51 protein-coding genes and 1 tRNA gene (2 of these 52 cut by a window edge) are annotated in these 57,671 nt (G+C 49.6%); 31 read left to right on the forward strand and 21 right to left on the reverse strand.

Annotated elements, in window-relative coordinates:
- Nucleotides 1–255 carry the start of an SPOR domain-containing protein gene (locus LPA26_RS10505; protein ID WP_055830726.1) on the reverse strand. It extends 336 nt beyond the left edge of the window, so the window shows 255 of its 591 coding nt (coding positions 1–255); the start codon lies at nt 253–255; its stop codon lies off the left edge, out of view.
- Nucleotides 256–352: 97 nt separating this feature from the next.
- Nucleotides 353–2,011: an arginine--tRNA ligase gene (argS, locus tag LPA26_RS10510; protein WP_229008256.1), complete on the reverse strand. Its 1,659-nt coding sequence runs from the start codon at nt 2,009–2,011 to the stop codon at nt 353–355.
- Between the two features lie 59 nt (nt 2,012–2,070).
- On the opposite strand from argS, the gene LPA26_RS10515 reads away from it, so the two are divergent.
- The 12 genes from LPA26_RS10515 (at nt 2,071) to LPA26_RS10570 (ending at nt 18,566) form a co-directional block, all read left to right on the forward strand.
- A complete protein-coding gene (locus tag LPA26_RS10515) occupies nt 2,071–4,344 on the forward strand; it encodes a primosomal protein N' (protein WP_229008257.1) in 2,274 nt (757 codons plus the stop codon).
- Between the two features lie 142 nt (nt 4,345–4,486).
- On the forward strand, nt 4,487–6,202 hold the full coding sequence (locus LPA26_RS10520; protein ID WP_229008258.1) for a ShlB/FhaC/HecB family hemolysin secretion/activation protein: 1,716 nt from the start codon (nt 4,487–4,489) through the stop codon (nt 6,200–6,202).
- A 189-nt stretch (nt 6,203–6,391) separates the two neighbouring features.
- Nucleotides 6,392–10,390, forward strand: coding sequence for a filamentous hemagglutinin N-terminal domain-containing protein (locus LPA26_RS10525; protein ID WP_229008259.1), 3,999 nt, complete (start codon nt 6,392–6,394; stop codon nt 10,388–10,390).
- Between the two features lie 128 nt (nt 10,391–10,518).
- Nucleotides 10,519–10,592 (forward strand) — tRNA-Gly (locus tag LPA26_RS10530).
- Nucleotides 10,593–10,603: 11 nt separating this feature from the next.
- A complete protein-coding gene (locus LPA26_RS10535) occupies nt 10,604–11,464 on the forward strand; it encodes a hydroxymethylpyrimidine/phosphomethylpyrimidine kinase (protein WP_055830738.1) in 861 nt (286 codons plus the stop codon).
- Nucleotides 11,448–12,074 (forward strand): thiamine phosphate synthase, encoded by a 627-nt coding sequence (gene thiE / locus LPA26_RS10540; RefSeq protein ID WP_229008260.1) that lies wholly within the window; start codon nt 11,448–11,450, stop codon nt 12,072–12,074. The genes LPA26_RS10535 and thiE overlap by 17 nt, the downstream gene beginning before the upstream one ends.
- Before the next feature lie 127 nt (nt 12,075–12,201).
- A complete protein-coding gene (gene mpl / locus LPA26_RS10545; protein ID WP_229008261.1) occupies nt 12,202–13,572 on the forward strand; it encodes a UDP-N-acetylmuramate:L-alanyl-gamma-D-glutamyl-meso-diaminopimelate ligase in 1,371 nt (456 codons plus the stop codon).
- Nucleotides 13,573–13,590: 18 nt separating this feature from the next.
- Complete coding sequence (locus LPA26_RS10550; RefSeq protein ID WP_055830744.1) at nt 13,591–14,535, forward strand: energy transducer TonB; 945 nt, start codon at nt 13,591–13,593, stop codon at nt 14,533–14,535.
- 85 nt (nt 14,536–14,620) lie between these two features.
- A complete protein-coding gene (locus tag LPA26_RS10555; protein WP_055830746.1) occupies nt 14,621–14,935 on the forward strand; it encodes a ferredoxin in 315 nt (104 codons plus the stop codon).
- Between the two features lie 10 nt (nt 14,936–14,945).
- Complete coding sequence (locus LPA26_RS10560; RefSeq protein ID WP_229008262.1) at nt 14,946–16,202, forward strand: biosynthetic peptidoglycan transglycosylase; 1,257 nt, start codon at nt 14,946–14,948, stop codon at nt 16,200–16,202.
- 44 nt (nt 16,203–16,246) lie between these two features.
- Complete coding sequence (locus tag LPA26_RS10565) at nt 16,247–17,353, forward strand: pseudouridine synthase (protein WP_229008263.1); 1,107 nt, start codon at nt 16,247–16,249, stop codon at nt 17,351–17,353.
- A gap of 817 nt (nt 17,354–18,170) precedes the next feature.
- Nucleotides 18,171–18,566 carry a YidB family protein gene (locus LPA26_RS10570; protein WP_229008264.1) on the forward strand — a complete coding sequence of 132 codons (396 nt, stop codon included), beginning with the start codon at nt 18,171–18,173 and terminating at the stop codon, nt 18,564–18,566.
- 34 nt (nt 18,567–18,600) lie between these two features.
- Here LPA26_RS10570 and pyrE read toward each other — a convergent pair whose 3' ends face one another.
- Nucleotides 18,601–19,248 (reverse strand): orotate phosphoribosyltransferase, encoded by a 648-nt coding sequence (gene pyrE / locus LPA26_RS10575; RefSeq protein ID WP_055830754.1) that lies wholly within the window; start codon nt 19,246–19,248, stop codon nt 18,601–18,603.
- A gap of 29 nt (nt 19,249–19,277) precedes the next feature.
- Between pyrE and LPA26_RS10580 the strand changes: the two genes are divergently transcribed.
- Entirely contained in the window at nt 19,278–20,051 is a 774-nt protein-coding gene (locus tag LPA26_RS10580; RefSeq protein WP_229008265.1) for an exodeoxyribonuclease III, read from the forward strand.
- 184 nt (nt 20,052–20,235) lie between these two features.
- Here the strand turns inward: LPA26_RS10580 and hemB are convergent, their stop codons facing one another.
- The 8 genes from hemB to rpe form a co-directional block, all read right to left on the reverse strand.
- Entirely contained in the window at nt 20,236–21,243 is a 1,008-nt protein-coding gene (hemB, locus tag LPA26_RS10585) for a porphobilinogen synthase (protein ID WP_229008266.1), read from the reverse strand.
- 90 nt (nt 21,244–21,333) lie between these two features.
- Nucleotides 21,334–22,122: an indole-3-glycerol phosphate synthase TrpC gene (gene trpC, locus LPA26_RS10590; protein WP_229008267.1), complete on the reverse strand. Its 789-nt coding sequence runs from the start codon at nt 22,120–22,122 to the stop codon at nt 21,334–21,336.
- Nucleotides 22,115–22,618 carry a DUF3465 domain-containing protein gene (locus LPA26_RS10595; protein WP_055868590.1) on the reverse strand — a complete coding sequence of 168 codons (504 nt, stop codon included), beginning with the start codon at nt 22,616–22,618 and terminating at the stop codon, nt 22,115–22,117. The genes trpC and LPA26_RS10595 overlap by 8 nt, the downstream gene beginning before the upstream one ends.
- Nucleotides 22,615–23,640 carry an anthranilate phosphoribosyltransferase gene (gene trpD / locus LPA26_RS10600; protein WP_229008268.1) on the reverse strand — a complete coding sequence of 342 codons (1,026 nt, stop codon included), beginning with the start codon at nt 23,638–23,640 and terminating at the stop codon, nt 22,615–22,617. The genes LPA26_RS10595 and trpD overlap by 4 nt, the downstream gene beginning before the upstream one ends.
- Nucleotides 23,640–24,206: an aminodeoxychorismate/anthranilate synthase component II gene (locus LPA26_RS10605; protein WP_055868585.1), complete on the reverse strand. Its 567-nt coding sequence runs from the start codon at nt 24,204–24,206 to the stop codon at nt 23,640–23,642. The genes trpD and LPA26_RS10605 overlap by 1 nt, the downstream gene beginning before the upstream one ends.
- A gap of 2 nt (nt 24,207–24,208) precedes the next feature.
- Nucleotides 24,209–25,714, reverse strand: coding sequence for an anthranilate synthase component I (gene trpE, locus LPA26_RS10610; RefSeq protein WP_229008269.1), 1,506 nt, complete (start codon nt 25,712–25,714; stop codon nt 24,209–24,211).
- 207 nt (nt 25,715–25,921) lie between these two features.
- Complete coding sequence (locus LPA26_RS10615; protein WP_229008270.1) at nt 25,922–26,611, reverse strand: phosphoglycolate phosphatase; 690 nt, start codon at nt 26,609–26,611, stop codon at nt 25,922–25,924.
- A gap of 21 nt (nt 26,612–26,632) precedes the next feature.
- Nucleotides 26,633–27,340 carry a ribulose-phosphate 3-epimerase gene (gene rpe, locus LPA26_RS10620; protein ID WP_055830769.1) on the reverse strand — a complete coding sequence of 236 codons (708 nt, stop codon included), beginning with the start codon at nt 27,338–27,340 and terminating at the stop codon, nt 26,633–26,635.
- 337 nt (nt 27,341–27,677) lie between these two features.
- Here rpe and hemA point away from each other — a divergent pair, with 337 nt between their 5' ends.
- The 10 genes from hemA (at nt 27,678) to LPA26_RS10670 (ending at nt 37,029) form a co-directional block, all read left to right on the forward strand.
- Nucleotides 27,678–28,937 (forward strand): glutamyl-tRNA reductase, encoded by a 1,260-nt coding sequence (hemA, locus tag LPA26_RS10625; protein ID WP_229008271.1) that lies wholly within the window; start codon nt 27,678–27,680, stop codon nt 28,935–28,937.
- 66 nt (nt 28,938–29,003) lie between these two features.
- Nucleotides 29,004–30,086 (forward strand): peptide chain release factor 1, encoded by a 1,083-nt coding sequence (gene prfA / locus LPA26_RS10630; protein ID WP_055868579.1) that lies wholly within the window; start codon nt 29,004–29,006, stop codon nt 30,084–30,086.
- A gap of 20 nt (nt 30,087–30,106) precedes the next feature.
- Nucleotides 30,107–30,523, forward strand: coding sequence for a GFA family protein (locus tag LPA26_RS10635; protein WP_229008272.1), 417 nt, complete (start codon nt 30,107–30,109; stop codon nt 30,521–30,523).
- A gap of 8 nt (nt 30,524–30,531) precedes the next feature.
- Nucleotides 30,532–31,380, forward strand: coding sequence for a DNA alkylation repair protein (locus LPA26_RS10640; RefSeq protein WP_229008273.1), 849 nt, complete (start codon nt 30,532–30,534; stop codon nt 31,378–31,380).
- 1 nt (nt 31,381) lies between these two features.
- Nucleotides 31,382–32,230 carry a peptide chain release factor N(5)-glutamine methyltransferase gene (prmC, locus tag LPA26_RS10645; protein ID WP_229008274.1) on the forward strand — a complete coding sequence of 283 codons (849 nt, stop codon included), beginning with the start codon at nt 31,382–31,384 and terminating at the stop codon, nt 32,228–32,230.
- A 37-nt stretch (nt 32,231–32,267) separates the two neighbouring features.
- Entirely contained in the window at nt 32,268–33,401 is a 1,134-nt protein-coding gene (locus LPA26_RS10650; protein WP_229008275.1) for a sterol desaturase family protein, read from the forward strand.
- Nucleotides 33,402–33,464: 63 nt separating this feature from the next.
- Nucleotides 33,465–34,262 (forward strand): TIGR01458 family HAD-type hydrolase, encoded by a 798-nt coding sequence (locus tag LPA26_RS10655; protein ID WP_229008276.1) that lies wholly within the window; start codon nt 33,465–33,467, stop codon nt 34,260–34,262.
- Nucleotides 34,263–34,315: 53 nt separating this feature from the next.
- Entirely contained in the window at nt 34,316–35,443 is a 1,128-nt protein-coding gene (locus LPA26_RS10660) for a homoserine O-acetyltransferase (protein ID WP_229008277.1), read from the forward strand.
- On the forward strand, nt 35,440–36,048 hold the full coding sequence (gene metW, locus LPA26_RS10665; protein ID WP_055830783.1) for a methionine biosynthesis protein MetW: 609 nt from the start codon (nt 35,440–35,442) through the stop codon (nt 36,046–36,048). Before LPA26_RS10660 ends, metW begins: the two co-directional genes overlap by 4 nt.
- A 294-nt stretch (nt 36,049–36,342) precedes the next feature.
- On the forward strand, nt 36,343–37,029 hold the full coding sequence (locus LPA26_RS10670; protein ID WP_229008278.1) for a PEP-CTERM sorting domain-containing protein: 687 nt from the start codon (nt 36,343–36,345) through the stop codon (nt 37,027–37,029).
- Nucleotides 37,030–37,088: 59 nt separating this feature from the next.
- Here the strand turns inward: LPA26_RS10670 and LPA26_RS10675 are convergent, their stop codons facing one another.
- Nucleotides 37,089–38,975 carry a sigma-54-dependent Fis family transcriptional regulator gene (locus tag LPA26_RS10675; protein ID WP_229008279.1) on the reverse strand — a complete coding sequence of 629 codons (1,887 nt, stop codon included), beginning with the start codon at nt 38,973–38,975 and terminating at the stop codon, nt 37,089–37,091.
- Nucleotides 38,976–39,243: 268 nt separating this feature from the next.
- Between LPA26_RS10675 and LPA26_RS10680 the strand changes: the two genes are divergently transcribed.
- From LPA26_RS10680 to LPA26_RS10690, 3 genes are all read left to right on the forward strand, one after another.
- On the forward strand, nt 39,244–41,112 hold the full coding sequence (locus tag LPA26_RS10680) for a methanol/ethanol family PQQ-dependent dehydrogenase (protein WP_305080491.1): 1,869 nt from the start codon (nt 39,244–39,246) through the stop codon (nt 41,110–41,112).
- Nucleotides 41,113–41,162: 50 nt separating this feature from the next.
- Nucleotides 41,163–41,456 (forward strand): c-type cytochrome, encoded by a 294-nt coding sequence (locus tag LPA26_RS10685; RefSeq protein WP_369814166.1) that lies wholly within the window; start codon nt 41,163–41,165, stop codon nt 41,454–41,456.
- A 116-nt stretch (nt 41,457–41,572) separates the two neighbouring features.
- Nucleotides 41,573–42,817 carry an AmpG family muropeptide MFS transporter gene (locus tag LPA26_RS10690; RefSeq protein WP_229008280.1) on the forward strand — a complete coding sequence of 415 codons (1,245 nt, stop codon included), beginning with the start codon at nt 41,573–41,575 and terminating at the stop codon, nt 42,815–42,817.
- A gap of 189 nt (nt 42,818–43,006) precedes the next feature.
- Here the strand turns inward: LPA26_RS10690 and katG are convergent, their stop codons facing one another.
- Nucleotides 43,007–45,193: a catalase/peroxidase HPI gene (gene katG / locus LPA26_RS10695; protein WP_229008281.1), complete on the reverse strand. Its 2,187-nt coding sequence runs from the start codon at nt 45,191–45,193 to the stop codon at nt 43,007–43,009.
- 330 nt (nt 45,194–45,523) lie between these two features.
- Here katG and LPA26_RS10700 point away from each other — a divergent pair, with 330 nt between their 5' ends.
- Nucleotides 45,524–46,426, forward strand: coding sequence for a hydrogen peroxide-inducible genes activator (locus LPA26_RS10700; RefSeq protein WP_229008282.1), 903 nt, complete (start codon nt 45,524–45,526; stop codon nt 46,424–46,426).
- Nucleotides 46,427–46,438: 12 nt separating this feature from the next.
- Here the strand turns inward: LPA26_RS10700 and LPA26_RS10705 are convergent, their stop codons facing one another.
- The 8 genes from LPA26_RS10705 to cutA all read right to left on the reverse strand — a co-directional run bounded on the left by LPA26_RS10705 (nt 46,439) and on the right by cutA (nt 53,718).
- Nucleotides 46,439–47,521, reverse strand: coding sequence for a DUF3426 domain-containing protein (locus LPA26_RS10705; RefSeq protein ID WP_229008283.1), 1,083 nt, complete (start codon nt 47,519–47,521; stop codon nt 46,439–46,441).
- The gene (gene prmA / locus LPA26_RS10710; protein WP_055830802.1) at nt 47,512–48,414 is read right to left on the reverse strand and encodes a 50S ribosomal protein L11 methyltransferase; all 903 of its coding nucleotides are present in this window, start codon (nt 48,412–48,414) and stop codon (nt 47,512–47,514) included. Before prmA ends, LPA26_RS10705 begins: the two co-directional genes overlap by 10 nt.
- A gap of 2 nt (nt 48,415–48,416) precedes the next feature.
- On the reverse strand, nt 48,417–49,766 hold the full coding sequence (gene accC, locus LPA26_RS10715; protein ID WP_055830804.1) for an acetyl-CoA carboxylase biotin carboxylase subunit: 1,350 nt from the start codon (nt 49,764–49,766) through the stop codon (nt 48,417–48,419).
- A gap of 138 nt (nt 49,767–49,904) precedes the next feature.
- Nucleotides 49,905–50,366, reverse strand: a complete 462-nt coding sequence (gene accB / locus LPA26_RS10720) for an acetyl-CoA carboxylase biotin carboxyl carrier protein (RefSeq protein ID WP_229008284.1) — start codon at nt 50,364–50,366, stop codon at nt 49,905–49,907.
- 26 nt (nt 50,367–50,392) lie between these two features.
- Nucleotides 50,393–50,830 carry a type II 3-dehydroquinate dehydratase gene (gene aroQ, locus LPA26_RS10725; protein WP_055830808.1) on the reverse strand — a complete coding sequence of 146 codons (438 nt, stop codon included), beginning with the start codon at nt 50,828–50,830 and terminating at the stop codon, nt 50,393–50,395.
- Between the two features lie 194 nt (nt 50,831–51,024).
- The gene (locus LPA26_RS10730; protein ID WP_055830810.1) at nt 51,025–51,558 is read right to left on the reverse strand and encodes a TlpA disulfide reductase family protein; all 534 of its coding nucleotides are present in this window, start codon (nt 51,556–51,558) and stop codon (nt 51,025–51,027) included.
- A complete protein-coding gene (gene dsbD, locus LPA26_RS10735) occupies nt 51,551–53,347 on the reverse strand; it encodes a protein-disulfide reductase DsbD (protein WP_229008285.1) in 1,797 nt (598 codons plus the stop codon). The genes LPA26_RS10730 and dsbD overlap by 8 nt, the downstream gene beginning before the upstream one ends.
- A 41-nt stretch (nt 53,348–53,388) precedes the next feature.
- Nucleotides 53,389–53,718, reverse strand: a complete 330-nt coding sequence (gene cutA / locus LPA26_RS10740) for a divalent-cation tolerance protein CutA (RefSeq protein ID WP_229008286.1) — start codon at nt 53,716–53,718, stop codon at nt 53,389–53,391.
- Nucleotides 53,719–53,747: 29 nt separating this feature from the next.
- Between cutA and LPA26_RS10745 the strand changes: the two genes are divergently transcribed.
- The 4 genes from LPA26_RS10745 to LPA26_RS10760 all read left to right on the forward strand — a co-directional run.
- Complete coding sequence (locus LPA26_RS10745; protein ID WP_055868549.1) at nt 53,748–54,197, forward strand: FxsA family protein; 450 nt, start codon at nt 53,748–53,750, stop codon at nt 54,195–54,197.
- Nucleotides 54,198–54,246: 49 nt separating this feature from the next.
- Nucleotides 54,247–55,257 (forward strand): CDP-6-deoxy-delta-3,4-glucoseen reductase, encoded by a 1,011-nt coding sequence (locus LPA26_RS10750; RefSeq protein WP_229008287.1) that lies wholly within the window; start codon nt 54,247–54,249, stop codon nt 55,255–55,257.
- Nucleotides 55,258–55,539: 282 nt separating this feature from the next.
- A complete protein-coding gene (locus LPA26_RS10755) occupies nt 55,540–56,343 on the forward strand; it encodes an undecaprenyl-diphosphate phosphatase (RefSeq protein ID WP_055830818.1) in 804 nt (267 codons plus the stop codon).
- Between the two features lie 31 nt (nt 56,344–56,374).
- Nucleotides 56,375–57,671, forward strand: the beginning of a protein-coding gene (locus LPA26_RS10760; RefSeq protein ID WP_229008288.1) for an AsmA family protein. 1,445 nt of this gene lie beyond the right edge of the window; 1,297 of the gene's 2,742 nt are visible here — the first part of the coding sequence; the start codon lies at nt 56,375–56,377; its stop codon lies beyond the right edge, outside the window.

The raw sequence follows: 57,671 nt of genomic DNA on the forward strand, positions 1-57,671 counted from the left end.
GTTCGGGTCTTCAATCGCTGCGCTGCCGGGTTTGACTTCTTCTTCAGTGACGGTGTTTTTAATCGGTAATTCTTGCTGGCCTTCGTCTTTTTTAAAGGCACTGGAGAAAGGGCTATGATCGCCCTTGATATAAATGATCAACGCCACTGTGAGGGCGACACCCAGGAAAAGCCCTACCAGCAGGCCGTTAAAAAACGAGCTGCCGCTACTTTTTGATTTGGGCTTTGCTTGTGAGGGTTTGTAATCGCGACTCATGTGTACTATTCAACCATTCAATTCGGTGAGTTATTCCAACTAATCAATTTTCATCTCATTCAATTAAGCAATGCTAATGCGCTTAATGCTGACTGGCTTACATTTTATCCGGCGCACTCACACCCAACAGGTACAAACCGTTACGTAGTACGGTGCGCGTAGCGGTGATCAGTGCCAGACGTGCCTGTTTAATTTGCACATCATCCACCAAAAATTTGGTGTCATTGTAATAACTATGCAGGGCACTGGCTAGTTCTTTGAGGTAATTGGCTACCATATGTGGCGCCGAAGCCTGGCAAGCAGTGACCACTACTTCCGGGTATTGGCTTAAGGCCTGCATCAATGCGGTTTCGGCAGCACTCTCCAAAGGCGAAAGATCTGCATTTGCCAGAGTAGTGCTATCGCCAGCCCATTGATTAAGCACACTGCAAATCCGCGCATGCGCATATTGAATGTAATACACCGGATTGTCGTTGGTTTGCGCACGGGCCAGGTCAATATCAAACACCAGTTGTGAATCTGCACTACGCGCGGCCAGGAAATAGCGCGTGGCGTCACAACCCACCTCTTCGATGAGATCACGTAAGGTGACATAACTGCCGGCGCGTTTGGATAATTTAACTTCTTCACCACCACGCATCACTGTGACCATCTGGTGCAGGACGTACTCCGGCCAGCCTTGTGGAATGCCGGTATTTAATGCCTGCAAGCCGGCGCGTACACGCGTTATGGTGCTGTGGTGATCGGCACCCTGCTCGTTAATGACGCGCTTGAAACCACGGTTCCATTTTTCGCGATGGTAAGCGACATCGGGCACAAAATAAGTATAACCACCTTCTTTTTTGCGCATGACGCGGTCTTTGTCGTCGCCGAAATCGGTGGTGCGCAACCACAGCGCGTCATCCTGCTCGTAAGTGTGACCACTGCTGATTAACGCTTGGACAGCATTTTCGACTTTGCCTTCGGTGTACAAAGCACTTTCCAGCGAAAACACATCGAATTTGATCTGAAAAGCCTGTAAATCGAGGTCTTGCTCATGGCGTAGATAAGCCACGGCAAACTTGCGGATGGATTCGGCATCATTGACATCGCCACTGGCTGTCACCGCCATATCGTCAGCGGTAACAGTTTCCTTCGCCAGGTAAGCCTTGGCAATATCGGCAATGTATTCGCCTCGGTAACCATCTTCAGGAAAGCGCGCATCGTCAGGCGCAATGCCCAGGGCGCGGGCATGCACTGACTTGGTCAGGTTATCAATCTGCGCACCGGCGTCGTTGTAATAAAACTCGCGTGTCACATCCCAGCCATTGGCATCCAGCAAGCGGCACAGGCAATCGCCCACCGCTGCGCCACGGCCATGGCCTACGTGCAGCGGACCGGTCGGATTGGCGGAAACGAATTCGACCTGCACTTTTGCCTGCTGGCCTGAAGTATTGCGGCCAAACGCTTCGCCTGCCTGGAAAATATTTTTGACAACGCCCTGCTTGCTTTGCGCAGAAAGGAAGAAATTAATAAATCCGGCACCCGCGATTTCCACTTTACTGATCACGCTATTGGCAGGCAGGTTATCAATAATGGTTTGTGCAATCGCACGTGGATTCTGCTTGAGAGGCTTGGCCAATTGCATGGCAATGTTGCTGGCGAAGTCACCGTGCTCGGCAGATTTTGGCCGCTCAAGAATGATATTCAGGCTGGAGGTGTCTTCCACCAGCGGAGTCACCGCTTGCAGAATCAATTCTGTGATCGTTTGTTTCAAGGTTAAAATGGTGCGGAATAGTCAAACCGCCATTTTAACCTAATAAACCACTTTCACCCATGTGTTCCGCAGCCCTTTCCACTCAGGTCACCTCACCCGCCCGCATTGTCCGTGTGGTGCTGGATGTGCCATTGGATCGCCAGTTTGATTACCTGAACCCGGGTTTGGATATCCGTGAAGGTAATCGCGTGGTGGTGCCTTTTGCCGGGCGGCAACTGATCGGCATTGTGATGGCATTGCCTGCGCAAAGCGATGTACCGGAACACAAGTTGAAAGCGGTGATACAGGGTTTTGAAGATGTGCCGTTCGATGCCGCCACGCTGAAATTATTGCGTTTTTGCGCGGATTATTATCATTACCCATTCGGCCAGACGGTGCTTTCCAGTTTGCCCTTGCGTTTGCGGCAAACCAAACCTGCGGTTTCACGCAAAATGTGGGTATATACGCTGGTACAAGCAGTCCCGGAAAATCTGGTGGGAAAACGCCAGCTAGTGCTTTCAAAACTGATTACCCTCTTGCAGCAACACAAAGAATGCAGCGAACGCATATTTGGCGAAGTGTCTTCGGGCTGGCGCAAAGCCATGCAACCCCTGCTTGAAACCGGACTGGTGAGCAGGCGTGAAGTATTGGCGATACGGCCTTCCCTGCCCGCCTCTGACCATGAACCGGTATTGAATGAAGAGCAGGCCCATGCGGTTAATCGCATAGTGAAAGACTTAAGCCGCTTCCAGCCTTGGCTGTTGTTTGGCGTCACCGGTTCAGGAAAAACAGAAATCTATATCCGTTTGTTGCAAGCTGTATTGGCTGAACCTGAATCCCAGGTATTAATTATGGTGCCGGAGATCAACCTCACTCCGCAATTGGAAGGACGTTTCCGGAGCAGGTTGAGCCAATTCCCATTGGTGACTCTACACAGCCACTTAAGTGAGAGTGAGCGCTTGCAACATTGGCAGGCAGCGCAGTCTGGCGAAGCACGTATTGTGATTGGTACGCGCTTAAGTGTATTTACGCCTATGCCGCATCTCAAACTGATGATTCTTGATGAGGAGCACGACAGCTCGTATAAGCAGAAGGATGGCATGCGCTACCACGCGCGTGATGTGGCTTTGGTGCGGGCAAAACAATGTGGGATTCCGGTGGTGCTTGGGAGTGCAACGCCATCGCTGGAAAGCTGGTACAACGCGATTGGCGATGTAGAAAAATCCAAGCACACCAATAAAAAACCTTCCTACCGATTGCTGACCCTCAATCATCGTGCAGCTGCACAGGCGCAATTGCCGCGCATATTTTGTGTAGATACCACGCACTCACCGCCCGAAGCCGGATTAACGCCGCAATTAAAACAGGCGATCACGCAACGCCTGGAGCGTGCTGAACAGAGCTTGCTGTTTATCAATCGCCGTGGCTATGCGCCGGTGCTGCATTGCTCTGCCTGCCAGTGGCTTGCAGATTGCCGCCGCTGTTCAGCCAAAGTGGTGCTGCACCTGCGGCAACGGCTATTGCGCTGCCACCATTGCGGTGATGAGCAGCCTGTTCCTCTGCAATGCCCGAGTTGTGGTAATCCTGATTTGCGTCCGGTAGGCCAGGCGACCCAGCGAGTAGAAGAAACCTTGCAACAGCTGTTTCCTCAAGCGCGAATTGCCCGCGTTGATAGGGATACGATTCAAGGTAAAGATGCACTCACCGAGCTACTGTCTGCAGTGCATGCCGGAAAAATTGATATTCTCATCGGCACACAAATGTTGGCCAAAGGTCATGACTTTGCCAATCTCACGTTGGTAGGGGTGCTCGATACCGACAGTGCGCTATACAGCCCGGATTATCGCGCCAGTGAGCGCTTGTTTGCCCAGCTGATGCAAGTGTCCGGGCGAGCAGGACGCGGCGACAAACCGGGTGAGGTGCTAATACAAACCGCTTTCCCGCAGCACCCATTGTTTGGCGCTTTACAACAGCAAAACTATGCCGAATTCGCTGACAGTTTGCTGCAAGAGCGCATCACGCTGCAATTCCCTCCAGCTGCTTACATTGCCGTCATGAAAGCCGAAGCTGCTGACTATGCGCTGGTGGAGCAATTTTTAACTGATTTGACGCTGTCCGCCCGAGAATTTATCGCACAGCAAGGGGGTATTTTGTCTGAAAAGCCGGTGATTTACGACCCCGTGCGGCCAGGCATTGCCCGCTTAAATCGCATGGAGCGCGGCTATGTGATGATGCAGTGCACGCAACGCAATCCCATTCAGCAACTTTTGCATGCCGCAGTTGCGTGGGCAAGGCAGCATCCCTTGCAGGCAAAGATACGCTGGGTGGTCGATGTAGATGCGCTGGATTATTGATTTTGCAGGGTTTTTACAACAATTAAACAGTCCCGCCAGTAAAAATTGTAAAATATTGTAGTCAATACGTTGAACTTTGTATCGTAAATTTCACAGTGCGATATGATATGGGCTTGATTAAAGGGTGTAAGAAGGAAAAATTTTGAAAAAACAAATAACTCGTTGGAGTGTAGTCAATTTGTTGGCTGTAGGTTACACCATGCAAGCTTTCGCTGGTGGTGTGCAATTACCAGACATACAAAATATCCAACAGAACTTGCCAAGGCCCGTGTTCCCGCAGCCTGCGCCGATTATTCAGGTGCCTGAAGAAACGCCCGCGCAAGAAAAGAAACAAAAAAAATCCAGCCTCAAGATTGTCGTCAAAGAATTTAAGTTTTCTGGTAACAAACAATTCACTAATGAAGAGCTGGCTGCGCAAGTTCAATACCTGACTGGTCACGAAATCGGCATGAAAGAACTCAATGAAGCAGTCGGCACTGTGCGCAACTACTATCGCCAGCGTGGTTTTTTGCTCACGCAAGTCTACTTGCCAACCCAGGATTTGCAGAAATCCACTGAGACAGAATCTGTGGTTGAGCTTTCTATTCTTGAAGGCACCTTGGGTGAAGTGAAAGCAGAAGCTGGTAAGGGCCTGGATCAGGAATATTTTCAGTCACTTTCCCAATATGGTCTAGAAAAAGGCGAAGTACTCAATGAACGTAATCTAGTGCGTAACCTGATGGTGATGAACGGCCTGCCAGGTATCCAGGTTACTTCTCAGCTTAACCCGGGTGAAGCTGTCGGTAGTTCTGACGTGGCTGTCTCAGTTGAACCACGGGTTTCATACAGTGGGTTTGTCAGTGCTAATAACTATGGCAACCGTTTCACCAATCGTGAAACTCTGGGATTTGGCCTGGCGGTGAACAACCTGAGAGGACGTGGTGATCAGCTGGCGATGGTTGGTAAGTTTTCAAACGATGGGGGACAGCGCTCGCTAAGTAGCCTTTATTTCACTCCGGTGGGTGATGCAGGAACGATATTGAATGTGGCGTACAGCTATGTGGATTATAAGCTTGGCAAAGATTTTAAAATTTTCGATGCCTCTGGTGATGCGCATTATTTCTATGGTTCTCTGGAGCATCCGCTATTGCGTGAAACCAAAAAAGGTATTGCATTCAAAGTGGGTAGCAATTACAAAATTCTGGATGATGATGTAGATTTTTTCTTGATTAATAATCGACGTGATATTGCCAGCCTTGAGCTTGGCCTAGTCGGTGACTGGATCAATGAAAGCGGTAGTGTGGCTTATCAGTGGGGAATTATCCTGACGCAAGGTAATGTCTCTTTTAAAGATGGTGCTGCCAAAGCGAATGACAGAGACCAGCTGAATACTCAAGGAAGTTTCATTAAATGGAACTGGACATCGAGCCGTACCCAAGTGTTTGAAAATGGCATTAACTGGATTGTCCGTGCGGATTATCAAGGCACTGACAGTAATCTGGATATTGCTGAAAGATTCGGTATTGGCGCGATTAACCGTTGGAGACAGTACTCTGAGATTCCGAGCCAGGCTGACCAGGGCTGGATGGTAGGCACTGATATCCGCAGAACATTTGTTTCAACGGCTGTAGATGTAGTCCCTTATATTCAATCTGTGACACCATTCGCGTTTTACGACGCAGGTCGTGGCAGGCTCAATCACGATCCTGCTGGCGGTGATAATCATGTCCGGTCAAATCACATAGGTGTGGGTACGGATATTCAATTCCCCGCACAGTGGATATTAACTACCACTTATTCTCAGCAAAAGCGAGATCTTGATGGTGCTGCCAGTGACACTGAATATCAACTGTGGGCGCAACTGCGTAAAAACTTTTAGATCGTTGCAAAGTCGCTTAGCAAGTTCATAATACAAAATATATAAAATAATTAATCTTGGCCCATTAGTCATACTGGGCTACAGACAAAAAAAACATCCTGAATCAAACTATTGATTATCAGGAATAAGAGAAGTTATGGAAGACCACTGATCCTAAAGGATCAGTGGAATGCCTTTGAGGAGAATGTCATGAAAGCAGCATCCCTAAACCACGTTTATCGTTTGATCTGGAGCAAGGTTCAACAAGCATGGGTCGCCGTTGCCGAAGGCACACGTACTAGCGGCAAGTCTTCATTGCATGGCCAAGTGAATGACTCTAAAGAGTCAGGCAAATGCATCTCTTCAAGAGAAGTATTGTTTACTTCTGATACAAAATGGCGTGTAGCGATTGCAACTGCTTTCGCTGCAACTTTAATGCCTTTCTCATCATTTGCGGATACAAATGTGGTTGCTGGCGTTGTCGCAGGTGACCTCAGTATCAAAGACATCAGCGCTACTCATACTCAATATACCCATACGGCCAACGTCAATATTGTTAATTTCTACAAATTCGGTGTGCTTGAAGGTCATCAGCTAGATGTAGTCATGCCAGATGCTGGTCGAGCACTGTATCGTGTGCTTGGAAATAGCGCTTCGGAAATAATGGGTAAATTAAACTCTAACGGCAGCCTGTTTTTGATTAACCAGAATGGAGTTTTGTTTGGTCCAAATGCTGAAGTTAACGTTGGCAATATTGTTGCATCTACATTAAATATCTCTAATGACGATTTCCTTAAGGGCCGCTACCATTTTACCGGGGGCGATACTGCCGGGAACGTGATTAATAAGGGCGCAATCAAAGCCGCTGACGAAGGCTATATCGTCATGCTGGGTAAAAAAGTTGAAAACGCAGGCACACTGGTTGCTAGTAACGGTAGCGTGGTATTAGCCTCTGCCAAAGAAGCAGTGCTGGATTTTTATGGTAATGGCCTGGTAAGAGCCAACTTGACGGCCGAAGCTGTTGAAGGAATCGTAAAAAATAGCGGATTGATCCAGGCAAATGGTGGCATTGTGCAATTAGCCACGAATGCCCGCTCTGCTGCAATTAACGTCACCGGCATCATCGAAGCCAACCAACTGGTTGAACGGAATGGCGTGATTCGCCTTGAAGGTGGCGATAACTCCAAGGTAGAAGTTTCCGGTAAGTTGCTTGCCAAAGGTGAAAATACTTCTGGCGGCACCATTGAAGTCACCGGTGAGCAGGTCGCCTTGATGAATGGTGCTTTGCTTGATGCTTCCGGCGATAAGGGCGGCGGTAAAGTTCTGGTAGGTGGTGATTATCAGGGCGGAAATGCTTCTGTGTATAACGCCAGAACTACATACATTGCGACTGGCGCGACGATCAAAGCAGACGCGATTAAAGAAGGTAATGGCGGTAAAGTGATTGTATGGGCAAACAATGCCACCCGTTTCTATGGATCTATCTCTGCACAAGGTGGCTTGCTGGGTGGTAATGGCGGCTTCACAGAAGTTTCTGGTAAGAATTACCTGGACTTTGCAGGGCGCGTCAATCTTTCAGCAGTGAATGGTGACCGTGGTACCTTATTACTTGATCCTGAAAATATCACACTGATTAATGGACCTGCTTCCAACACCTCGGGATTCCAGCCAGGAGTGGATAATCAGCAAGCCTATACTGACAATTCCGGCCAAGACAGTGTGTTCAATGTTGGTGCAGGAGGCAGTTTTACAGGTGTAGGTAACAATGCCAATATTGTGCTGCAAGCTAATAAAGACATTAACGTGAATTCCACATTTAATCTTGCTACTGCAACTGGCAACACGGATGTGAGTTTAACGCTGCTGGCTAAAAATGATGTCAATTTAAACGCCAATATTATTGCTGATGGTGCAGGCTTTGTAGCGATTACAGCGGATTCCGATGGCAATAACATCGGTAACCTGAATTTGAAAGCCGATATCGTGACCGATAAAGGCGTGGTATCTCTGGCAGGTGCGAACATTATCCAGACCAGTGGCAGTGATGTCACCACCAATGGTGGCATGGTCATGATAGGCTCTAATGGTAATGTCAATCTGGGCGACATGAAAATCAATACCTACGATCAGAGTACCGGTTCGACACGTGCTACTGGTGGTAATGTGTTGCTGCTGGCTGGCAAAGATCTCACCATGTCTGGAGAAATTAATACGGCTAATCCAGCTTCAACAGGTGTAACTTACACTGGAGGTCAAGGCGGAAGTGTTGCGGTGATTTCCCAAGGAAATATTGATTTGCAAGATACAAAAATCAATGTGGCAGGGGAATCTACGACTAGCCAAACTATACCTCTCGGCGGGTCTAATGTGGCTATTTCAGGCAGTATTCTGATTGGCGCCAATAATAATTTGAGCATGAATAACGGTAGCCTGAATACGAACGGTATGGGTAAAACGGGTGCTGGCACAGACGTCAATTTGACCGGTAACGTTATTGTTGTTGCCAATGGCAATGCCAACCTCGGTACCACACAAATCGATACCTCCGGTACAACACCAGCCAACAGTGATGGCATCAATGGCGGCGCAGCCCTGATTACCGGGCAGAATGTGACAGTTGGTAATATCAATACCAACGGGTCTGCGCCAACCAGCGCCAACGGCACTGGCGGTGCTGGCGGCCAGGTCGTCGCCATCGCTAATAACGGCAGCGTTAAAGTTGGTGATATCACTGCTGGCGGTGCCGCTTCAAATGGTACCGGCAATGCAGGTAACGGCGGCAACGTGAATCTGACTTCTGTAGGCGGAACGGTCACCCTACAATCCATCGATACCCGTGGTGGTGTGGCTGGTGGGTCAGGCACCTCCGGTAATGGCGGTACTGTTGATATCAACGGCAATGCGCTGATCGCAACCAATGCAGTGATTGATAGCCGAGGCGTCACCGGTGGTAATGTGAACTTTAACGGCACTGTAGATTCAGTAGCGGCTGGCAATCGTGCGCTGACTGTGAATACCAACGGCACAACCAACTTTACGCAATCCGTAGGCGCAACCAAAGAACTGGCAAGTTTGACGACGGATGCCGGTGGCACTACCGAGATCTTTGGTTCCACCATGAAAACCACAGGTAACCAGACCTACAACGACAGGGTTAACCTGCATACCGCTACCACATTTGAGACCACGGCTGGCGGCAACGTGGCTTTGAATGATGTGATCAACGCTGCAGGTAATGCCGTGATTGTGAAAACCGGTACTGGCGACTTTACTGCTAACAATGCTGCTAACCAGTTCGCTTCGATCCAAGTTGTGAATGGACGTAATGTGAGTGTGCGGGATACCGATGACATCACTGTTGAGTCTGCAGACATGACAGGTGACTTGCTGGTGCGTGCGGCCAGAGATTTGACGCTAAATGGCAACATAGTTACTACAAGTGGCACCGCGACCGCAGTGCAGCTGGTGGCAGAGCGTAATTTTAACAATGCTGGCAATGGCTCGATTTCAACCGGTGCTGGAGGTAGATGGCTGGTGTATTCAACCAGTCCATTAGCTGATACTCGTGGTGCTGCACTGACAGCAAGCTATGATTTCACGCAATATAACGCCAGCTTTGGCGACACCATTCTGGGTGCCAACGATGGATTTGTCTACAAGGTCGCACCTACTGTGAACGTGACATTGAATGGCACAAGTACCAAGCCATTTGATGGTAATAATACGGTGACAGACTTGTCCGGTCTCAATGTTAATCTGTCAGGTTTCTTTAACAATGATCAGGCGGGTGCCGCAACCCCTATCACTGGGGCAACCTTTGATAACCCATCAGTCGGTACCAATAAACCGATTGCCGGAACCTATGACCTGAATGCTCCGGGTGTGATTGTGACTGCAGAGGGTAAACAGGTGTATGGTTATCAGTTTGTTGAAACTTCTAATGCCACAGGCAGTATCACTGATACCGGAGGTGGAACACCGCCAGCACTGGGTTTCGCTTCTCCCCGTGATGATGCCGGTTTGGGTGGGCTGATCCCTAATAATCCGATATTGAACACGATGTTCATTGTTTCCCTGAACCCTGCTGCTGGTGATGAAGAAGATTTAGATGCGATCGCTTGTCCTACCAACGAAGACAGCCTGGGCAGTACGCCTATCCTGAATTCAGGTGTGAAACTGCCGGATGGCGTCAGCTCGAATTGTATTTAATTCAGCTAGCCTAGGTTAGTGGCCTCATTAAAAGCCGGACAGTTGTCCGGCTTTTTCTTTATGGCGGTGACATTTTGTTTTGTGTGCTTAGCCAACCAAGTGAAATACAAGTAAAATAATGGCTATTCGCGGCTGTAGTTCAATGGTAGAACGCCAGCTTCCCAAGCTTGATACGCGGGTTCGATTCCCGTCAGCCGCTCCAAAGGAATTTTCATGGCTAACACTCCTCCAACCGTTCTTACATTTGCAGCAACAGATCCCAGCAGTGGTGCCGGCGTGCAAGCCGATATCATGGCGCTTGCCAGTATTGGCTGTTACCCACTGTCAGTGATCACCGGAATCACGGTGCAGGATACGGTGGGCGTGGAAAGCGTCATGCCGCTGGATGCTGACTGGATCAATGATCAGGCGCGTACCATTCTCGAAGACGTTTCCGTCAGCGCATTCAAGCTCGGTTTACTTGGCAGTGTGGAAAATGTCGCCATCATCGCCGAGATCGTCGCAGATTATCCCGATGTGCCGCTGATCATTGACCCTATCCTCACGTCGGGGCGTGGTGATGAGCTTTCTAATGAAGAAATGCAGGCGGCGATGTGTGAATTACTTTTCCCGCAGGCAACCTTGATCACGCCAAACAGCCTGGAGGCACGACGACTCGCTTATTACGACGAAGGCGATGAAGTAAAGCATAGTTCTCTGGAAGAGTGCGCGTTGCGCCTGCTTGAAATGGGCACCGAATACGTGATGATTACTGGCACCCATGAACGCTCAATTGATGTGGTCAACAGCCTGTATGGCATGCAGTTAAGCAATATGCCGGGCCTGATCAAGGACTATCACTGGGAGCGTTTACCAGGAAGCTATCATGGTTCCGGCTGTACGCTGACCAGCGCGATTACTGCTTGCCTTGCACATGGTTTAAGTATTGAAGAGGCCGTGCATGAAGCACAGGAATTCACCTGGCAGACCTTGCGCCACTCTTTCCGTCCGGGCATGGGTCAATTTATCCCGGACCGGTTCTTTTGGGCACGCGAAACCGAGGAACAGGAAAAAGCCAGTGAGCTCCAGCATTAAGGGGCTCTACCTGGTCACGCCAGACTGTGACGATACAGAATTACTGTGTAGGCAAGTCAAACAGGCAATACAAGGCGGCGTATCCATCGTCCAGTACCGGCACAAAACTGCCAGTGACACATTAAGGTTTGAGCAGGCAAGTGCGCTGTTGAGCATTTGTCGCCAGGCCAATATCCCTTTTTTGATTAATGATCACGTAGCTCTGGCCATCAGCCTTGATGCGGATGGCGTGCATATTGGCCAGTATGACGGGGCGATCGCAGAAGCAAAGGCCTCGCTTGGTGTCGATAAAATCATAGGTGCTTCCTGCTACAATCGATTCGAACTGGCCGAGCAGGCGCAAGCCGCAGGCGCAGGCTACATCGCATTCGGCGCTTGTTACCCTTCATCCACCAAGCCAGATGGGCCGCGCGCTACGTTAGACTTATTCTCTCAGGCCAAGCGTTCGCTCTCCGTGCCCGTAGTTGGTATAGGTGGAATTACGCTGGAGAACGCGCCACCACTGATTGCTGCCGGTGCAGATGCGCTGGCAGTGATTACAGATATTTTCCAGGCCAGCGATATTTCAGCGCGCTGTCGCCAATACCTGCCATTATTTGCGAAAAATTGAGTTTTTTCGCACCCGCTTTTGCCTTAGTCATGTCCGCTATCTTTTTAAGCTGTAGCTTAATTAAAGCTTATTTGGAATTAAAGCTTGTTTGGTAAAATGCATTCGTTAAATTGATTCGGTAAATTCTATGCATATTCACATTCTCGGTATTTGCGGTACGTTTATGGGCGGTATCGCCGTGCTCGCCAAAGCGGCCGGGCACCGTGTCACCGGGTGTGATGCCAATGTTTACCCACCCATGAGTACACAACTCGAAGCACAGGGCATTGAGTTGATAGAGGGCTTTGACCCCAGCCAGACCGCATTTAAACCCGATATGTATGTGATCGGTAATGTGGTCGCGCGCGGAAATCCTTTAATGGAAGAAATCCTCAATCAGGGCCTGCCCTACATTTCCGGCCCGCAATGGCTGGCTGAGCATGTGTTGCAAAGTAAATGGGTATTAGCAGTTGCCGGCACACATGGTAAAACTACGACTTCTTCGATGCTGGCCTGGGTGCTTGAATACGCCGGTCTGGCGCCAGGTTTTCTGATCGGTGGCGTGCCGGAGAATTTTGGGGTGTCTGCCCGTTTGCCGCAAACACCCAGGCAAGACCCCAAGTCTGTCTCGCCTTTTTTTGTGATTGAGGCCGACGAATACGACACCGCCTTTTTCGACAAGCGTTCCAAATTTGTGCATTATCGGCCACGCACCGCGGTGCTGAATAACCTTGAATTTGATCACGCCGATATTTTTGAAGACCTGCCAGCGATTGAAAAACAGTTTCACCATCTGGTACGCACTGTGCCGCAACTAGGCCTGGTGGTGGCAAACCAGCAGGAAAGCCTGGACCGCGTATTAGCGCGTGGCTGCTGGAGCGGAGTGGAACGCATAGATAGTGCTCAAGGCTGGCAAGTAGGCAATGTGGATGTGCAAGGACGTTTTGATGTATTTTTTAACGGTGAACGCCAGGGCAATGTCAGCTGGAACTTGATGGGTGAACATAACCGCAGCAACGCGCTGGCCGTGATCGCCGCTGCTCGTCACGTTGGTGTCGCGCCTTGTATTGCGATAGAAGCATTGAATGAATTTAAAAATGTTAAGCGCCGCATGGAAATCAAAGGCGTCGTTAACAACATCACCGTCTATGATGACTTTGCCCATCATCCCACCGCAATTGCCACTACAGTTGCCGGCTTACGTGCCAAAGTGGGCAAAGCCCGTATCCTGGCCGTGCTCGAGCCACGTTCAAACACCATGAAACTGGGGGTGATGAAGGACGCATTGCCGGAGAGCCTGCGGGAGGCCGATGCCGTTTTTTGCTATGCCAATAACCTGGGTTGGGATGCTGCGGCCGCCCTCGCTCCCATGCAAAGCAAAGCACAAACCTTTGATGATTTATCCCAATTAGTGCAAGCCGTCAGCCGCTTGGCGCAACCTGGTGACCAGATACTGGTGATGAGTAACGGCGGCTTTGGTGGCGTACATCAGCAATTACTACAGGCATTGCAGGGCTAACCAGGCGGCAGATGCCCTATGCGCTTTCGTGAACGTTCACCTCTGGTATGGGCTTTATGGTTTTCGCTGATCGCGCATGCAGTGTTATTGACGCTACATTTTCAACCTGAATTAAAAGCGCTTAAAGACCAGATTCCTTCGCTCAAGGTGATGCTGGTAAACAGTAAAACCCGGCAAGCGCCTGAAAAAGCCGATGCCCTGGCGCAAGCCAATCTTGACCGAGGCGGCAATACCGATGAAAAGCGGCAGATGAAGAGCCCGCTGCCCAGCGTGCAGAAAATGCCGGCGACTACGCCGCAAGCCACAGAAGCTACTATGCAGCCGGCAGTGCCTGCCACGCCGCAAGATGCTGAGTTGCAGCGACACCAGCAACGGGTTGCGCAACTGGAACAGGAGGCACAGGCGCTATTGACGCAGCTAAAAGCGAGTCAGGTAGTAAACAGCGTACAAGCACCGCCCTTGTCACAAACGCAGGCCGCCACCAGAAAGCCAACGCCACAAGCCCTGAATCAACCGGTGCAAACGCAACAGGAAATCATGGCCTTGCAGGAAATGGCAAAACTGGAAGCTTTGATCGCCAAACAGCAAGATGCTTACGAGATGCGTCCCAAACGGCAGTTTATTGGTGCGCGCACCCGCGAGTACCGGTTTGCCAACTACGTGGATCAATGGCGGCAAAAAATAGAGCAGGTAGGTAACCTTAATTATCCTGAAGCGGCGCGTACGCAAAAACTGTATGGAAAGTTGCAGTTGACCGTGGCAATCCGTGCTGATGGCAGTATCGAAAGCATTAAAATCCAGCAGAGTTCTGGAAAGCGTCTGCTGGATGAATCCGCACGCCGCATTGTCCAACTCGCTGCGCCGTTCCCGGTATTTCCTGAGGGTATTCGCAAGGATACTGATGTGCTCAGCATCACCCGCACCTGGACATTCAGCAAGGAAGACCAACTTTCAACAGAATAAAGCGTCTAATCTTTTCTGTTGCAGGTCTTTTTCTGTGTTATTTTTCATTGATCATTATGTATGAGCGACACCAGAAAGTAATCTTATGAATCAAAGTCACTTTCAATATCACGTATTTTTTTGTCTCAACCAGCGCGAAAAAGGCGAAGACTGCTGCATGAACCGCGGCGCCGAAGCGGCCTTTGATTACATGAAAAAATCGGTAAAAAAACAAGGCCTGGCAGGCACAGGCAAAGTCCGCATTAACCGCGCCGGTTGCCTGGACCGTTGTGGCGAGGGGCCGGTGATGGTCATCTACCCGCAAGCAGTTTGGTATACCTTTGTTGATAATGAAGATATCGATGAAATTATCGAAAGCCATCTGCAACATGGCAAAATCGTAGAGCGTCTGGTGGTTTAAGGCTTTACGCATGCTGTTACTGTGGTTTAAAAGACTGATCGTCACGCTGCTGGTCGTCATGATCGTGACAGTGTTGGCATTGGCCGGCTGGATCTGGCAACCCTATGACAGCGAGGCCTGGCGCGTCAGACTGCCGGTGGCTGGCGGAGTGCAGGTGCGTGTCGTGCCATTGTTGATGCTGGCTACTTCAGCACCAGGGCGCTGGTTGTTAGACAGGCAGGCATTTAATTTACACTACGGCGATATCCAGTTGTCCGACGAAAATGGGTTAAGGGCGCGCTGCAAACATTGCTGGATAGAAGCAAAATCAGTCAGCGACCAACCAGTAGTCATCCCTATGGTAGAACTATGGCTGCGAATGGAGCAACAGCATATTCACGGCTACCTTTCAGTGGGTGACACCCAGCCGCTGTTTAAAATAGATTTCACCGGCAAAGTTAGCATGCGCAGCTTGAAACTGACCTGGGTGCTGCCGCAAACCCCACTGCAAGCCCTGCTTAAGCCGCTCCAGGCGCATTCCCCAGTGATACGTGATGCCATCGTTTCAGGTTCGCTATCCGCTTCAGGTACCCTGCGTTGGCCCAAGAAAGAGTGGAGCGCACAACCGCATTTAAATGCGATGGCTGTCTCCGGGCTGAATATAAGTGCCGCTACCACGCTACCTATACAATACGATTGCCCATTACTGGATGAGCATAAGCATCCGGAAAACATGCAATGGGTGTCCTACGAAAAACTCGGGCGCTGGTTGCCGGTGGCTGCCATCATCGCCGAGGATGCCGAATTCAAGCATCATCCCGGTTATGTCATGGCGCAAATGCAGCATTTGCTAGGCAAGGAAAGCGCCGATAAACAGGTGGGTGGCAGTACCATTACCCAGCAACTGGCGAAATACATGTTCACTAACGGCGAGCGTACCTGGAAGCGCAAAATAGAAGAGTTGCTCTATGCCGTGCAACTGGAGTCTGCACTGACCAAAACCGATATCCTGGAGCTTTACCTGAATACGGTTGATTTAGGCCCAAGTCTTTGCGGGGCACATGCTGCCGCCCGCTATTATTTCGATCTGACACCGGATAAATTGAATCCTATACAGGCGGCGTGGCTGGCTGGCATTATCAGTAATCCGCATCGGGCCTGGAAAAAACAGTATATCCAGCAGCAGCCGGATTTAAAGCGCGCGGAAGATATCCTGCATTTTATGCCGCGCAGTGCACGTAAAGATCCGGGTAGCCTGAATTTTCGTCCGGTGAAAGCCGCCGGATAACTTACAATAGCACTTTATTTCCCAACCAAGTCGGGACCTGTATTTTGAGTACAATCAAACTGAATAAACCCCCTGTTGGCAGTGACGAAGCACCAAAGCGCAGCAAACCGGTGCGTCGCGCCTCACCCACCTTGCGTGACCGCACACAACCACCGCCTAAACCTGCGCCTAAAACGGTTGAGAAAGCATCGTCTGCCGACAGGCAAAATAGCCATACAGAAAAACCGGCGCGTCAGGAACGCAGCCGACAAGAGGGCAAGCCAGGCGATAAAGCCTATGCGCGTAAAGACACGCGCAATGAATCCCGCAAGGAGTCCCGGAACGACTCTCAGCATCATTCTCGCAAAGAATATAACGCCGATCGCCCTGTACGGCGCGATGATGCCACGCCAAGACGTCCGGTCGCACCCATAGATCCGGATGCCCAACCTCGTTTATCTAAAGTGATGGCGGACCGTGGTCTGTGCTCACGTCGTGAAGCCGATGACTGGATTGTCAACGGCTGGGTTAAGGTCAATGGCGAGATTATCGAGGCCCTGGGGACCCGTATAGACCCGGACGCCGAGATCATTATCAGCACCTATGCGAAGGAATATCAGGCGGAAAATGTCACCATCCTGCTACATAAGCCGGTAGGTTATGTCAGCGGCCAGGCGGAAGATGGCTATGAACCCGCAGTAGTACTGGTGAAACCAGAAAATCAGTGGTCAGAAGACCCAACCCAGAAAACTTTTCACAGAGGTATTTATCACGGCCTGGCGCCCGCCGGACGGTTGGATATTGATTCCACCGGCTTGCTGGTACTGACGCAGGATGGGCGGATTGCCCGCGTGTTGATCGGTGATGATTCCAGTGTAGAAAAAGAATACCTGGTGCGGGTAGAGGGTGAGCTGAGTGCCAACGGCATGGCAAAATTGAATCATGGTTTGAGTCTGGATGGCGTACAGCTGAAACCAGCCAAGGTGTCGTGGCAGAATGAGGATCAATTGCGGTTTGTATTGCGTGAAGGACGTAAGCGGCAGATTCGCAGGATGTGTGAGCTGGTGGGCTTGAAGGTGGTTGGTTTGAAGCGGATCCGCATTGGGCGGATTAGTTTGGGGAAATTACCGGCGGGGCAATGGCGGTATTTGGCGGCTAATGAGAAGTTTTGATGGCAATAGCGCTTTTCGGCGTTAGCTTTCAGTGCTAATAGGACATTGTTTTGTATATTGATGATTTTCTTTCGCCTCTAGGCGAGTTACTTTTCTTTGCTTGCCCAAAGAATAAGTAACCAAAAGAAAGGGCACCCTAGCTTCCGCTTGATTCCTGCGTTGCTCATCAAAATAAGCGGTCGCGAAACTCATCCTAGCGGCCTGCAAAGCACGCAGGCCAACGCGGGATTCAGACAGTCGCTCCCTTCCTCCTTATTTTGACTCCGCTACTCGGCGCGTCAGATAGGGGCCCGTTTAAAACCACCACGATGAAAGTTGGTTGAACATCTGGCATTCATCGCGCTAAGTAACTTTTAATTTTTAAGACTAAATCTCAAGTCATTATTCTGTTGTTTGGTTTTTTTGCCACAATGATTGAGCGGCCTGCGATATATAAAGATATACCCCCAAGTGAAAGCGTGTGCTTTTAATGGGCCCCTATCTGACGCGCCGAGTAGCGCAGTCAGCGTGGGAGTCGTCGGCCAGCGTCTGTTTGAGTTCCACAACAAGCCACGTTTTGTGTGGCTTGTCAGGGCGAGTTTCGTTGGCCGCCCGCATAGAGTCCGGGTACGGACGAAAGTCCTAGGACGAGCAACGCAGGAAATAAGCGGAAGCTAGGGTGTCTTGTTCTTTGCCCTCTTTCTTATGGACAAGCATAAGAAAGAGGGTCGCATAGAGGCGAAAAGTAATGTTACTAACTTTCAATATAGTAAAAAATACGCAAAAAAAGAATCCGCCAATAGGCAAAAAATAAAAAAGTAACTCACTAGGAACCACAATGGGATTATTCGACAACTTAGCCAATAACGTGATGACCAAAGTCATGGGCGATAAAGCCCCTATGGCAAAACTGGCCATGGAACTATTCCAGCAATACGGCGGCCTCCCCGGCATTCTGCAAACCCTGAAAAGCGGTGGATTATCCGAGCAGGTAGACTCCTGGATAGGCAAAGGCCCGAATTCAGATGTCTCCTCCCAGCAGATAGGCGCAGCGCTAGGCACTAGTGTATTAACCAGTATCGCCACCAAACTGGAAATCAGTAAAGAAGAACTCACTAGCAAAATTGCGGAATATATTCCGAATGTCGTCGATCAACTGACTCCCAATGGCGTAGTAGAGAATAATCCGGCACTGATCATGTCCAGATTAATGGGGATGCTCAAACAAAAATAGCGGGCTACTGCCCGCTATTTTGTGTAGCTCGTTATCACACTATGCAATATTTCTCCCGGTAATTCTGAATCGCCGGGAAATATTGCGCCAGACTGTCGTTGCCTTGCAAATAGGCAAACAAGTCTGTCAGTTTGGCAATGCTCACTACAGGCATTTTATTGGTTTGTTCAACTTCCTGCACTGCCGATAACTCGCCGAGGCCTTTTTCCTGTCTGTCTAAAGCAATGCTTACGCCACATGGGACGGCCCCCGCCTGCCGTATCATTTCCACAGATTCACGGATAGACGTCCCGGCAGAAATCACGTCATCAATAATCAGTACGCGGCCTTTGAGGGTAGCCCCCACCAGCGTACCGCCTTCGCCGTGATCCTTGGCTTCCTTACGGTTATAAGCATAAGAGTAATTATGTCCCATGCGGGCAAAGGCGATACTGATGGCAGCCACCAGAGGAATCCCCTTGTAAGCCGGGCCAAACAGCATGTCGAATTTCAATCCAGACTGTAGAATGCTGTGTGCGTAAAACTCACCCAGTTTAAGCAGGCTTTCACCGTCATCAAACAGGCCGGCATTGAAAAAATACGGGCTTAAGCGCCCGGCTTTGGTTTTGAATTCGCCGAAGCGCAACACCTGTTTCTGGATGGAAAAAGCAATAAAATCGGCACTGAGTGTATTTGCAGTCATTTGAAGATAAAACAGAAAGAATGTGAACGATGCGTATTATAACCTTGAACCTGAATGGCATACGGTCAGCCTGTAACAAAGGCTTTTTGCCCTGGCTGGCGGCAAGTAGCGCGGATATTGTCTGTCTGCAGGAGCTGAAAGCACAGGCAGGCGATATGCAGCCAGACATGCTGCAACCGCCGGGATATCACGGCTATTTCCACTATGCCGAAAAAAAGGGTTACAGCGGCGTTGGCATTTACAGCAAACAACCAGCGGATAAGGTAATTATTGGCTTGGGTCATGCCCATATTGATGCTGAAGGCCGCTATCTCGAGTGCCAGTACGGCAACTTAAGCGTAGTGTCTCTGTACCTGCCGAGCGGCTCCAGCGGTGAAGAACGCCAGCAATTCAAATTCAAGATGCTGGAATTGTTTTTGCCGCATCTGGAACAGTTGATTGCATGTGGCCGCGAGATCGTCATTTGTGGAGACTGGAATATCGCGCATCAGGAAATTGACCTCAAAAATTATAAAGGCAATCGCAAAAACTCAGGCTTTTTGCCGGAAGAGCGTGCCTGGATGACTGAGGTGCTGGGACGTGTCGGCTGGGTGGATGTGTACCGCAGCTTGTACCCGATGACTACAGAAGAAAGTTATACCTGGTGGAGTAATCGTGGGCAGGCCTGGGCGAAAAATGTGGGGTGGCGGATTGATTATCAGCTTGCTACGCAAGCGTTAGCGAAGCGCGCTACGGCGGTGAGTGTGTATAAAGCAGAACGGTTCAGTGATCATGCGCCGTTGATTGTGGATTATCACGATTAAGTTTGGTTTTTGATACCAAGCAAAACGGGAGAATGGACAGACATAAGAAAGAAGGTTGTAAAGGGGCGAAACACCACTTTCCAAATGGAGATTACCTGAATACTAATCCTGCAAATAGGTTTCTCGAGCTTTTTAATCTATGTCGAATTCAATACATGGATAGCAAGCCTAAAGCTATCTCAAATTAGCTCTCTTTCAACCACCGAGCGATATCCATCGCAAAATAAGTCAAAACCCCATCTGCCCCGGCACGTTTAAACCCCAGCATTGCCTCCATCACACATGCTTTCTCATCCAGCCAGCCATTCTGCGCTGCTGCTTTCAGCATCGCATACTCACCACTTACATGATAAGCATAGGTCGGTACGCCAAACTCTTCTTTCACGCGACGCACTATATCCAGATACGGCATGCCTGGTTTCACCATGACCATATCCGCACCCTCTTCAAGGTCCAAAGCCACTTCTTTCAATGCTTCATCCGAGTTGGCCGGATCCATTTGGTAATTGTATTTATTGCTTTTGCCAAGGTTGCCGGCAGAGCCCACTGCGTCACGGAAAGGGCCATAAAAGGCAGAAGCATATTTAGCCGAATAAGCCAGGATGCGGGTATAGATATAGCCTTCCTCTTCAAGCGCATCACGAATAGCGCCGATACGGCCATCCATCATGTCTGAAGGGGCAACGATGTCGGCGCCGGCTTCTGCATGGCATAGCGCCTGTTTCACAAGCACTTCTACGGTTTCGTCATTCAACACATAGCCGGTATCGTCAATCAGGCCATCTTGCCCGTGCGTGGTGTAAGGATCCAAGGCTACATCAGTAATGATACCCAGATCAGGGAAGGCTTGTTTGAGTGCGCGTACCGTACGTGGTACCAGGCCTTCAGGGTTATAAGCTTCTTTGGCATCCAGGCTTTTGTATTCTTGCGGGACTACCGGGAATAAAGCTAAAGCAGGAATGCCAAGTTTTACACATTCTTCAGCAGTTTTCAGCAGGCCATCTATGCTTTGGCGATAAACGCCAGGCATGGATTTCACTTCTTCGATTTTGCCTGCGCCTTCGAGGACGAAAACCGGGTAAATCAGGTCATTCACGGTGAGGACGTTTTCACGCATTAAACGGCGTGAAAAATCATCTTTACGCATGCGACGAGGGCGGATAGCTAGAAATTGGCTCAAAATAATCTCCATATTTGCCTAACCGCGCAACGGCGTTAGGCGGAGGATTAAGGATAGTACAAGTTGTTCTGAATAATCCGATAACAACTTGATTAAAACTGGTTAGGCAAATACCTTCGCAAGTTCGGCACCAGGATTTTCCTGTCGCATAAATGCTTCACCGACCAGGAAGGTATTTACAGCATTGTCGCGCATCAATTCGACATCGTCAGTGGTAAAAATTCCGCTCTCGGTCACCACGATCTTGTCGCTGGTGATTTTATCCAGCAGACCCAGTGTGGTATCCAGCGTGACTTCAAATGTGCGCAGGTTACGGTTATTGATACCCAGTAATGGGGTGGTCAACTGTACCGCTTGTGCCAGCTCTTCGCCATTGTGCACTTCTACCAGCACTGCCATGCCCAGGCTATGCGCGACGCTTTCCAGTTGTTGCATTTGTGGCAGTGTAAGTGCGGCGGCAATCAGCAAAATACAATCAGCACCTATGGCACGGGCTTCATACACTTGGTAGACATCTACCATAAAGTCTTTGCGTAGCACTGGCAGAGTACAAGCTGCGCGGGCCTGTTTCAGGTAATCGGCAGAGCCCTGGAAATATTGCTCGTCAGTCAGGACTGATAAACAGGCAGCGCCACCTTGCTCATAGCTGGCGGCAATTTCTGCTGGCTTAAAATCTTCGCGAATCACACCTTTGGAGGGACTGGCTTTTTTAATCTCGGCAATCACGGCAGCTTTGCCTTCAGCAATTTTATTGCGAATCGCACCGACAAAGTCACGCACGGGTGCTTGTTGTGCAGCAAGTGCTTGGAGTTCTGCCAAAGATATTTTCGCTTGCGCGGCAGCAATCTCTTCAGCTTTGGTTGCTAGGATTTTATTTAAGATATCACTCATAAGTTTGTCCGTTAACTCTAATCCAACCACCTTGACGACCTTGCGGATCATGATGCGTCCAATGCATGATGCCGCCCTTGGGATTGTAAATATACTCACCTTTAAACTGTACCTGATCGCCTACATTTAGCTCCGCCACGCGTGGTGCAAGATCAATATTATGTGCAAACAACAATGTCTGCTCGGGGGATACAGTCACCAGGAAGCGCTGGTGCCTTGCGCCTTTGTTATCGTCCGACAGCAGTTTCCTGACGATACCATTACCTTCCAGCCAGACATGACTTTGCTTTTGTGCAAAGGCCTGTTTTACCGCTGAATTTTCTTCAGTTGCCAGCCCGGAAGACAGTGATTGCAGGTTTAATGTTTGTACCTGCGATTTAACTTCAACAGTAGATTGCGTCTGCTTGCTTGAATAATTATTACTCGCATTTTGTTGTGACGTTTGCTGGCAAGCTGCCAGTAAACATAACACCGCAATCAGAAAATAATGCTTCATGCGGCCTGGCTCAACGCCTTTAATTGCTGCAATTTATTCAACGCATTGCCCGAATCAATTGACGCTGCCGCTTGTGCAATCCCTGACGATAAATAATTAGCAAGTCCAGAAACATAAATGGCGGCGCCAGCATTCAGCAACACAATATCTCTTGCCGGACCTTTTTCGCCAGATAACAGGCCAAGGATAATTTCGCTGGAATGCTGCGCGCTTTCAACGCGTATGCTGTTGATATCATGCAATGGCATGCCAAACTGCGCTGGATTGACTGTGTATTCCGTAATGTTGCCATTTTTGAGTTCGGCCACGTAGGTGTCGGCAGAAAAAGAGATTTCATCCATTTCATCGGCACTATGCACAACCATCACATGTTCGCTGCCTAGTTGCTTTAAAGTTTGCGCTAATAATGGCACCAGATCACGGTGGAACACGCCCATGACCTGGCGTTTGGCACCGGCCGGATTGGTCATTGGTCCCAGCAGGTTAAACATGGTACGCACACCCAGTTCCCGACGTACCGGTGCCGCATATTTCATGGCAGAGTGGTGGTTGGGCGCAAACATAAAGCCGATGCCTGCTTCATTAACACAGCGCACCACCTGTTCAGGTGTTAGAGCGATATTCACCCCCAGCGCTTCCAGCACATCGGCGGAGCCGCTTTTTGAAGAAGCTGCCCGGCCGCCATGTTTGGCGATTTTTGCGCCTGCGCCTGCGGCAACAAAGGCTGATGCAGTCGAGACGTTAAATACCTTGTTTGGCGCGCCACCGGTACCACACGTATCAATCAAGTGACGGGTATCGCTGATATCCACTTTGCTGGAAAGCTCGCGCATCATTTGCGCCGCCGCTGCGATTTCGGTCACGGTTTCGCCTTTGACACGTAGGGCAGACAAGAAACCGGCAATCTGGATCTGGGTAAACTCCCCGCTCATAATCTGGCGCATGATTTCCAGCATTTCTTCATGCGTGAAATCGGTGTGGTCTATCAGCCGCTGTATTGCGATTTTAGGCGTGATGGCCATTAATAGCCTTTCAGGAAGTTATCCAGCAATGCATGCCCGTGTTCGGTCAGAATCGACTCCGGGTGGAACTGCACGCCTTCTATCGCCAGGGTTTTATGCCGGACGCCCATGATCTCGCCATCGTCAGTCCAGGCGGTGATTTCCAGGCAATCCGGAATGGTTTCGCGCTCAATCACCAGCGAATGGTAGCGGGTGGCCGTATACGGGTTAGGCAGGTTTCTGAACACACCGGCATTGGTATGGTGGATCAATGAAGTTTTACCATGCATCAGCGTTTTGGCTTTGATGATGTTGCCGCCAAAGGCCTGGCCTATGCTCTGGTGACCCAGGCACACGCCCAGCAAAGGAATCTTGCCGGCAAACTCGTGAATGAGTGGCACCGAAATCCCGGCTTCATTTGGCGTACACGGGCCGGGAGAAATCACGATTTTTTCCGGTTGCATCGCTTTGATCTGCTCCAGCGTGATCTCATCGTTTCTGTGTACGTGTACGTCTTGCCCCAACTCGCCCAGGTATTGCACTAGGTTGTAGGTAAAAGAGTCATAGTTATCGATCATTAACAACATATTCAGGCTCCTTTTCCTGTTAATTGGGCTGCGCTATCCAGGCCGGCTTGTACTAATTCAGCGGCACGGATAACGGCTTTGGCTTTATTCTGGGTTTCATCCCATTCATTTTGTGGAATCGAATCTGCCACAATGCCCGCCCCAGCCTGTACATACAGTTTTTTATCTTTAATCACGGCGGTACGGATGGCAATCGCCACATCCATATCGCCGTTAAAGCCCAGGTAACCAACCGCACCAGCGTAAATACCACGCTTGGATGGCTCCAGTTCTTCAATGATTTCCATAGCACGTACTTTAGGTGCACCGGAAACTGTGCCCGCGGTGAAAGTCGCTTTCAGCACATCAATCGCATCCAGTCCCGGTTTAAGCTGGCCTTCTACATTGCTGACGATATGCATGACATGTGAATAACGCTCAATCGTCATATTGTCGGTAACCTTTACTGTCCCCGTTAGCGCGACACGGCCAACATCATTACGGCCAAGATCCATTAATTGCACATGCTCGGCACGCTCTTTAGGGTCAGCCAGCAACTCGGCTTCCAGCGCCAGGTCATGGTCGCGGTTTTTGCCGCGTGGGCGTGTACCGGCAATCGGGCGAGAGGTGACAGTGGTGTTATCCAGCCTCACCAGGATTTCCGGCGAAGCGCCAACTACGTGGTGATCACCCATATCGTAATAGAACATATATGGGGATGGATTCAGGCTGCGCAATGCACGGTAAAGGCTGAGCGGAGAAGCGTCAAAATCCTGTGACATGCGCTGGCTAAGTACAACCTGCATGATGTCGCCTTCCAGGATATATTGCTGGGCGGTTTTCACTGCCGTCTTGAAGTTGTCTTCACCAAATTCTGATAATGCCTGGGTTTTACTGGTAGGCAGCGCCGCCGGGATTTCGACCTGGGCACGCAGTTTTGCCAGTAATGCCTGCATACAATCACGTGCAGCTTCGTAGGCATTTGGCTGCGCCGGGTCGGCATAGACAATAAAATACAGTTTGCTGGACAGGTTATCGATGACGGCGATTTGTTCAGACACCATTAGCAGGATATCCGGCGTGCCTATCGCATCCGGCTTTTTCTGCTTGCCCAGGCGCTTTTCAATATATTGAATCGTCTCGTAGCCAAAATAACCGGCCAGGCCGCCGGTAAAACGGGGCAAACCTTCATATGGCGGTGTTTTAAACCTTGCCTGGTAGGCTTTGATAAAGTCCAGCGGATTTTGGTCGTTATGCGACTCGATGACTGTGTCGTCGTGGATCACCTGCAATTGCCGGTCACGCACCTCAATGCGTGTGGTGGCAGGCAGGCCGATAATTGAATAGCGGCCAAAGCGTTCGCCGCCTTGTACGCTTTCCAGCAAATAAGAGTAGGGTTGGTTAGCCAGCTTGAGATACAGCGACAGTGGCGTATCGAGGTCGGCAAAGGTTTCCATCACCAGCGGGATACGGTTGTACCCTTGCGCCGCCAGCGCGTCAAATTCGGTCTTGCTCAGAGTGCTTAACATGATGCTTTTTCCAGATTGTTCGTTGAGTGTGTCGCTTCATCAGAGGCAACAGATTAGTGCAAATAACGCGAACTATTTTTTTAAGGCAGGGCGCTTGCGGGCTGGCCCTAGTCTAGCTAAGTTAGCCCCGCCACGAACGACGCCAGCTTAACACTGGCCAACTGGAAGAATGATGAGCACAAAACATCATGATATTTAAATAGTTTTTTATCCCCGCTTTAAGAGAGCGGGTAACTCCAGCAAGTCCACCACCTCGGTGAGCTGCTGCACCGTGGCATCCACGGTTGCCTCGTCAATCGGGCGACCCTGATTATACCCATAAGGCACGGTGACTACAAAGCATCCTGCTGCCTGCGCTGCCTGAATATCGGTTTCCGAGTCCCCTACCAGCACGGCCTCAGCGGGCAACACGCCTAGTTTTTGGCAAATATGCAACAGCGGCAGCGGGTCGGGTTTCTTTTTGGGTAAAGTATCGCCTGAAACGACGATTTTAAAAAAATCGGCTAGGCCGGCTTTTTCCAGCAAAGGCATGGTAAATTTTTCGGGTTTATTGGTGACGCAGGCGAGCAAGTAACCATGCGCCTTCAATTGCTGTAGAGCTGCAACCACTGAGGGAAATGGCTGGCTGTCAGTTGCATTTTTCTCGTAAAAATCATGGTATAGAGGCTGGGCCTGGGTAAACAGTTCAGCGTCCGGTTCGTCATGCGGATTCCCGGTCAGGCAACGCTTGATCAGGTTTTGCACGCCTTCACCAATATAGGTGCTGATCTGTGCCTGTGGCAGCATGGGCTTGCCTAGTGCCACCAGCATACGATTGGCGGCTTCGGCAATTTGCGGTGCGGTATCAAGCAGGGTACCGTCCAGATCGAACATCACCAGCTTGACTTGAAACCGCATCACAACAGGCTTTTTATTAAATTAAACAGTCGCTAAAGAAGCGCGCATCGCCGCTACAACGGTGTCGTATCGGTTAGGGTCGGTGTCTTTAGGTGAACCGAAAATCGCGCTACCGGCTACAAATGTATCAGCACCGGCTTTGGCGATGTCAGCGATGTTGTTGGCGTTTACGCCACCATCCACTTCCAGCCAGATCTGGCGGCCGGTTTTCTCGTAGTAGGCATCAATACGTGCACGTGCTTCTTTTAATTTGTTCAGTGTTTCCGGAATGAATTTCTGGCCGCCAAAACCCGGGTTAACCGACATCAGCAAAATCATGTCGACTTTGTCCATCACGTAATCCAGGTAGTGCAATGGTGTTGCCGGATTGAATACCAGGCCGGATTTACAGCCGCTATCACGTACCAGCGCCAGGCTGCGGTCAATGTGGTCAGACGCTTCCGGGTGGAAAGTGATGATATCGGCACCGGCTTTGGCGAAGTCAGGAATAATGCGGTCAACCGGTTTCACCATCAGGTGCACGTCGATCAATGCGCCGACGTTATGTGACAAATCGCGAATGGCATCGCACACGAGCGGTCCAATCGTCAGGTTAGGCACATAGTGATTGTCCATCACGTCAAAGTGGACGATGTCGGTACCGGACTTGATTACGTTTTCAATTTCTTCACCTAATTTGGCGAAGTTGGCAGAAAGAATACTGGGGGCAATGCGAAAAGTTTTGTCCATGCTGGTGTTCCGTATCTGAAGTTCAATGAAATAAATCTGAGAAAACACGTAATCAGCGGCTACGCGGGAAAATTGCTGCGTTCCGTGCGCCTTGCACTTTATCCCGCCACTTGCTTATTTCGAGTTTTCTGAAAATTTTTATTGTAAAACCAATATTTTACCGTCATTCGGAGTCAAATGCCATTCCACGCCAAATTGACAGGATTCTTGCTTGCTAACCGCTAATGTAAGAAAATGTCGGCACCTTTGCTACGGGCACCAATCGAATCAACCATGAACGACCTGCATGCGTTAGTTTATTTATCTCTTTGCCTGCTCTCAAAGGTAAAATAGCGCTATGCAACTGTTTACCATTGGTGTGAACCACACCACCGCACCTATCGCTATCCGCGAAAACGTTGCGTTCAACAACGAAAACCTGCCGCATGCGCTGGAAGATCTGACGCGCCACAACGTTTCCGAAGTTGCCATTCTTTCCACCTGCAACCGTACTGAAATCTATGTGCAGTCTATCCGGCCAGAAACCGTCATCGACTGGCTTGCCAACTACCACAAGCTGGAAGCTCAGCAGTTGATGCCTTATACCTACACACTGAGCAGCCACGAAGCGGTCAAACATGCTTTTCGCGTTGCCAGTGGCCTGGATAGCATGGTGTTGGGTGAGGCGCAAATTCTTGGGCAGTTCAAGCAATCGGTAAAAATTGCACAGGATGTTGGTACGTTGGGCACCATGCTGCACAAATTGTTCCAGCGTACGTTTGAAGTCGCCAAAGAAGTACGCACCAATACCGATATTGGCGGCAGCTCGATTTCGATGGCCGCCGCAGCGGTGAAACTGGCACAACGTATTTTTGGTGACCTAAGCGCACAGAGCGTGCTATTTATCGGTGCCGGTGAAATGATTGAGTTATGTGCCGACCATTTCGCCGCACAAAAACCGAAAAAAATCACTGTCGCTAACCGCACCCTGGAGCGTGGCGAACAACTCGCAGACAAAATCCGTAGCCAGGGTTTGAATATGCAGGCCATTTTGCTGAATGACCTGCCTGAACGCTTTCACGAGTTTGATATTGTGATCACCAGTACAGCCAGCCAGTTACCGCTGGTCGGCTTGGGCATGGTGGAGCGCGCGATCAAGATGCGTAAACACCGTCCGATGTTTATGGTCGATCTGGCAGTACCACGCGATATTGAGCCTGAAGTCTCAGCGTTAGACGATGTGTTTTTATACACGGTAGATGACTTGGCGCAAGTCGTCTCGGAAGGCATAGGTAATCGCCAGGAAGCGGCGGTGAATGCCGAACTGATCGTCAACGCACGTGTAGAGCACTTTATGCATTGGCTCAAGCAGCGCGAAGCAGTGCCCACAATTAAAGCCCTGCGTGACCAGGCGGATGCAGTGCGGAAAGCCGAACTTGAAAAAGCACTCAAGCTGCTGCAAAAAGGCGAATCGCCGGAAAAAGCGCTCGAACAACTCAGCAATGCACTGACCAATAAGTTTTTACATGGCCCCAGTCATGTGCTCAACAATAGCCAAGGCGATGCTCATGCGCATATCGAGCATCTGGTGAAACAACTTTTCCAGTTAAAAGAATAATTTAATTGAGTATGACCAAAGCTGGCGGAAGACATTGCCGCCAGTATTGAATTTTAGGCAAACAAGATGAAACCAAGTATGTTGCAAAAGCTCGCTAACTTAAGCGAGCGCCTCGAAGAAATTAACCGCCTGCTGAGCAGCGAAGGCGTGACTGACAACATGGATAATTACCGCAAGATCATGCAGGAGCATACGGAAATCACGCCTATTGTTGAGCAGTACCATATTTATGTGCAAACCGAATCCGACCTGAAAGAAGCGCATGCCATGCTCTCCGACCCGGAAATGAAAGAGTTTGCGCAGGAAGAGATAGAGAGCGGCAAGCAGCGTCTGGAAGAGGTGGAATTGGCATTGCAAAAACTGTTACTGCCCAAAGACCCCAACGACGATAAAAGTATTTTCCTCGAAGTGCGTGCCGGCACCGGTGGTGATGAATCCGGCCTGTTTGCCGGTGATCTGTTCCGCATGTACTCGCGCTATGCTGACCGCCAGGGTTGGAAGGTGGAAATTGTCTCTGCCAACGAAGGTGAAGTGGGTGGTTACAAGGAGATTATTGCCAAGATCAATGGTTATGGTGCCTACTCAAAACTCAAATTCGAATCCGGTGGTCACCGCGTACAACGCGTGCCGGATACTGAAACCCAGGGCCGTATCCACACCTCGGCCTGTACGGTAGCCATTCTGCCTGAAGTGGAAGAAGTCGGTGATGTGGAAATTAATCCCGCCGATATCCGTATCGATACCTTCCGTGCCAGTGGTGCCGGTGGCCAGCACATCAACAAAACCGATTCTGCTGTGCGCATTACTCATGCACCTACCGGTATTGTCGTGGAATGTCAGGATGGTCGCAGCCAGCACGCCAACAAGGCACAAGCCATGCAGGTGCTGGCGGCACGCATCAAAGCCAAACAAGTGGATGAACAGCAAAGCAAGATCGCCTCGGAACGCCGCAACCTGATTGGTTCCGGTGACCGCTCGGAACGTATCCGTACTTACAATTACCCGCAAGGCCGGATTACCGACCACCGTATCAATCTGACCTTGTACAAGATTGAAGCGATTACCGAAGGTGATATGGACGAGTTGATAGGCGCCCTTTCCAATGAGTACCAGGCTGATCTGCTGGCGAGCCTGGGTGAAGAAAACTAAGCTTGGCATTTGACCACGCTATGACAAAAACAGACGACAAGCATCAAGGTGGTTGCCTCTGCGAAGCAGTGCGCTATGAGATTGCAGGTACCATCGAAAAAGTGGTTTATTGCCATTGCCAGCGTTGCCGCAAAGCGAGCGGTTCAGCCTTCGCAGCAGTTGCGCCGGTTTTGCAAACAAATTTTGTCATCACGCGTGGCCAACAGCATTTAAAAAACTATCGTACTGAAGCTGGCGTTAATCGCACGTTTTGTGGTTTGTGCGGCTCTCCGATCATCGCTTACCGGGACAATGATCCCACAGTCGTGCGGGTGCGAATAGGGTCGCTGGATACACCGCTGGAAGAAAAAGTTTCTGCGCACATATTCGTTGCGTCCAAAGCTGCATGGCATGACATTCATGATGATGCGCCGCAATATGATGAACGCCCTTACTAGCAATACTTATGCATCAGTTCCGTCTCCCCACCGCACCGCGCAGTATCCAAAAAGACCAGCCGATCAAATTTATTCTGGATAGTGAAGCAATCGATTGCCTGGCACATAATATTGCGCTGGTGCATGCTGGATTTGATGAGCAGGCATTCAAGCAGTTAGCGCTTACCAACATTGCGCCGCTTGGTTTTATGGACCGTTCAGCACATATTGCGGCCGCGCTGAAAGCTACTCTCCCTGCCAAATTTGCCGATGCGACTGAAGTATTAATTAAAACGTTGACCCCAGCTAACGTGCATACCGAGCGCCTGGGGCTGAGCGTGTTTTTTTATCTGCCACATACCCGTTTTGTGGCGGAATATGGCCGTGATGTTTCGTACAACGCAGGTGAAGATCCGTTTGATACAGCCATGCATGCACAGTATGAATTAACCCGACGCTTTAGCGCTGAATTCTCCATCCGCCCATTCCTGATTCATGACTTTGACCGCACGCTCAACCAGATTACGCAATGGCTGGATGACCCGGATCCGCATGTACGGCGCTTATGCTCGGAAGGTACCCGTTCCCGTTTGCCATGGGGGGCGCGCATTCCGCAACTGATTAAAGATCCGACGCCAACCTTGCCCATTCTGGATGCATTGAAAAGTGACCCGAGTCTTTATGTGAGACGCAGTGTGGCCAATCATTTGGGGGATATTGCCAAAGACCACCCCGAGATTGCCTTTGAACTATGTGACCGCTGGTTGAGTAACGCCGATAAAGAATTGAAGTGGGTCATCCGCCACGCAGTACGCCACCCGGCCAAACAAGGAAATGCCACGGCCATTGCCCTGCGTAAAGCCGCCGGAGGCAGATAGGATGACACAACCTGTGCAACAACTATTGCGGCACGCGCGGCAACAATTGGCAGAATCTGTTGCTGCGGCTGAGGCCAGTGTGGAGGCGCAAATACTGCTGATGCATGTGCTGGACGTTAACAGGGCCTGGCTGCTGGCACATGCGACTGATGCGGTGACTGAACAACAGGCTATGGACTTTAACCAGCTGGTACAACGCCGTGTGCAAGGCGAGCCGGTGGCCTATATTCTTGGGTATCGCGAATTCTATGGCCTTAAGCTCAAGGTCACGCCAGCGACGCTGATTCCCCGCCCGGATACTGAAACCCTGGTAGAAGCAGCACTACAGAAAATTTCCAAATCCATGCAGATACTGGATCTGGGCACCGGTACTGGCGCCATTGCCTTAGCCATTGCGCAACATGAATCTCAATCACATGTGACCGCGGTAGATGCTTCAAAAGCTGCGCTAATAGTGGCGTATGAAAACATGCACAGCCTGCAGCTAAATAATCTAACCTTGCTGCAAAGTGACTGGTTTTCTAAGCTAGGCCAGCAGGCTTTTGACCTGATTGTGAGCAACCCCCCCTATATTGAAGCTGCCGATTTGCATTTAAGCCAAGGTGATTTACGCTTTGAGCCACTGTCTGCGCTGGCCGCAGGCGAAGATGGCCTGGCGGATATACGCAAGATCATTGAGCAGGCTCCTGATTATTTGAATCATGATGGCTGGCTGATGTTGGAACATGGCTACGATCAGGCTGAAGCTGTGCAAAATCTCTATCAAATGAGAGGTTTTCAGCATATTAAAACTTTGCGAGATTTAGGCGACAATCCCAGAGTCACGCTGGCGCAATGGCTGGCAATTTAAAATACCAAGCGTCATCAATAATAAAAAAGGGGGAATCATGATTCAAAAACTACGTCTGGCGATACGCAATGATCTGGAATCGCCGGAGGAATTAAGGCGTTTTGGTTCGGGCTGGTTAAGTGGGGTGGCCGCGCTGGTGCTTGCCATTGCCAGCCTATGTTTGCTACTTGGCGAGCGCTTGCAAGGCGTGTTCTCTACCCAGATGCTGGCGCCTTTATATGCATTGCCACAATTCACATGGATTATTCAGGGCTTGTTAGTCGTCAGTTTTGTGCTGGCTTGCACTAACCTGGTCTTGCGCAGAAATCGTATTCTGGGCTTTAGCGCTATCCTGCTGGTGCTGGTCACCATGACTATTGCACAAACGCTGGATGCGCAGGCTGCACGTACCAGCAACCTGGCACTTAGCCTGGACTGGTTTGTGCTGAATATACTGCTGACCGGCTTCCTGTTTATTCCACTGGAAAAGCTGTTTGGCCGCTTGACCCAGCAGGCTTTATTCAGGGATGAATGGCGTGAGGATCTGTTTTATTTTTTAATCAGCAGTGTATTTGTGCAAACGCTAACAATGTTTACGCTGGCGCCATCGATGACGGTGTTGCATTACACCGGTGACTGGGCAACATTCAGGGATGCCATTGCCAGCCAACATCTCTGGCTGCAAGTGATTGAAATCATGTTTCTCACGGATTTTGTCCAGTACTGGTTTCACCGCGCGTTTCACCAGCTTCCGTTTTTATGGGGTTTTCATGCTGTCCATCACTCCGCCAAAAAGATGGACTGGCTGGCCGGTTCACGCATGCACATTGTTGAAATCGTCGGTTTGCGCAGCATGACAGTGATCCCGATGTATGTGCTGGGGTTTGCCGAGAGCGCATTATATATTTATATTTTGCTGGTGTATCTCAATGCGACCTTTGTGCATGCCAACGTGCGATTTAATGTCGAATGGCTGAAACCGTTCATCGTCACGCCACGCTTTCACCACTGGCATCATGGCATTGAAAAGGAAGCAATCGATGTGAATTTTGCCATTCACTTCCCCCTATTCGACAAGCTGTTCGGCACCTATTACATGCCAAAAAATCAATGGCCGAGTGGTTATGGCATCGGCGGACACCCGGTGCCGAACGGTTACTGGAAACAGTTTCTGTATCCGTTTAAAAAGTAACACTGCGCTGTGCACGATTCTTGCTGCAACAGGTCTATACGATTGCAGCAAGAAAGGCCGTTTATGTTTAATTTCAATGCGATAAAAGCTGTCCTGTTTGATCTCGATGGTGTTTTATATATTGGTGACCAATTGATTCCGGGCGCTTTGGCTGCGGTTGCTCAGTTGCGCAAAGCCGGCATCGCCGTGCGCTTTGTAACCAATACCAGCACGCTGTCGCTAGACTCTTTACAACAAAAGCTAAACCGGCTGGGCTTCAATACGGTGCCTGAAGAAATCATGAGTGCACCACAAGCGACCATCCAGCATTTGAAAAAACAGCCTAACCCGGTGTGCAAGTTGCTCCTGGCTGAAGACATTAAAAAAGATTTTGCCTGTTTTGACCAATCTGAAACTGCAGCCAATTATGTGGTGGTAGGCGATATCGGCGATCAATGGTCTTATGCATTGCTGAATCAGGTATTCCATTGCCTGGTGAATGGTGCGCAACTCATTGCTATTCATAAAAACCGTTTCTGGCAGACCGAAAGCGGGTTGCAGATGGATATCGGCGCATTTGTGACCGGCCTGGAATATGTCAGTAATACCAAAGCCATGCTGATGGGTAAGCCTTCCCGCCATTTTTTCAATATTGTTGTGGATTCGCTGCGCCTGAAACCTTCTGAAGTGATGATGGTAGGCGATGATATTGATGCCGATGTTGGCGGCGCTCAGGATGCCGGTTTGCACGGTGTGCTGGTGAAAACTGGCAAATACCGTGAAACCTATACACGGCTTTCTGCCGTAAACCCGGATGCGATGATTAACTCGGTGGCCGAGCTGCCCGCTTTACTAGGTTGCCTTTCTGCGGCACCGCAATAAAAGCCGAGGCACGCTGACTCGCCGTGAGGCATGCTGCATAGTATAATCGCGGCATGTCTGAATCAAACTCTGTTGGTATTGTTAAAGCGCAGGTGGCGCATTTCAACGAACCACTCGCTTTGCAAAGCGGCGCCATCTTGCCGCAATACCATCTTGCCTATGAAACCTACGGCGAACTAAACGCGACCAAATCGAATGCGGTGCTTATCTGCCACGCATTATCGGGCAACCACCATGTGGCTGGCCGTTATTCAGAAGATGACAAATACCCAGGCTGGTGGGATAACCTGATTGGCCCCGGCAGGCCGCTGGATACCAACAAATTTTTCGTGATCGGCCTGAATAACCTGGGTGGCTGTCACGGCAGTAGTGGCCCTTCCAGTGTCGATCCGCTGACCGACCGGCCTTACAGTGCAACGTTTCCAGTGGTGACTGTTGAAGACTGGGTGGAGTCGCAGGCACGCCTGCTGGATTATCTTGGGATAGAGCAACTGGCTGCAGTCATAGGTGGTAGCCTTGGCGGAATGCAAGCCCTGCAATGGAATATTGCCTATCCAGAACGTGTGCGTCACGCGTTCGTGATTGCTTCTGCCCCTAACCTGACCGCCCAGAATATGGCTTTTAATGAAGTCGCACGCCAGGCCATTATTACCGATCCTGAGTTTTATGAAGGTGATTATTACAACCATGGCACCGTGCCGCGCCGAGGCTTGCGCATCGCGCGTATGTTAGGTCATATCACTTATCTTTCCGATGATGTGATGGGTGAAAAATTCGGCCGTAAATTACGCCATGGCGAGCTTAAATACAGTTTCGATGTTGAGTTCGAAATGGAGTCTTACCTGCGTTACCAGGGCGATAAATTCGCCGGTGAATTTGATGCGAATACCTATTTGCGAATGACGCGGGCACTGGATTATTTTGATCCGGCAAAAGCGTTTGGCGGCGATTTAAGTCAGGCGCTCAAATATGCAAAAGCCAAATTCATCGTGATTTCGTTCACTACCGATTGGCGTTTTTCACCAAGTCGTTCTCGCGAAATTGTGCAGGCACTGCTGGATAACGCATTGCCGGTGAAATATGCTGAAGTCACCTCAGCACATGGTCATGATGCCTTCCTGATGCCGGACCCGCATTATCACGACATCATGCGTGCTTACCTTGAGCAGGTAAAAGTATGAAAAATGCAAATATAACAAATATTCGCCCAGATTTTGCATTAATTACAAACTGGGTGCGCGCAAAAACCAAGGTGCTGGATTTAGGTTGTGGGGATGGCACCTTGCTGACGCATTTACATGAAACCCTGGATACCACAGGTTATGGTATCGAAAAAGACGATGCCAACTGGCTGGAAGCGCTGAAAAACGGTGTCGATGTGATCCAGATGAACCTTGAAGAAGGTCTTTCCGGGTTTGAAGACCAGTCGTTTGATACGGTGATCCTGTCGCAGACCTTGCAAGCCATGCACAATACCGAAACTATTGTTGAAGAAATGCTGCGTGTCGGCCGCGAAGCGATTGTGACTTTCCCTAACTTTGGTTATTGGCGTAACCGTTTACAAATCGCCACCGGTAATATGCCGGTGTCGAAAACCCTGCCTTATCAATGGTACGACACGCCTAATGTACACTTATGTACGATTCACGATTTTGATGAATTTTGCAATAATCACCACATACAAGTGATTGAACGTAAAGTCATTACCGACGGTGAAGATGTGCATGTGCTGCCAAATTTAATGGGCAACCTGGCTATGTACCGCCTTAAAAGTAATCATACATAAATCAGCTTATTTGCTATGGGAAGTAGTTTTCTCTCACATTTTTCATCGACTGCTTAATTCGCGTTGATTCAATGCAAAACGCTACGCACGCCGTTCACTTCAATTAAAGATTTAATTTTTTAAACAACACGCGCTTGACTAATCCTGATATTTGTCGATAATGATAATAGTTCCCATTATCATTTAAATGGGAATACATGGTAAAGACGTTTGTGAGTAACGCGGCCAGTTAACAATTCTGGCACTTATTAAAGATGCCAGTCATTAATAATTACTCAAAAGGAAGTTAGTCATATGAAAGCTAAATATCTTAGCATCGTTATCGGTGCAAGCCTATTCGCAATCGCTGGTCTGGCACAAGCGAATTCCACGTACAGCAGTTTCGTTGACATTGCGAATTCTGTTTCTTTCGACGGCTGGAACCAGCTTAACCGTAACCGTGTTGATAATAATGGCGCTGCTAATCCATTGACTGCAGCCCAGCTGGCAGCGGGGACAGCTGGTAACGTGGCAGGTTCAGGCGATGCATTGCTGACGCAAATTTCCGGCAGCTACTACCCCGCCGGCTTCGGTTTGTACGGCGATGGGAACCTGACCTTTACTGATAATACTGTTTCAAACAACATCAACTCACTGGTATTCCAGGGCATCGTTAATGACTTTAATGCTTCATTCGGTGGTGAGGCCTATACCATTACGCTGAGCTACAACGGCGGTAACCAGGCGATTGCCGGCGCATTGGTAAACTTTGGGAATACCGGTACTGTGGATGACTATTATCGCTATTCCTGGGATCTGAGTGGTGTTTCTACCCCCATCACTTCTTACACTCTGAGTTTCAGCGCTGGATTCTCACAAGCACTGGCTTTCCAGGTGGACCAGGTGGCATCAGCGTCCGCCGTTCCTGAGGCTGATAGCTACGCCATGATGTTACTGGGTCTTGGCGTGATGGGTTTTGTAGCTCGTCGTCGCAGCAAGTAAGCTCAAAATAAAGTCATGAAAAAAAGCCCCGGTTGTTGCCGGGGCTTTTTATTGTCTGATCAAGCCAGGTGTAATGCTTTCAAACGACGATAAAGTGTATTTCTGCTCATACCAAGCTGGCGTGCAGCGGCGGAAACATTTCCAGCATGCTGCTGCATAGCCGAACGTATAACCTCATCAGATTGCGCCTTTAAAGTTAATGCAGGACGCACCGCTTGGTGACTGATGGCTGCATCTTCAAGCTCATCCATAAAGTCCTGCGTCAAATGCATCAAATCTATGACCGCGCCATCCGCCAAAGCCAGCGCAGTGCGCAACACATTATGCAATTGCCGCACATTGCCAGGCCATGGGTGACGGGCAAACAAAGCCATGACTTCTGCACTGATTTCACTCTCTGGTGACTGCTCAACCTGCAAAATTAAACTGATCAGGCGCTGTAAATCCTGGCGCTGGCGTAAGGCTGGCAATTGCACTGCCAGTCCATTAATACGGTAGTACAAATCACTACGGAATTCCCCTGCAGTGACTTTATCTTTCAGTTTCTGGTTGGTCGCGCTGATCAGCATAAAGTTAACCGGAATCGACTTGCTGGAGCCCAGCGGTGTCACGCAGCGCTCTTGCAGCACGCGTAACAAACGCGCCTGTAGTGACAAGGGCATATCACCGATTTCATCCAGGAACAGCGTGCCGCCATCAGCCTGCTGGATTTTGCCAGAATTACCTTTGCGCTTAGCGCCGGTATAAGCGCCTTCTTCATAGCCAAACAGCTCGGCTTCTATCAGGCCTTCGGGCAAGGCAGCGCAATTGACCGCAATAAAAGGTTGGTCGCGACGTGCGCTGGCATCATGAATCGCGCGAGAAAATAATTCTTTTCCGGCGCCCGTTTCACCCAATACCAGCATGGGAATATCGCGATTCAATACTTGTTTGACTTGGGTGATCGCCAGTTTAAGCTGTGCATCGCCAGTATTGAGCATTTCCAGGCTGGCCGCAGATTCTCGTGGTTGGGAAACCGCTGGGCGTGAACGCGTGCTGGTTTGAACGGAAGCACGTGCAAATAGTCGGGCGCCATTCCGCAATTGCATGGGGAATAATAAATCACCACCCTGGCAGCGTTGTTTGAATGTCACCCACGATTCATCGAATACATCGCTGAATTGCACCCGCCGCTTGGCCAGCACATCTTCATCCAGAGGCAAGCCGAACTGGAATTGTCCGCTACGATTGATGGCATGCAACTGGCCATCACTATCAAATAACGCCAGGCCTTCCCATAGCGTACCGATAAATTCTGATCGCGCATGAAAATGCACGCCTATCTCACCTTGTGCAGTGGCATGAAACAAACGGTTCTCGACCATTTGCGCTGCCATTTTCACCAGTGCCAACGTGTGTTGCTGTGGCTGGTTCAAATCATTGGATACATCTAATGTAGCCACTAACTGGTTATTGGCTGCAAAGATCGGTACTGCCGAGCAGCTGAGTGAGTGGTGATAGGCCATAAAGTGCTCGGCACCCTGCACGCTGATGGGGGCACGCTCAACCAGCGCTGTGCCTATGGCATTTGTCCCGCGATGCTCTTCACTCCAGGAAGCACCAGGTAATAAAGAAGCACGAATGTCGCCCTGCTCCACGCCTTCACCCATGGTGCGCAGGATCACACCTTCATTGTCCGTGAGAATGACCAGGCTACGCGTATGTGCAATCTGCCCGCTTAAGGTCATCATTTCAGGTTCAGCATGCGTGAGCAACAAACGATTTTGCTCTAGCCGTTGTGCTAATTCTTGCGCGGTGATGATCTGGTCATGTGCTGGTGCCTGCTCATCCACGCCTTTGACCATGCAACGACGCCATGAGCGTTCAATCGCTTCGGCAATGGCCAGTTGATCGTCGCGCATGACTGGCAACGATGTATGTGTAGAGGCTGGGGGAAACTTGGACATCACTGTTTGAACACCTGTATCACGTGATTGAACAACTGTATCAGTTTGGTACACCGCTGAACAGTTTTCACCGTTTCAGAATGCATGACCGTAGCTGGTACCTAAGAATAACCTTTTGATTTTAATTCATTTTTTTCATTACCTCAAATAAAACTCATGCCTGGCACAGGGGTTGCAATCAATGGTCTGCGAGTAACAAAAGAAGCATTTGCTTACTGGCGTATAACTCATTTATTCCAGCTTCAAACACACCATTTTGGAGGTATGTATGCAACACCAAATCAAGCTTGCCATCACTGCAATGATGCTAGCCGGCATGAGCACCAGTGTATGGGCCAATGCCGAACTGGACGCCATGATGAAGGATGACAACCAATGGGCCATGGCGCGTAAAGACTACGCCAACCAGGGTTACAGCAAACTGTCACAAATCAACAAAGGCAATGTCAAAAACGTCAAACTGGCCTGGTCATTCGCGACCGGCGTTAACCGGGGTCACGAAGGTGCGCCGTTGGTTATTGGCAATACCATGTACATCCATACCGCATTCCCGAACAACGTCTATGCGCTGGACCTGGACGACAACCAGAAGATCCGCTGGTCTTATTTCCCTAAACAGGATCCGGACGTGCAGTCTGTTTTGTGCTGTGACAACGTAAACAAAGGCCTGGGTTACGGCGACGGCAAGATTTTCCTGCAACAGAATAATGGTGTGCTGGTGGCGCTGGATGCCAAAACCGGTGCCAAAATATGGGACGTAAAGGTCAACGACCCGAAAACAGGCGCGGCCAATACCAATGTCCCTCACGTATTTAAAGACAAAGTGGTGACTGGCTGTTCAGGCGGCGAATTCGGCGTACGCTGCCATATTTCTGCCTACAGCATTAAAGATGGCAGCCTGTTGTGGAAAGCCTACAGCACCGGTCCGGATAGCGAAATGCTGATTGGCAAGGATTTCAATAAGGAAAACCCGCATTACAGCGCCTTATCCGTTTACCAGGATGTGAATGGTGGCAACAAAGAGGGCGGTTCTTTCAAGCCTCTGGATAAATCGCAACTGAAGTATCCTGAAGCTGACCTCGGCGTACGTACCTGGCATAAACCGCAACAGCAAAAAGACGGCTGGCAGAATGGTGGCGGCCCAACCTGGGGCTGGTACTCCTATGACCCGAAACTCAACCTGATGTACTACGGTACCGGTAACCCTGGCACCTGGAACCCGGACGTACGACCAGGCGACAATAAATGGTCAATGACGATTTTCGCGCGTGACCTCGACACCGGCATGGCGCGCTGGGCTTACCAGATGACGCCACATGATGAGTGGGATTATGACGGCATGAACGAAATCATCCTGTGGGAAGCCAACGGTAAACAACTGGCGTCTCATTTTGACCGTAACGGTTTTGGCTATACCTTTGACCGCACCAACGGCAGCTTGCTGGTGGCAGAGAAAATGCACCCGTTCGTCAACTGGGCCAGCAAGATTGACCTGAAAACCGGCATTCCGGTGAAAGATGCCAAATATTCTACCCATCAGGATTACAACGCCAAAGGTATTTGTCCATCAGCCCTGGGAGTGAAAGACGAACAACCCGCAGCTTACTCACCGAAGAACAAAATGTTTTACGTGCCACTGAACCATGTATGTATGACGTACGAGCCGGTTGAATCAAAATATGTGGCTGGCCAGCCATGGGTAGGCGCTACCTTGACCATGTTTGCCGGCCCGGACGGTGTGATGGGCGGCTTTATGGCCTGGGATGCGCTGAAAGGTAAAGCGCAGTGGTACAACAAAGAGAAATTCTCTGCCTGGGGTGGTGCGCTGGTGACTTCAACTGACCTGGTGTTTTACGGGACGTTGGACCGCTGGGTAAAAGCACTGGATGCCAAAACCGGTAAAGAACTGTGGAAGTTCCAGGTGGGTTCCGGTGTGGTTGGCAACATGATCACTTACGGTCACAAAGGCAAGCAATATGTAGGCGTATTGTCAGGGATTGGCGGCTGGGCTGGAGTTGCGATGAACCTGGGTCTGACCAATGAAACCGATGGCTTGGGGGCTGCCGGTGGCTACAAAGAGCTGACCCAGTACAACGCGGCACCTGGTGGTGGCGCAATGAACGTGTTCAGCCTGTAATACATTTTTCAAGGAATGACTCTATGCATTTATTCATTAAAAGCCTGGCAATGACTACCCTGTTGGGGATGACAGCTTCTGTCATGGCAGGTAGTAATGCCGAAGCACTGGCGCAAAAAAGTAATTGTCTGATGTGCCACAGTGTGGATAAAAAAATCCTGGGACCAGCCTATAAGGATGTTGCCGCCAAATACAAAGGCGACAAATCTGCGGAGGCAAAATTGATCCAGAAAGTAAAAGCCGGCGGCAGTGGCGCGTGGGGTGATATGCCCATGCCGCCTAACAGCCCGCAGGTAAAGGACGAAGATATTAAAACCTTGGTCCAGTGGATACTCAGTTTGTAGGGGTTTTTCCACAAAGTATTGTTTGACCATTTGATCTCCGAGTGTGCCAACCCGCAAGGGTTGGCTTTTTTTTACCTGGCGAATGTCTGCCAGACAAAAGCGATTACAATGCGGACATGACCATCGCACAAACCCTGTTTACGCGCCGCATGCTGATGTGTGTGGCGCTTGGCTTCAGCTCCGGCCTACCTCTTTACCTTTTACTGCAGTTATTACCCGCCTGGCTACGCAGCGAAGGGCTCAATTTAAAAACCATTGCCGCGTTTGCTTTTATGCAACTGCCGTATACCTGGAAATTTCTATGGGCGCCGTTGATGGACCGCTACACATTACTGGCAAGCCTGGGCCGCAGACGTAGCTGGATACTATTTACCCAATTTGCATTGTTGGGCTCCATCATTGCACTTGGCTCGTTTCAACCAGCATTTGATATCACCGCGGTTGCATTACTGGCTACACTGGTCGCTTTATTCTCCGCCAGCCAGGATATTGTGATTGATGCCTACCGCCGCGAAATACTGAGCGACGAAGAATTGGGTTTGGGCAACAGTATTCATGTGAATGCCTACCGTATCGCCGGATTAGTCCCTGGCTCACTGGCATTAATCCTGGCCGACCATATGGCCTGGTCGCAAGTGTTTCTGATTGTGGGTTTATTTATGCTACCCGGCATAGGCTTTACCCTGTGGTCACAAGAACCAGTGGCCGCCAGCATGCCCAAAACATTGCTGGCTTCCGTGGTCGAACCCTTTAAGGAATTTATCCATCGCAGTGGCTGGCAACATGCAGTCTGGGTATTGCTGTTTATTCTGTTGTATAAACTGGGTGACAGCATGGCCACAGCACTCGCTACACCGTTCTATATTGATATGGGTTTCAGCAAAACCGATATCGGTGCGATTGCCAAAGGCAGCGGCCTGGTGATGCAGATTGCCGGTGCTTTTGTCGGCGGTTTGTGGATGCTCAAGTTAGGTATTAATCGCGGCTTATGGGTATTTGGTGTGATACAGGCATTAGCTATTTTTGGTTTTGCCTGGCTGGCACAAAGCGGGCCTTTTACTGAGATTGGCGCTGCCGAGCGTAGCATGCTGGCATTTGTGATTGGTGCCGAGGCATTTGGCATCGGCTTGGGAACCGCGGCATATGTGGCTTATATGGCGCGTGAAACCAACCCTGCATATACAGCGACACAACTGGCATTGTTTACCAGTTTGTCGGCAGTGCCGCGTTCGGTGTTTAATGCACTTACCGGCGGGATGGTAGAAAATTTGGGGTGGGAACAGTTTTTTTATGTATGTATGTTGCTGACCATTCCGGGGATGGTGTTGTTGTTTAAGGTAGCGCCGTGGCGGGTACGGTAAAGTCTGAAAGTTAATTCTTTGGTTAGTCGCTCCAGTGCAGGTATAGCATGGTGTCCGCGTAGCAAGCTTTGTGACTGCTACACCCTCCGCATAATCTAAAGTGCCTTACAAACTATTTAAGTTAAAACTTTCAGCCAAGAAAAAAGCGCCCCGATTCCTCAAGGCGCTTTTTCTTTTTTTAAAGCACAATTACTTCAAATCAAACCGATCTGCATTCATCACTTTAGTCCATGCTTTCACAAAATCCTGCACAAACTTTTGTTTTGCATCATCCTGCGCATACACTTCCGCATAAGAACGCAGAATAGAGTTAGAGCCAAATACCAGATCTACACGTGTTGCAGTCCACTTCACGTTACCGGTAGCCCGCTCGCGGACTTCATACAAATTGCTGCCTACTGGTTTCCAGGTGTACTGCATATCCGTCAAATTAACAAAGAAGTCATTGCTAAGCACGCCGGGCCTGTCGGTAAACACACCATGTTTGCTAGCACCATAATTGGTATCCAACACTCGCATACCACCAACCAGCACCACCATTTCCGGCGCTGTCAGCCCCATCAGCTGGGTACGATCCAGCAGTAGCTCTTCAGCTGTCGGCACATAATCCGCCTTCTGCCAGTTGCGGAAACCATCGTGCAATGGTTCCAGCACAGAGAAAGACTCCACATCTGTCATCTCATCGGTGGCATCGCCCCTGCCTGGCGCAAACGGCACTTCAACCGCCACACCTGCTGCATTGGCCGCCTGCTCAATGGCCGCTGAGCCACCCAGCACAATCAAGTCCGCCAAACTGACCGGTTGATTAAAAGCTGCCCGTATGCCTTCAAGTACAGCCAGTACTTTCTGCAACCTGGCTGGCTCGTTGCCTTGCCAGTCTTTTTGCGGTGCCAGACGGATACGTGCACCATTGGCACCACCACGGAAATCGGATGCGCGGAATGTACGTGCGCTATCCCAGGCGGTAGCCACCAGTTCTGCAATCGTCAGGCCACTCGCCAGGATCTGCCCTTTCAAGGTTGCGATATCCGCGGTACTCAAGCTAGCGTTGCCAGCGGGCGTTGGGTCCTGCCAGATCAAGTCTTCCTGCGGCACATCTGGCCCCAGGTAGCGAGCTTTCGGACCTAGATCACGATGCGTCAATTTAAACCAGGCACGTGCAAATACTTCGGAAAAATAAGCCTGGTCACGGTAAAAACGCTCCGAAATTTCGCGGTAAACCGGATCCTTGATCATCGCCATATCCGCATCTGTCATGATCGGGTTATAGCGGATGGACGGATCTTCCACATCAACAGGTTTATCTTCCTCCTTAATATTCACCGGCTCATACTGCCATGCGCCTGCCGGGCTCTTTCTCAGCTCCCATTCATGTTCGAACAGCATTTTGAAATAACCGTTATCCCAGCGGGTAGGATGTGTGGTCCAGGCACCTTCGATACCGCTGGTAACTGAATCACGGCCAATGCCGCGGGTGGTATGGTTATTCCAGCCCATGCCTTGCTCTTCAATGCTGGCCGCTTCCGGGTCCGGGCCTAAGTTTGCTGCTATGCCATTACCATGTGATTTGCCTACGGTATGACCACCAGCAGTCAGCGCAACGGTTTCTTCATCGTTCATCGCCATCCGGTCAAAGGTTTCGCGGATATCCCTCGCTGTGCGTAATGGGTCCGGGTTGCCATCTACCCCTTCCGGATTTACATATATGAGCCCCATCATTACGGCGGCCAGCGGATTTTCCAGATCGCGTTCACCTGTATAACGGCTACCGGGCGCGCCTGTTTTAGCTAGCCATTCTTTTTCGTTGCCCCAATAAATATCTTTTTCCGGATGCCAGATATCGGCGCGGCCGCCGGCAAAGCCAAAGGTTTTCAGACCCATGGACTCATACGCAATCGTGCCGGCCAGTACAATCAAATCGGCCCAGGAAAGCTTGTTACCGTATTTTTTCTTGATCGGCCATAACAGGCGGCGCGCTTTATCCAGGTTAACGTTATCCGGCCAGCTGTTCAGCGGCGCAAAACGCTGGTTACCGGTGCCGGCTCCGCCACGGCCATCGGCGACGCGATAAGTACCGGCCGCATGCCATGACAAGCGAATCATCAATCCACCATAGTGCCCCCAATCAGCAGGCCACCATGACTGGCTATCGGTCATCATTGCATGCAGGTCGGCTTTCACTGCCGCTAAATCCAGCTTTTTAAATTCCTCGGCATAATTAAAATCTTCACCCAGCGGATTGGTTTTGCTGTCTTGTTGATGCAAGATATCCAGATTTAGCGCATTTGGCCACCAGCTGGTATTTGATTTCTCGGTGGCAGTGTTTCCCCCATGTGCAAATGGACATTTGCCTGTGGTATTTTGCTGATTTTCCATTTTTTTGAGCTCCTTTTCTTATTGACTGACCACCCTTGAGTGATCATGCGATAAATATACTACTTGTTAAATATTACGATAATAGTTTTCTAGGTAATGAATATGGTTTATCTAGTTGCTGGCAGCGTAAGCCGCCAATACTTCCTGTAACTGGGATAAATCCTGAAGCCAGCTGCTAATCATTTTTGCCTCCATGAATCAATGTTGTCTGATGCATGGAGGCCATTCTAGGCAAGCTACTTCAATTTGTATAATTGTATGTTTTGATACTATTGATTAATAAAATTAATAGATTTACACTAATGGCCTCTTCACAGCAGTGAGAAAAACATGACCCTGATTGAACTGAAGTTTGTGCTGGCAGTAGCGCAGGAACGCAATTTTCGCCGGGCGGCTGAGAAATGTTTTGTCACACAACCGGCATTAAGCCTGGGCATCAAAAAGCTGGAAGAGGAATTAGGCGTTTTGCTGTTTGAGCGTAACCGTAATGACGTGACACCAACGCCGATAGGTGAACAGATCATTGAGCAGGCGAACACTGTGCTGGAGCAAGCGGCAAAAATCAAGGAAATGGCCAAGCATGGCAGCGACCCATTGAATGGGCCTTTCAAGCTAGGGATGATCCATTCGGTAGGCCCTTACCTGTTGCCGGAAATGATTCCGCCATTGGTTAAAACTGCACCAAATATGCCGCTGGAAGTAGAAGAAAATATTACCGCTACACTGGAACAACAATTAAGGAATGGCGTAATTGACGCGGCAGTCGTGGCCTTGCCGTTTAATGTGCCCGGAATTGAAATCACACCGCTTTATGATGAAGATTTTAATGTAGTGGTGCCAGCCACCCACCCATGGGCACAACGTAAAACAGTGAATCCGGATGAATTAGGCAACGAAAAAGTGCTATTACTGAATAGTGGGCATTGCTTTAGCAACCAGGTGACACAGGCTTGCCCTGAATTAAGTCGTAAGGGCGAGGTGCTACAAGGTAATTCTTTGGAGACTATACGTAATATGGTGGCTTCCAACCTGGGGATTACGGTTTTGCCAGCGATGGCGACTGTCGCACGTTACCAGAATCCGCTGATTCGGGTGATTCCATTCACCAAACCGGTGCCTAGCAGGAGGATTGCATTGGCCTGGCGTAAAAGTTTTGTGCGCACGGCTGCAATTGAGGTGTTGGGAAAAGTGATGTCAGACATTGGCGCGCAGGCGAAAAGCACTGGCGGATAATATTTCTGGAATTTAATAAGCAATCGCGACGCGGAACCCGGTCACGGCTTTTTCGGAGATGCCGAGGCTGGTTTTAACCGGTTGCTCCTGTTGTCCCGCCAGGCCTTCAGAAACCTTGGCAGTTGCAGGCAAATATTCCTTAGGTGTCAGGACTTTGCGCAATACCGGTTCGTCAGCCATATTGGTCAGCGTCAGTTCTATCATCGGGTAAGTTTGAGACACCGCACCGTGATTGATCAATACGCTGGAAAATACCAGTACCCCTTCGCGCTCCCTGTGTTCCTGAATGTCGGCATCATCAATGGTTAATTGCGTAATATCCTTAGGCAATGCCACCGCGCAATGTGCCAATTTGCAAGCCGACTGCAGCAGCGGTTTGGTAAAAGGATAATTAGCGGCCAGGCTTGTGCGTGTGAAATAAACAGACTGCAACAGGAGGGTCACTAGCAGTAAGCCGGATAACAGTGGGAACACCCATGGTGCTTTGGGTTTTTCAGCGGCTGCTGGCCACTCTTCGCTCAGGGAAACATTACGCAAAAATTCCGGAATGGCTGTTGTATCAGCTTCTTCGCGGCCAAGATTCCAGTTCAATGCCCGGATCTGTTGAGCATCTTGAGCGGCATCCTTCTGGGTCGTGAGCGGAACATCCAATTCTGCTGTTGGGCTATCCAGTGTCGCTTCAGGAGCAGGGTAGCTATCAGAACCATAAGTATCCGTGACATAAGCTTCTGAGCTGTGTGGTCCGGAATTCTCTGCACTTGCATGCTCGACTTCTGTTGAAGCTGTCTGGGAGATGTCTGCTTCAGGTGTCACGTACTGCGTGTTGCTTGTTTCAGTGACTTCTGGTGTAAATGTCTCTGCCGGTGAGTCGGCCAGTGCAATCGATTCATTTGCTGGTATGGGTGCTTCTACAGATACGACAGATTCGTCTGCCGCAATGGTTTCTGTTGCTTCTGTCGAGTCAATCAGCGAAGAGCGTGCATCAAACACATGATTGCATTCACCACAACGTACTTTGCCGGCATAGGCTTGCAGTTGTTCGTCGTTGACTTCAAATTGTGTTTGGCAGGCAGGGCACGCCGTGATTAGAGACATTTTCTGGTTCCCGTCAGCAAGACCCATCCATCTTGCTGGATGGGGGCATCCATTTCAAACCACTCTGAGTAATGCGTCAGCAACATTTCCTGCTGACTATCCAATATGCCGGATAATGCAACTTTGCCGCCATTTTTGCAAGATTTTGCAATCACCGGCGCCAATACCATCAAGGCACTGGAAAGAATATTGGCGACCACAATATCAAATGGCTCATGCAGATATTCTGCAGAATCATAGAATAGCGCTTCCACCTGGTTATTGGCGGCATTGTCACGGCTGGCGATGACCGCCTGTGTATCAATGTCCACACCAATCACCTGGCCGGCGCCCAGTTTTTTGGCCGCAATCGCGAGGATGCCGGAACCACAACCGTAATCCAGTACATTGGCCTGAGCCAATTCCGATTTAGGTAATTGTGCCAGCCAGCTCAAACATAAATGCGTGGTGGGATGGCTACCGGTACCGAATGCCAGACCGGGATCCAGCACAATATTGATTGCCTCCGCATTGGGCGCCTGGTGCCATGATGGCACAATCCATAAATTATCAGTCACACGAATCGGGTCGAATTGCGCTTGGGTTGCACGCACCCAATCCTGCTCTTCAATCTGTTCCAACTGGTATTTCAAACCATCCAGCTGCAACTCGGATTGCACTGTGGCTAGCAAAGCCGTCACATCCGCGTCAGCTTCCAGCATGGCAGTCACGATATTCTGTTGCCAGATACCTGGCGGTGGATCGCCCGGCTCACCAAAAATGGCTTGTTCAGCCATGGTGTCCGCATGCGCGTCTTCAATGCTGACAGACAGTGCGCCATGTTCCATCAACACATCGCTGAGCGACTCCGCCTGTGGCTCGGTCGATTGAATTTTAAGTAACAGCCAATGCACAATTACTTAGCGCTGATGCCCAGCTTCTGTTCAAGATAGTGAATGCTGGTGCCGCCTTGCTGAAACGCCAGATCAGACATCAGGTCAGAATGCAGTTCCTTGTTGGTTTTAATACCTTCGACATACAGTTCAGACAAAGCTACGCGCATTCTGGCAATCGCTTGCTCGCGGGTGGCACCGTGCGTGATCAATTTACCGATCATGGAATCGTAATGTGGGGGCACTGTATAACCGCCATATACATGAGTGTCCATGCGCACGCCAGGTCCGCCTGGCATATGGAAGCGGTTAATGAAACCAGGAGAAGGCACAAAATTGTAAGGATCTTCGGCGTTAATCCGGCACTCAATGGCATGACCATTCAATACGATGTCACGTTGGCGGAAAGGCAGTTTTTCACCGGCGGCAATAAAGATTTGCTGTTGTACCAGATCAATCCCGGTAATCATCTCGGTCACCGTATGCTCTACTTGCAAACGGGTGTTCATCTCAATGAAATAGAATTCGCCGTTTTCATACAGGAACTCAAAGGTACCAGCACCACGGTATTTGATTTTGCGGCAGGCTTCGGCACAACGCTCACCTATCTTGTCGCGCAATCTTGCTGGTAATAAAGGTGAAGGCGCTTCTTCAATGATTTTCTGGTGACGACGTTGCATGGAGCAATCACGGTCACCCAGGAACACCGCATTGCCATGTTCGTCGGCCAATATCTGGATTTCGATATGGCGCGGGTTTTCCAGGAATTTTTCCATGTAAACCACCGGGTTACCAAAAGCGCTTTGCGCTTCGGCTTTGGTCATATTGACTGCATTTATTAATGCCGCTTCAGTATGCACCACGCGCATACCGCGACCGCCTCCGCCACCAGCCGCTTTGATAATGACCGGGTAACCGACACGTTTGGCTGTTTTCACAATTTCAGCAGGATCATCAGGCAAAGCACCATCTGAACCAGGTACGCAAGGCACGCCAGCCTTTTTCATGGCATCCTTGGCGGAAACCTTATCGCCCATCAGGCGGATTGTTTCAGCACGTGGCCCGATAAACACGAAACCACTTTGTTCCACACGCTCGGCAAAGTCGGCATTTTCAGACAAAAAGCCATAACCCGGGTGTATCGCCTGCGCATCTGTTACTTCAGCAGCGCTAATGACTGCCGGAACATTCAGGTAACTTTTAGCGGAAGGAGCTGGGCCAATACAGACGGACTCGTCCGCCAATTTAACATATTTGGCATCGCGGTCGGCCTCGGAGTGCACGGCTACGGTTTTGATCCCCAGTTCACGGCAGGCACGTTGCACACGCAAGGCTATTTCGCCTCGGTTTGCAATCAGTATTTTCTCGAACATTTTTAACTCCGCGTCTTCATAGCGGCCTGGCTATTAGCCACGGCGCATTTTAATTTTGTTGCAGTACAACCTGTCGATAGCTGGCTGCCACGTTGGACAATCAGAATTTTTTTTAACATAAATACCAATCAGGGAATCTTAACCAATCAGGAATAATGGTTCGCCGTATTCCACTGGTTGGCCGTTTTCAACAAAGATTTTCTTGATCACGCCGGCATACTCACTCTCAATTTCATTGAGTAGCTTCATCGCCTCGATAATACATACCGTTTCACCGGCATTCACGCTGCTGCCAACGTCAACGAAAGCTTTGGCATCAGGAGAAGAGGCGCGGTAGAAAGTACCGACCATAGGTGATTTCACTACTTTGCCTTCCGGCTCCGGCGCTGGTGCGCTAGCAGTAGCGCTGGCAGGCGCAGCAGCTGGTGCTGCACTAGCCGGGGCAGCCTGGGCAGGCGCAGTTACATATTGTGTAACCGGCGCAACGCCAGTGATGGTGCGGCTGATACGTACTTTTTCTTCACCTTCGGTCAGTTCCAGTTCGGAAATTCCCGATTCCTCGACCAGATCAATCAATTTTTTGAGTTTGCGTAAATCCATAGAAACCTCGATTTAGAATGTTTTAATTATAGTTGTTGGATATGGCGATAAGCGGCGTAATAGCCTTCCGCGCCCAAACCGCAGATGACGGCCGTCGCGATATCGCTGAAATAAGAGTGATGCCTGAATGGCTCCCGTGCGTGAACATTGGAAAGATGTACTTCAATAAACGGTACTTTCACCGCTGAAATTGCATCACGAATCGCCACCGAAGTATGTGTGAAAGCCGCAGGATTGATGATGACATAATCCACGCGGTTAACAGACAATGTGTGTATCTTCTCAATAATATCCGCTTCAGAATTGCTCTGAAAGGTTTCCAGCCGTGCCTGATCCGCGTGCGCCAGTGCATGCAACCCCTGGTCGATATCTGCCAGGGTCTGGTTGCCATAATGCTGTGGCTCGCGAGTGCCAAGCATGTTGAGATTAGGTCCATGAATCACCAGGATAGATTTGGTGCCCATTTCACATGCCTTTTAAAGAGAAAGATACAACCTTCATGGCGCGAAGTTTGCCGAAGTTATTGCATTTTGTCCAGCAGAATTCGTCAATTACACAAAAGTGAAACATCGCTAATTTTGCTGTTAAGTGCGGGATCTTTGCTCCGAACATGCAGCGATTAAAGCATTGTATTCAATCAAATAACAGTTTGTATAGCCTACAACTTAAGTGCTTTTTGCAGCATTTCGCTGTTAACGCGGCCAAAGAAAATATGGGTGATTTCGCCCTGTGCAGAGACAATCACCGTATATGGCAAGACACCTTTATTGTTACCCAAGGTCTCTGCCAGAGGCATGCCTTCATTTTCGGCAATCAGTAATGGATAGGACACCGGGGTGCTTTCGACAAACTCATGCACAGCTGCAGCTTCATCAATTGCCACGCCCAATACGGTAATGTCGGGGTGTGCAGTGGCAAGTTCAGAAATCTCCGGCATTTCATCACGGCAAGGCTCGCACCATGTGGCCCAGAAATTTAGGATCATAGGCTTGCCTTTGAATTGTGCTAACGGGTATGACTTACCTTTTTGATCGCTTAAGGTGGTATTCCAGAGCGCACTTACCGCAGTTTTATCAGGTAACGTCGTATCTGCGCCCATAAACTGATGGCGGTTCAGGTAAAGCCAGCGGAACCCGCTGCCAAGGACGACGATCAGCAGGACGGTCATTACGATACGCGCGACGTTACGCATGGTTAGGTCCTCCAAGTGCACGCAGTATTTTCAGGAAACGATCCGCATCGTGATAGCCTTTGATGACTGGCTGCAAAGGCTGGCCTTGACTATCAAAAAAGACGATACCCGGGGGGCCAAACAATTCGAATTTTTTAAGCAATGCTGCATCCTGTGCATTATTTGCTGTCACGTCTGCCTGCAATAGCACTATTTGATTTAATTCAGCCTGCACCTGATGATTTGTGAATACAAATTGCTCATATTCTTTACATGACACACACCAGTCAGCATAAAAATCCAGCATCACGCGCTTGCCTTGTGCGGCGTGCACGGCTTGATCAAGTTCTTGCACATTGCGCACACGTTGAAACTGTAATGCCTGCCTGCCAGTTTGCGGGGCGGACGCAAGATTCTGCAATGGCCTCAGTGGTGAACTTGCTCCTGACCAGGCCCCGATCAGCAAAGCAACGCCATACAGTAATAAAAAGACTGCCGCGCCTTTAATAAGCCTTTGCGCGGTAGTAGCAGTCGTCGGCAACGGGTCAATGGCGCGCAAATAAATAGCCGGTATGATACAAAGTGCTGCCCACAACAACAGCTGCACGCTGGTTGGCAAAATAGGGCTGATCACCCAGATAGCGACAGCCAGCATTAGTACGCCAAACAGGCGGCGGATGGTGTTCATCCATTCGCCCGCTTTTGGCAGGATTGATCCTGCAGAAGCACCAATCAACAGTAAAGGCACGCCCATACCCAATGAGAGTGAAAACAGTGCAACGGCACCGAGAACCACATCATGGGTTTGACTGATATAGAGTAAAGCACCCGCCAAAGGCGCCGCCACGCAAGGGCTGATAATCAGGGCAGAGATGGCGCCCATCAGAAAGTCGCTGAGCAGATGTCCGCCTTTAAACCGGTGACTCCAGTTAAAAAAAGCATTTTCTACTGCACTTGGTAATTTAAGCTCATAAAAACCGAACATGGAAAAAGACAAGGCCACAAAAATCAATGCGCCGGCCGTTAATGCCCATGGTGTTTGCAGGGCGTTACTCAACAGTTGTCCGGATAAGCCGGCAGCAACGCCTGCCAGGGTATAGGTCAGGCACATGCCCAGTGTATAGGCAAACGATAAAGTGAATGCTTTGGCGCGTGAGACTTGTGCGTTTTTACCGACAATAATGCCTGACAAAATCGGAATCATTGGGAACACGCATGGCGTAAAGGCGAGCAGTAAACCGGCGCCAAAGAACCCAGCTACGATTTGCCACCAGTGTCCCGATGAAAGCAGTTTTTCAGATACGCCATCGTCAACTTCTAATGCTGATGGCTGGCTGCTAGTGACTGCAACTGGCGAAGCAGATGGCGTTAATGGCAGGGATTTGGTCTGCGGCGGGTAACACAAACCTTTTTCGCTGCAACCTTGATACCGTATTTGCAGAACGGCTGGCGCCGTGTCGGGGAAAATGACTTCTGCAACCGTATCATGGTGGAAAACCTGTTGCTGGCCGAAATTGGGATCATTTTTGCTTTCGCCTGGCGGCAACGAAATGGTCGCTTTTTGATCAGCGGGTAACAGTTGTACGCGTTCACGATACAGATAATGACCAGGCGCGATAATAAATTTCACTTGCGCATGTGTTTGATCCACCAGCGCAGCTTCTACCTTGAACGCTTTATCTACCGGCAAAAACTCTTCAGAGTCTTCATCGGTAAATAGTTGGGAGAACCTTGAATCCGCGTGCACCGGTAGTGCAGTTGCCAGTAGCATCGCCAGGGTCGCCCACGCTTTAATCCATTTAGTGATCATTATCTTGCACCTTAATTAACCATGACCTATCAATCATGGCCTTATGCCAGCGTTTCAGCCGCAACCCAACGCAGATATTCCGGCAAACCCTCGTTGACATGGATAGCTACTATCTCGGGAAGTTCATAAGGATGCAATTCGCGAATTTTATCTGCCAATGCTGCATAGCCTTGCTGAGTGGTTTTAATCGTCAGTTTTACTTCATCTGCGGTTTCGATTTGGCCCTGCCATCGGTAAACCGATTTGACAGGGCTTGAAATATTCACACATGCCGCCAACTGTGCACTAACCAGTGCATGCGCCAGGATTTCTGCGCATGCCATATCCGGCACATGGGTAAACACGATTATAATTTCCTCTTTTGGCGTCATGTGCGCTGACTCACCACAGGATTACTGACATGCGTTTTATCATCTTTGCTATTTTACTGGCTTTTCCGTTTCTGGAGATAGCGGTCCTGATTGAACTTAGTCAGCGGTATGGTTGGTGGGTGCTCGCTTACCTGTTGATTATTGGTTTTCTTGGCCTCCAATTGATACGTGCTGAAAAAAACCTTATTGCAGCGCGTATGTTTCAACAGCTAGCGGCTGGTGGCAACCCGATTTCAGCCATGTTTTCAACCGCTCGCAATATGTTTGCCGGTGTGCTTTTGCTTATTCCCGGGGTCATCAGTGACGTGATTGCAGTGGTGTTATTGTTCATGCCAGCGAATAAGGCTGCTTCTGGCAGTACATCAAATAAGACTGGGTTTCAAGCCAGCGCCAATGATGAGGCGATTGAAGGTGAGTATACTGAAGTCAAAGAAGCTAAACCCAAAGACAACGTCGTGCATCTGCCAAAAAAAGATTAAGTCATCCTAAACTTCAAGCCTTACCAAGAAAATCTCTACAATATAAGCCATGAACCGGGTATTGATTGAAAACAGCGGCCACACGTTTGAAGTGCGCCCAAGCCAAACTGTGCTGGAAGCCGCAATAGAGGCGGGCATCAACATGCCTTATGGCTGCCGCAATGGCGCCTGTGGAGCCTGCAAAGGCAAAGTGCTTACTGGCAAAGTCTTCCATGATGACTATCAGGGCAGTGCCATGAGCGATGAAGAGCTGGCCAGCGGGCAAGCACTGTTTTGTTGTGCGCGAGCATTGGAAGACCTGGTGATTGAATGCCGCCAGATTGATATGGTGCAAGGAATCAAACCACGGATTTTACCCGTGCGCGTTCAGAAAAAAGAGCAGCTAACCGACGATGTCATGGTGTTGCATCTGCAATTGCCAGCCACTGAACCACTCACCTTTATGGCAGGGCAGTACCTGGAATTTTTGCTCAAAGACGGCCGCCGTCGTGCTTTTTCCATCGCCAACGCCCCGCATGAAGCAGGTTTTATTGAATTGCATATTCGCAAAATTGCAGGCGGCCAGTTTACTGAGCAGGTTTTCAGCGAAATGCCATTAAAAACCATATTGCGTGTTGAAGCACCGCTGGGCAGTTTTTTCTTACGTGAACAAAATGAAAAACCCATCATCATGGTCGCCGGTGGCACTGGATTCGCCCCAATCAAAGGAATGATAGAGCATATGATTTACCAGGGTATCCGGCGGCCGCTGTTGTTGTATCGTGGTGCCCGCCAGGTGACTGATCTATATATGGATGAACTCTGCCGACGTTGGGCTGAATTTATGCCAAACATTACTTATATCCCGGTGATTTCAGAGAGTGAAGCTGACGATGGCTGGCAAGGCCGGCGTGGGCTGGTGCATCAAGCAGTCCTTGAAGATCATGCGGATTTGAGTGGCTTTGAAGTGTATATCTGCGGGGCGCCAGGCATGGTAGATATTGCTAAAGAGACTTTTATTGCCCAAGGATTGCCGGAAGAAGAGTTTTACAGCGATGCGTTTACGTTCGCGCCGAAATAAGCTGGCTTAGATTTTGTTTCAATTGAAGGTTTTGGTCACTAAAAACATCTCACCTTTTCGACCCTAGGCAAGTGACTTTTCTTTGCTTGCTCAAAGAAAAATCATCAACAGAAAGACGGTCGCCTAGGTCGAAAAGAAATTAGTACATTACACAATTTCTTATCACACAAAGAAACTGAACATTTTCCAAAGAATACAATCCCAAGCCATATCCAGACAAACCAATACCCTAATTTTTCCAACACACTAAATCTAGTTTGCTCTGTCTGCTAGAATATAACCATGGATATTTACTTAATGCTGAAGGCCATCATCATGGGCCTGGTCGAAGGCGCGACCGAATTTATACCTGTTAGCAGCACCGGACATTTGATTATTGCAGGTGAATGGTTAAATTTTCTGGATAAAGATAAACGGGATGTGTTTGAAATCATGATACAGCTAGGTGCAGTGCTTGCTGTCTGTGTCGAGTTCCGGCAACGCTTGATACAAACGGTACAACGTATTCAAACCGACCCTGACGCGCAACACCTGGTGCGTAATCTGGTTATCGCTTTCTTGCCCGCCGCCATCCTTGGCCTGGCTTTCCACCATCAAATCAAAGAATTTCTATTTTCATCCTTCACTGTCGGTATTGCGTTGATTGTCGGCGGCATATTGATTTTAATCATTGAAAAATTTGTGCCACCCGGCAAGGTGCAAGATATTGACCATATCAGTTTAAAACAGGCGTTGCAGATTGGTTTTGCCCAGTCACTGGCGCTGATACCAGGGGTGTCACGTTCTGGTGCGACAATTCTTGGTGGTATGTGCTTTGGCCTGAGTCGGCAAACGGCTACTGAGTTTTCTTTTTTCCTTGCCCTGCCTATTATGTTTGCGGCGACTGGTTATGACTTACTAAAGGCGCGTGATTTGTTGTCTTTAGATGATGCCTTTATTTTCCTGATTGGCTTTGTCACTGCGTTCTTATCTGCGCTGGTAGTGATTCGCGCCCTGATTAAATTTGTCAGTCAGCATTCTTTCGCGGTGTTTGCCTGGTATCGCATCGTGTTCGGCATCCTTATCTTGTTGTTTTTTGCACACTAATCAAGCTGCATATTCACTTAAGGTGTAATGAATGAGAAATACACTTCTGAAAAAAATTCTCTATACAGTAGCCGCCATTTTTGGCGTGGCACTGCTGTTGGTAATTTATCTTGCGGCGACGTTTGATCCTAACGATTACAAGTCGACCGTGATCCAGTTAGTGAAAGATAAAAAGCAGCGTACCCTGGATATCAAAGGTGATATCAAGCTAAGCTTTTGGCCTAAAATCGGGGCTGACCTGGGTGAAATTACTTTATCCGAGCATCAGTCAGATAAGCAGTTTGCCGCAATCAAGGGCGCCAAAGTGGCACTTGCAGTCTTGCCACTGCTAAGAAAAGAAATTGTGGTGGATACCGTGTATCTGGACGGTGTGCAAGCCAATGTTATCCAGCATGCCGATGGCAGTTTCAACTTCGATGATCTGCTGAGCAAAGACGAGCAGGAGTCACAGCAGATTAATTTTGACGTGCAAGGCGTTAAGGTCACCAATACACAAGTCAGCTACATTAATGAAGCCAGTGGTGCGAAATACACTGTGGACCAGTTTAACCTGACCACCGGGCAAGTGGCGCTTAAAACGCCGTTTGACTTGTCGGCTGATTTCCATCTGGTGGCCAACCAGCCGGTGGTGGATGCACTGGCAAAGATTAAAGCCAATGTAATGGTTGACCCCGAAGCCAAACATTTTGTGGTCAAAGGCCTGGACGCTACTATCAAAGGCGCTTTGCTGGATGGAAAAGACGTCAATGTCACAGCCCAGGGTGCTGTGGATATCGACGCAGCGCAAACCGCGCTGAATGTTTCCGGTTTGAAGCTGGCCATGCAGGGTGATTTTAATGGTGCCAAACGCGATGTCAGTTTGCAGGCGCCTGCGCTGGCAGTAAACCCCAAGCAGATTTCCAGCGAGAAAGTAATACTGGCGCTTAAGCAGCAGGATGCACAAGGTGATATCAATATGGATATCATCCTCGCTGAATTAAAAGGTAACCAGCAGGCGGTGGAGAGTAAAGGCATTACTGCTGATGTGAAAGTCAACGCCGGTGCCCGCAAAGTTGACGGTCATTTTGAGTCTCCAGTGAAAGCAAACCTGGCGGATATGGTGTTTGATGTGCCTGCGCTGGCAGGTAAGTTTGATATAAAAGACCCAGCCTTACCCAATGGTGCCATGCAAGGCCAGTTTAAGCTCTCAGCCAACGCTGATGTAAAGCAGGAGAAAGTGAAAACCACTTTTAACCTCAACCTGGCCGAAACCAAACTGAATGGCGATGTCAGTGTGGCAGGTTTTAAAACACCGCATATCGGCTTTAAAGTGCATGCGGATACTTTAA

Origin of the sequence: Methylophilus sp. Leaf408 (assembly GCF_916856905.1) — a bacterium.
GTDB lineage: Bacteria > Pseudomonadota > Gammaproteobacteria > Burkholderiales > Methylophilaceae > Methylophilus.

Bases quoted from the DNA above. Each gene is read 5' to 3' on its own strand.
- LPA26_RS10515 (WP_229008257.1), top strand. From the start codon at position 2,071: ATGTGTTCCGCAGCCCTTTCCACTCAGGTCACCTCACCCGCCCGCATT.
- LPA26_RS10525 (WP_229008259.1), top strand. From the start codon at position 6,392: ATGAAAGCAGCATCCCTAAACCACGTTTATCGTTTGATCTGGAGCAAG.
- LPA26_RS10535 (WP_055830738.1), top strand. From the start codon at position 10,604: ATGGCTAACACTCCTCCAACCGTTCTTACATTTGCAGCAACAGATCCC.
- mpl (WP_229008261.1), top strand. From the start codon at position 12,202: ATGCATATTCACATTCTCGGTATTTGCGGTACGTTTATGGGCGGTATC.
- LPA26_RS10550 (WP_055830744.1), top strand. From the start codon at position 13,591: ATGCGCTTTCGTGAACGTTCACCTCTGGTATGGGCTTTATGGTTTTCG.
- LPA26_RS10555 (WP_055830746.1), top strand. From the start codon at position 14,621: ATGAATCAAAGTCACTTTCAATATCACGTATTTTTTTGTCTCAACCAG.
- LPA26_RS10560 (WP_229008262.1), top strand. From the start codon at position 14,946: ATGCTGTTACTGTGGTTTAAAAGACTGATCGTCACGCTGCTGGTCGTC.
- LPA26_RS10570 (WP_229008264.1), top strand. From the start codon at position 18,171: ATGGGATTATTCGACAACTTAGCCAATAACGTGATGACCAAAGTCATG.
- pyrE (WP_055830754.1), bottom strand. From the start codon at position 19,248: ATGACTGCAAATACACTCAGTGCCGATTTTATTGCTTTTTCCATCCAG.
- LPA26_RS10580 (WP_229008265.1), top strand. From the start codon at position 19,278: ATGCGTATTATAACCTTGAACCTGAATGGCATACGGTCAGCCTGTAAC.
- hemB (WP_229008266.1), bottom strand. From the start codon at position 21,243: ATGGAGATTATTTTGAGCCAATTTCTAGCTATCCGCCCTCGTCGCATG.
- trpC (WP_229008267.1), bottom strand. From the start codon at position 22,122: ATGAGTGATATCTTAAATAAAATCCTAGCAACCAAAGCTGAAGAGATT.
- LPA26_RS10595 (WP_055868590.1), bottom strand. From the start codon at position 22,618: ATGAAGCATTATTTTCTGATTGCGGTGTTATGTTTACTGGCAGCTTGC.
- trpD (WP_229008268.1), bottom strand. From the start codon at position 23,640: ATGGCCATCACGCCTAAAATCGCAATACAGCGGCTGATAGACCACACC.
- LPA26_RS10605 (WP_055868585.1), bottom strand. From the start codon at position 24,206: ATGTTGTTAATGATCGATAACTATGACTCTTTTACCTACAACCTAGTG.
- trpE (WP_229008269.1), bottom strand. From the start codon at position 25,714: ATGTTAAGCACTCTGAGCAAGACCGAATTTGACGCGCTGGCGGCGCAA.
- LPA26_RS10615 (WP_229008270.1), bottom strand. From the start codon at position 26,611: ATGCGGTTTCAAGTCAAGCTGGTGATGTTCGATCTGGACGGTACCCTG.
- rpe (WP_055830769.1), bottom strand. From the start codon at position 27,340: ATGGACAAAACTTTTCGCATTGCCCCCAGTATTCTTTCTGCCAACTTC.
- hemA (WP_229008271.1), top strand. From the start codon at position 27,678: ATGCAACTGTTTACCATTGGTGTGAACCACACCACCGCACCTATCGCT.
- prfA (WP_055868579.1), top strand. From the start codon at position 29,004: ATGAAACCAAGTATGTTGCAAAAGCTCGCTAACTTAAGCGAGCGCCTC.
- LPA26_RS10635 (WP_229008272.1), top strand. From the start codon at position 30,107: ATGACAAAAACAGACGACAAGCATCAAGGTGGTTGCCTCTGCGAAGCA.
- LPA26_RS10640 (WP_229008273.1), top strand. From the start codon at position 30,532: ATGCATCAGTTCCGTCTCCCCACCGCACCGCGCAGTATCCAAAAAGAC.
- prmC (WP_229008274.1), top strand. From the start codon at position 31,382: ATGACACAACCTGTGCAACAACTATTGCGGCACGCGCGGCAACAATTG.
- LPA26_RS10650 (WP_229008275.1), top strand. From the start codon at position 32,268: ATGATTCAAAAACTACGTCTGGCGATACGCAATGATCTGGAATCGCCG.
- LPA26_RS10655 (WP_229008276.1), top strand. From the start codon at position 33,465: ATGTTTAATTTCAATGCGATAAAAGCTGTCCTGTTTGATCTCGATGGT.
- LPA26_RS10660 (WP_229008277.1), top strand. From the start codon at position 34,316: ATGTCTGAATCAAACTCTGTTGGTATTGTTAAAGCGCAGGTGGCGCAT.
- metW (WP_055830783.1), top strand. From the start codon at position 35,440: ATGAAAAATGCAAATATAACAAATATTCGCCCAGATTTTGCATTAATT.
- LPA26_RS10670 (WP_229008278.1), top strand. From the start codon at position 36,343: ATGAAAGCTAAATATCTTAGCATCGTTATCGGTGCAAGCCTATTCGCA.
- LPA26_RS10675 (WP_229008279.1), bottom strand. From the start codon at position 38,975: ATGTCCAAGTTTCCCCCAGCCTCTACACATACATCGTTGCCAGTCATG.
- LPA26_RS10680 (WP_305080491.1), top strand. From the start codon at position 39,244: ATGCAACACCAAATCAAGCTTGCCATCACTGCAATGATGCTAGCCGGC.
- LPA26_RS10685 (WP_369814166.1), top strand. From the start codon at position 41,163: ATGACTACCCTGTTGGGGATGACAGCTTCTGTCATGGCAGGTAGTAAT.
- LPA26_RS10690 (WP_229008280.1), top strand. From the start codon at position 41,573: ATGACCATCGCACAAACCCTGTTTACGCGCCGCATGCTGATGTGTGTG.
- katG (WP_229008281.1), bottom strand. From the start codon at position 45,193: ATGGAAAATCAGCAAAATACCACAGGCAAATGTCCATTTGCACATGGG.
- LPA26_RS10700 (WP_229008282.1), top strand. From the start codon at position 45,524: ATGACCCTGATTGAACTGAAGTTTGTGCTGGCAGTAGCGCAGGAACGC.
- LPA26_RS10705 (WP_229008283.1), bottom strand. From the start codon at position 47,521: ATGTCTCTAATCACGGCGTGCCCTGCCTGCCAAACACAATTTGAAGTC.
- accC (WP_055830804.1), bottom strand. From the start codon at position 49,766: ATGTTCGAGAAAATACTGATTGCAAACCGAGGCGAAATAGCCTTGCGT.
- accB (WP_229008284.1), bottom strand. From the start codon at position 50,366: ATGGATTTACGCAAACTCAAAAAATTGATTGATCTGGTCGAGGAATCG.
- aroQ (WP_055830808.1), bottom strand. From the start codon at position 50,830: ATGGGCACCAAATCTATCCTGGTGATTCATGGACCTAATCTCAACATG.
- LPA26_RS10730 (WP_055830810.1), bottom strand. From the start codon at position 51,558: ATGCGTAACGTCGCGCGTATCGTAATGACCGTCCTGCTGATCGTCGTC.
- dsbD (WP_229008285.1), bottom strand. From the start codon at position 53,347: ATGATCACTAAATGGATTAAAGCGTGGGCGACCCTGGCGATGCTACTG.
- cutA (WP_229008286.1), bottom strand. From the start codon at position 53,718: ATGACGCCAAAAGAGGAAATTATAATCGTGTTTACCCATGTGCCGGAT.
- LPA26_RS10745 (WP_055868549.1), top strand. From the start codon at position 53,748: ATGCGTTTTATCATCTTTGCTATTTTACTGGCTTTTCCGTTTCTGGAG.
- LPA26_RS10750 (WP_229008287.1), top strand. From the start codon at position 54,247: ATGAACCGGGTATTGATTGAAAACAGCGGCCACACGTTTGAAGTGCGC.
- LPA26_RS10755 (WP_055830818.1), top strand. From the start codon at position 55,540: ATGGATATTTACTTAATGCTGAAGGCCATCATCATGGGCCTGGTCGAA.